Source organism: Leptospira fainei serovar Hurstbridge str. BUT 6, assembly GCF_000306235.2.
GTDB lineage: Bacteria > Spirochaetota > Leptospiria > Leptospirales > Leptospiraceae > Leptospira_B > Leptospira_B fainei.
In genome coordinates this window covers 1-57,671 of the sequence record NZ_AKWZ02000003.1, presented here as the reverse complement: position 1 = coordinate 57,671, position 57,671 = coordinate 1, and the positions used below count along the sequence as shown (strand labels likewise).

Here is a 57,671-nt window from a genome sequence, read left to right as displayed (position 1 = left end):
CATATCTATTCCTTCGATAAACCTAACGAAACATTTGCGAAGCTGTTAAATAGGATATTCGAAGTTGATTATTAATCCATTCAAATATTCAAATTCCGTTTGACTATTATCAATCGCATTCAGTTCAAAATGGAATCATACTTATTGACAACATTAATTCGAATATTTGAATTTACTTAGTAAATCGGGAGACTTACGTGTATGAAAAAATTAATGATACTTTCAATGTTGCTTCTATCGACACATCTCTTCGCGTTTTCCGAATTCGAAGAGTTGTTGATCAAAGAAGCTACTACCGCTCAGTTAAAAAGTATAACGAAAGATTACTTTGCAAAAAAAGCCAAAGATCATAAAGAATTGGCGAATAGGTATCAAACTCTCGCCGGTCAATCGCAAGGCGGCAAAGCGACTGCATCGGACGAGTTCAAAAAGAAATACAAGGATCTCGCGGAGCATTGTCTAAAAGAAGCCGAAAAATACCGAGCTCAGGCGAATAAGCTTTAACTAAAATCCAAAAGATAATGTGTTCGAGACGGTATTTTGCCCTACTTTCTCGAACGCAAGATATCTTTCCGGCGTTAGAATCGACCAAATCTAAAAGGATTCATATTTAATACATTAACGAAATTCAATATTATGACTTTAAGAAGAGAGTAGATCCGTCACTTCTCGTTCTGCAATGAGAATATTCGTATTACGGTACTGATTTCGGAGCGCTTTTGTGCCCATATTACCGGTCGTTCAGGAAAAACAAGATTCAATAACAGATTTCAAAGTATTAATTTCAATCGGTTTAACTAAATACGCTAACGGTGTGATCTTTGCCGCACGCTCTCGAATGCTCAAATCCGAATATCCGGTAATAAATATAATAGGAACATCGAACTTGGATTTCAGTTTAGCGGCAGTTTCAATTCCGTCCAATCCGCCGGCCAACATAATATCCATCAATACCAAACCCGGCGGATTTCTTTCGGCGCTCAGTAAGGCCAATTCACCCGTAGTGACATGTTCAGAGACATTAAACCCGGATTTTTTCAGTTCTCGTTCGATTAACATCGCCGTTAATATTTCATCCTCGACTAGAAGAATATGCATCTCATTCCTCATCCTATACTCTCGCCCTATAAAGGTTATCCGGGAATTCCAATAGAAAATTAAATCCTTTATCATTGTTTATGACGACTCGACCTTGCATCTGCAATTCTCCGATTCCATAAACGAGTTTTAGACCTAGCGTATATTGATTACGAAAATCGAAATCCTCAGGAAAACCTATTCCATTATCCGAATAATGAAGTGAGAAATTCTGCTGCGGGCCTCCTTGCGAGAGAGAAATATTAATGATTCCGTTCCTTTCTCGCGGAAACGCATATTTTAAGGAATTGGTTATCAGTTCGTTTAATATTAGCCCTATCGGAATGATCGTATCGATCAAAAAGAACCGATCTTCAACGTCCTCATTCAATGTCACTTTTCCTTTCGGAACGGCGAAGCTGTCCAGGATAAGCGAGAAAAGCTGATTTATATATTGCTTAACGGATATTCGGGATAAGTCCTGCGTTGCATACAACATTTGATGTACCAGAGAAATCGCCTGAATTCTATCCTCGGTTTTCTTTACAACCACCTGAAGTTCTTCGTTCGTCGGGAAATCTGCAGCCTGAAGCACGATCATGCTCCGAACGATCTGTAAGGTATTCTTGGTTCTATGATACAATTCTCGAATCAGTGTCTCCTTTTCTCGCAACGATTGCAGGATTTTCTCCTCAGCTCGTTCCTGCTCGAGCATCTTTTCTTGAAGTTTCAAATTCGTTTCGATTATCTGATCGTACGGACGGTTGATGGACGTCACGAATGTACCTTTGTATATTATACAAAATGAAAGTACCTTATAAATATGTCCCAGTACATTATATTCGTCAAAAACACTATGATAAACGGATAAAACCGATTCTCCGAATATGCAAAGTATAAAAGCGGCCAAATAATATAGTATAACCGACTCTCCGGTTTGTAACCACCGTTTCCAATATGCGATCGTCGCAAAACTTAGAATAAGAATGATTGTATATTCCCCCACTTTCTTAAATTGGGTCAGTCCGATACCGTCGATGGATGTAGCCGGCAGATAAGAAGGGAAAAATATAATAGCAACAAAGGTCGCTCCCACGAAACAAAGCACGGCTAAGAGCAGGTTCGCTTTTGTTAGCCAAGAATGCCTATTTTTAGAATAAATGAAAGCGCTGGCGAGAAAGATAGATGCGTTGAAAAAGCGGGCAACAAGCCAAAATTGGGTGGATTTATTGGCGGAGTTAGGAGTCACAAGATCGGACATACCGGAATAAGCCAGCGTATGCATAAAGTCCAGAAGACCGATTGCAAGAAATGAAGTTCCCAAAAAAAGGGAATGATTGTCCTTGCTGCGCTCATACGTAAACCAACATACCCCGAAAATAGATAAGGAAACGACTATACTAAAAAATTCCGTAATATTATGGAAGAGAAGATAGGAAGAACGATCTATTTCGGAAGAAAGCGATTTATGCAAGTGGTCGACGATAGGAAAGGGAATTGCCGATAGAATTATAATTCCTAATAATAAAAGATAAGGATTCTTCCATCGATCCGAAAGGAGATTTTTGTTCACAAGGCAATTCTCCGATAGCTAATCTTATTTTCGACGCGACGGAATGGAATGAAAAGATAAATGTCCCGACACGATTGTCTTTGAATGATGTACTCCACTTCGCTCTGCCCGAATTTATTCCTTATCGCTTTTGCAAAATTATTTAAAATCGTAATGAGCGAACGTAAAAGAATCCTGTCTACAAATTATATAAGACTGATGTATAAGCGAAATGCCACGAAAAGTGCAAATGAATTTTATCGATCTCCGATCACGTTACGGAAAGCCCGGCTAGTAAAAGGTTGCGGCTCTTTGATAATTATCAAAAACCAACGGATAGACAAGATAATCATCTCATAACGGTTCAAGGCGGACGAAATCGACATCATATAGTATCTTTAAGCGAAAGCCCGTTTTCTTTTAAAGTTGGTTCAATAACTAACACCGCATTCTCCCCGATCCCATGAAGTTGCAGAATTTCGTCCTCACGAAACTTAGCAAGCTGCTCCAAGGTTTTAACTCCTACATTTTGCAAGGCTCTCTGAGCCGGTTTTGCCAGTTTTGACGATAGAAAATGGATTTTCATGGAAACCTTGATAAGCGATAATTTTTATAGGGCGACCGATTTATACGACTACGCCGAAAATTTTTCCCGCGAATGCGGTGCCCCATAGCGAGAATTCCCCAAAAAGTGATTCGAAGAATACCCTTCAAGAGATTTGCATTGCCTACTTGAGCCGCTAATGCATTCCCGGACATCAATTGTTCGGCTACCTGTTTTGCAAGATTCGATTTAAGACCTCGATCGACGTAAATTGCTTGAAGTTCCTTCAGCTCAAGTTCCGGATCTTGTAGGAGTTCCCGACGTTCCCGCGCCAAGTCGGCGTTCTCAGTATCGGCTTGGGAACTAACAGATACATATTCTCCCGCAGCCATGGACATTGCGCCCGCAACTGAACCGGTGATGCCCGCTACCAACACGTTACCGCTGCTAACTTCCGCAACAGCGACACCTATGACTAAACTCGTAGTCGAAACGATTCCGTCGTTCGCTCCCAATACGGCAGCGCGTAACCAGCCGATTCTCTGTGTTCGGTGTTTTTCAATATGCGTATGGCGGACCAAAATATAGCAATTCCCTTAGTCGGCCATAATGACCGGGGTCCGACGGAATGTCGATAAGAAAGGTATCCACCGCTTTTATCGATGAAATGCATAGCGCATCCAAATATAAAAAAGAACATGCAATAAACTTTAAGGATGATTCTCGGGTTTTACGACGCAACCTCTCGAATATAAGTCTACGGATAAGGCAATAAGATCCGATAAAGTCGAAGGAGAGGAGCGAAAGAGAGCTACCGGGGTCAACAAGATTCCGAAAAATTCGTTGTTCCGTAAATCATAACTACAGGATTGTGTTAGGCGCCCGGATTCGAAGACTCGGAAACGAATATTATAATTGACTTGATTATAGAAAGGAAATATAGATCCCGTAGCGGAAGTAGCGATTAGGTTTAAAATCCGTAGAATCGTACGAGTCGTTCCCCCTTCTTCCAAGATTACTTCCAACCTCGTAGGCGTTCCGTTTTGGAATATAAATCCGTTCTTTTCCAATCTTGATCGGATTTCGGGAATGTAGCGTTCTTGATCCGACCAAGCTACAAAATGAAGGCCTAACCCGCGCTTCACCAATGAGTCGTCCGTATCAGTATTCAAACGCTCGGAGTTTCGTAAATCGCCGAAACCTACGCAAGCCATATCGCAAAGGAAAAGGAAGATAAATAGCGTTAGAACTTTACTCATCGTGCAATAAGTTATCTCGGGCGGCATCGAAAAGAAATAATCTGGCGACTCTTGCCATATCATATCTTAAATATTTGGACTCGGACGGTATTAATAGAAATAATGTTCCCCACCCTAAAACCGCCCAAGCGTCGCTATGATACACATACTCGTTTCGTAACGTTTCCCCTTTCCATACGAGAAAGGATATTTTCCGTTCTAAATTTAGTAGCACTGGAAAGAAAAGAAACGTATTGCTTGCGATAAAATTATTAATGGTGCTTAATAGAAACCTCCCGGGTCTATCGCGAAGTTGTCCTCCCATCTCTTTATTACCGGGATACTTCTCCAATACTACTTGAACATACCAGCCGTCGGAACCTATCTCACTCTTAAATTTACGAAACTGAGCGCTCGTTTCTAAAACGGAAATCATCGTCTCACCTGCAAGAGTTCCTTCGATTTCTTCAGTTCTCCAATTGATGAGTTCAAAAGATACGGTCCCGAATTTATTCTTTCGGTAATCCGTAAGGTTCCTTGCATTTCGATCGGCACGAAAGATCGCGCAGGAAAACAAAAGGTAACTAAAAAGAAAAAGAAAGATTATTCGGAACTTATCGAACTTCAAAGTTTTATCTCAGTCCGAATTATTCTAAAAACTTTAACCGATTCCGGATAAGCTTGACTTAGCAGGAATCCTCCCGTCTCCGACATAACGTTTAAATAGGAGCAGGCTCCATTATGCAATTCTGAATTTCCCGGAACGACTTTACTGATTTTAAGAAATTTAGATTCCCGTAGAATCTTAGCGGAATCCAAATCTTCGATTTCAAAGACGATGCATCCATGATACGCGGGATTCTCACCGTTTGTGGTAGGAGTAACGGCCAAATATGTTTTATCCCGAACCGCAATCAATTCCGGCGCTGAAAAACCGGTAAAAGAGTTACCGGCGATTTGGAGCCCGTCCGAGTCGCGTCGATTATCAAGTAATATGCCTACATAATTCCAGTTCCCGTCTTGTCGATTCAGCAAAATCTGGCGACCATTCCATGGCAAATTTCCGTCAGCACAAGATAGCGCGAGATATAATCGCTTCTCCTTGATAAAAGCGGACGGTTCCGTAAAAGCCACACAGTCGCTTAACTCCGGATGGATTCGGTTTAATTGAACTTGAGGGGTACCGAGATATTGATCGGCAGCAGAATCATAGTATTTTCCGGAAAATAATTTAATTTCTTTCGCGCTCGCTAATTGTTCCGGGGATTCCGCTTGTTTAAAAGCTATCCAACCGTACTCGAATTTTCTTTCGCCGTCGATTAAAGGATATCGATGCCAGAATAATTTCCAGCGTTCCGATCGAGGCGCATTCGCGTCAAAAATTAAGGATGAAACTTCTTGGTTCCAGGTCATAGGCTTAGGCGATCGGCCGAATAGCTTTAAACTCAATTTTTGACCCTCTTCATCCTCGGCTTCGTTTATCGCCAAGCCCGAATCGTTCCATGTTAGACCTTTATCAAGGGAATATGCTAAACGAGTACTAATCGCGTGAGGATGTTCGACAGGCCATCGATAGGATGGGTCAACCGCCGAATAACTCATGTAAATTTTGTTTGATTGGCGATCCATGACTACGGAAGGATCGAAGATTCCGTAAGCTCCAACTCCTTTTATTTCCAGAAACTGTTCCGTGAATGAAATTTTTCTTTCTAAGCTCGAGCAGGAATAAAAGGAGAAGAGAGAAAGGAGGGTCGTATATAGAAAGATCTTCAGAACCCTAGGTTTCATAAATTAGCGCTCACCGGAAATAAACGGGACTCTTCTGGCGGAATTATCATGATTACAGGATCTCACTATCCTTCATCTTCCGAGATAGCCAAAGGCTCAATTAAAATTTCAAACGAAAAAAAAGTAGAAAATGTTAAGAGAATAAGAACGATTCGGTTCAGGGCAAATAACAAGCATCGGTAAACCGACATTAATTTCATTTTTCCCTTGTTTTGCATTCTTGCAATGAAGAACGATTTGGAAATTCCAATCTCTAAACCGCGTTTTTGAAAAATTGCTCGATGATCGTCTCCAACTTTTCCGGAGATAAAGGTTTATTGATATATAAGGAGATCTCCTCAAATTTTTGAGAACGTTCCTGATCGTCCGGATTCAACGAAGTCGTAAGCATCAGAATGATGATCCTTTCCTTTTCGTTCGAATTCAACTTCCGATATTCTTCTAAAAATTCCCAGCCGTCCATTCTAGGCATTCGGATATCCAAGAAAATCAAATTCGGGCTTCGATTAGATTTCAAAATATCAAGAGCAACCACGCCATCATGGGCCACATCGACCTGAACGTCCAACTCTAACTTTTTAATGGCTCTCTGATGAATAAAATTCGCCATCTCATCGTCGTCAATCAGTAGGATTCTTTCCAAGCCAGCAACTTTTCTCATATCTCAATAAACTCCGGAATATAAAATATAAATCTGCTTCCGACTCCGGGCTCCGACTCAACCCATATCCTACCCTTGTGCAATTCTATAATTTTCGCACAATGGGATAAGCCTATTCCAATTCCTTCATACTCCTCGTCTCTATGTAATCTGTAAAATAATGAAAAGATTCTATCGAAGTATTTACTATCGATTCCGATGCCGTTGTCCTGAACCGAAAATTCCCATCCGTTATCGACTTTTCGAGCATCGATCCTAACGATTGCCTTCGATGACTTTTTTTTGTATTTGATCGCATTACTGATCAGATTCTGAAACAAGAGTCTAAGCTCCAACGAATAACAACGGATAGAAGGAAGCGGAGAGATATATAGCTCCACATTTTTCTTATCAGCCGGAGAAAGTACGTCTCCTATGACGGAGCGCACTAATTCGTCGCAATCCGCCATTTCAAGTTTCCTTTTAACCCCGATTCGACTATAATCGAGAAGAGACTTGATCAGAACTTTCATCCTCTCTACCGATCCCCCGATGGATTTAAGGAAATATCCGCTCTCTTCCGAAAAATCCTTTGCAAAGTCTTTTTTAAGAATCTCCAATAAGCTACCGATCGTATTCAAAGGTTGTTGAAGATCGTGCGAAGTAATGTAAGTGAACTGTTCCATCTCCTTGTTTTTTGCTATCAATTCCTCGTTATATCTTTTTAATATATCAGCCGCCCGACGAGCTTCGGTCATATCTCTAGTAACTTTAATGAATGCCACTACATCTCGATCGTCATCGTGAATCGCGGTTATAAGAATATTTCCGAAAAACTTCGACCCGTCTTTACGGATTCTCCAGCCTTCGTGACGCGCCTTGCCATCCCTCCTGGCGAGTTCCAACAACTCGTTAGGCAGCCCTTTTTCCTGCTCTTCCTCCGGATAGAAAATACTAAAATTTTTCCCGATAATTTCGGATGCCGAATATCCCTTCAGCTTCTCCGCCCCTATATTCCATGTTTGAATAAATCCGGTTCGGTCCAATATTAAAACGGCATAATCTTCGATTTCGTCGAATATCCGGGAAAATCCGTATTCAAAAATTCTCTTCGCAGTAGCTTCATTCATTACTCAAAGGCCTCGCCTGAGAACACCGACAATCAAGAACTGCATCATTTTACTCCGGAAGGAAATTGCGGATCTTCCTTCAAACAATCGCGTTAAAAAAAAGAGGATACCCCATTTTACGGTCTTTGTCTATTATAAATTCATAAGTATATAAAGATTCTATATTTCCTTTTCATGTCTGGTGGATGAAAACTCAAATCGACCTTTAAAAAAGCAATATTGTCGCTTAACAAGATCATATTCATCAACGGATAATTTATACTTGATCTCAAAACAAGCCAATCCAATATTTTGACAAAAAAATATACAAGTGCGATGAACAAGAAAAAAAATATGCGTAGATTGGAGATAATCGATATAAGGTGGCCCCGGGCCGGAGAAAGATTTATCCTTAATAAAACGACATTGAGACCAGATCCGTTAATTCAATTTTTGAATTATATCCGGTATAACATATAAGGGTGAAAATCCTCCCCCTTGCGTACTAAAATTCGTCGTTTGGCCTTGGTATAAACGGGAAGCGAATAGCAATATTTCATTCTTATATATGTACGCTCTAATATCCATTTTCATACCGATTTTCGTTCCGGAAATGGAAGTCGTTCGAACTGAAGGGGGAACAAATTCTTGGCAAATATAATCGCCATTTAAAATTTCATTATATTTTCCCTTCGTTAACTTTCCGCCATTATATGCGGCCTTACTACCAAACCCCTTTTCAGGCTTGAAGAAAAGAGATTTTCTGCGATTCCAAATTTCGATCGATTTCTCCCGATCAACGAAACTAGTTTTCGGAATGGATTTTTCCAGAATCTCCAGAGAATGCTTGTCCAATCCCGCCGATTTAAGAAAGGTCGAATCCGATAGAAATACGAGATTCGATTTCCTAGCAAATAGATCGTAGTCCATCGGATTCGGCGTAAGAACGACCTCCTTATTGCTCCAAGCCGCATACAAATGAGCGCATTCCGGATCGGATAGATGGAAATCCGTAAGTCTGTTATAGATCAGATCGATTTTTCTATCTTCAAAATAAAGGCCTCCGTTTCTTCTATCAAGTTGCTCCGGAGAAAGAATGAAACAATCGATTCCCTTCGATTGAAACAGATCTCGAAACATCAGAAATTCCGAATATAAAAATTGGGCTTCCGGATCATTATCCACGATGGCAATTACTCTAGGCATCTGCGAATAACCGTTCGCCGACCATTCTTCAATAAAAATGGAAAAGAATGCCTCCGTGAGTCCTTTAAGATCGTCTAGAGTCGGCAACGCCAGATCAACAGCCTGACAACAACGGATTTGCGCCGTCATTAGCTTGAATTGCAAAAATGCCCCACCGGCATTCGTATTGATTTCGATTAGCTTCGGTCCATCCAATGTCCGATGAAAATCCAGACTTAAAAAGACTCCGCCTTCACAATTCCTAGTTCTTATTTCTTCAGGATAAGACTTTAAGAATTCGCTCCTAATGGAGGGAAGTCGCAATACGGATCGAACCGAATGCAGAATTTCCTTGATTCGTTGAACTTCCGATAAATTTATAAATGACGGTGTCTCAGAATAGAATCGGTCTACGAGAATCGGATTCATCCGGTTACGAACGGATTTCGAAGGCCATTCATTCAATCTATCCTTATCTAGCGATGAGCAGGAACATGTATCGTTCAGAAAATCGGCAATCGGCTCTCCACAATTAATTAAATCGTTCACGTTTTACCTCGAGTCATTCGTATTCCTAAGATCGATGAGCGATTTCCCCGCAATCCTACCATGATCCTATGTATTTCTCCTTGATACAACGCCGGATCGAAAATCCTTCAATCATATCTTTGACGATCGGAGGTACCCGAAAAAGCTTTTAAAAGCTCGAAAATCAATGCTCGTGATAAATTAATCTCTCCGACCGTACAAAAAAATAGCGCTGTCCGTTTCAACATTGCGATTCTTCCGAAGTGTATCGAAAAAAATAAACTTTGATCTTAAGTTACCTTTTGGAAGCCGCGGAGAATAAATTTCGAATACCGCCTGCGTCTTTCACTTCCGTAAACCCTTCCTCTTTCAAAAGCGCTTTTGCCCTAGCGCTTCTGCCTCCGGACTGGCAATATAAGAGAATCTTTCCTTGCTTCGGACCTAATTCACCCAAATGTGAATGTAGATCATTGATGGGTATATTGATCGCTCCTGGATAATGTTCCACGGCAAACTCCTGGGGAGTTCTTACATCGACAACGAGTGCGCCTTGCTCCAGCCAGCTTGAAATTTCACGCCCTTCATCACTCTTTCCGCAGCCTACTTGCATAGCTCCAAGCAGCACAATTATAGTTAGAAATAGTTTACTGTTCTTCATAAACGACTACCTTACTTTCCTATTGCGTCACTTGAACAATGCGAGTCAAGTTGCAACTTAAAACCTCGAAGCCGGAATTCTTAAAATTAGACTTTGGCAAAAATTATCCGAAATCGTTGATTTTTTTCTGAATGCCTTGTTTTTCGGTCTGAGTTTTGGCCAGTGAATAGGCTTTTTGAAAATTCAATTTTGCTTTTCGGTCATCAACATTTTTATAAAGTTCTCCCAATAGAATGAAATAAAAATGATTATTTTCCAATTTTAACTTCTCCGCCTCGATTAAAGCTTCTTTTCTTCCATTCGCCTTGTACAAGGCGAATGTTCTGTTTAAGGCGACGCTCGGAGAATAATTCACCATCAGAAGCTGGTTATACAATTGCAGAATATCCTCCCATTTCTCTTTCGTATCCTCCTTCATACAATGCCAATATGCGATTTTCGCCTCCAAATGATACGAGCTGATCTCGTCCCCTTGGACGGAAATATTTAAAAAATGAATTCCCTGATTGATCAGTGCTCTATCCCATAATCCTTCATCTTGTAATTCGTAAAGAATCAAAGAATTTTCGTCGGTTTGTCTGGCACCGAATCTAGACGCGTGAAAGCACATTAAGGCAAGCAATGCATTCGTCTTAGGTCGATTCGTTCTTCCATACTCGGAAAGCATAACACCCAAACGTAGCGCTTCCAGGCAGAAGTCGTTTCGCAAAATTCGATTTTGCGTTTTTGAATAATATCCTTCATTGAAAAGAAGATAAATAATATGCAGTACGTTATCGAGTCGGTCTACTATTTCACTTTCCGGCGGAAACTCCATTTTTACTTTTTCAATTCGTAATTTTTCTTTAGCTCGAAACAGCCTTTTATTGATCGTTTCCTTGTTCGACAAAAATGCTTCCGCAATTTCATCGATACCGAAACCGCATAAAATACGCAGTGCCAATCCGATTTGAGCTTCACTTGCAATAGCAGGATTGCAAATAGCGAAAAGCATCTGAAGCTGACTATCCTTGATGTTTTGTTCGGAGAAGTTTAAATCCGTAATTTCAGGATTCCGTTCTTGCTTTAAAGTTAATTCGGGAATTATTTTTCTTTCGAAAATCTTATTTCTTCTGAAATGATGAAGAGCTTTCCGTTTTGCTACGACGTAAAGCCATGCCGTAGGATTCGCGGGAACTCCTTTACTTCCCCAAGTTTCCGAAGCCAACAGGAATGTTTCGCTTACGATATCTTCGGCTAATTCTATGTGTTGCAGTCCGAAACGCTTGCTGATAACGGCAACCATTTTGGAAAATTCCTGCTGGAACAATTGCTTTAATGATTCGGATTCCGTTTCCATATTTAATGACAAAGTTCCCTCTCTCACGATCGGGAACTTTGTCGCCCTAATTCGGATTGATCACAGGACGGGTCGAATTTCAACGCTACCATCGGCGTCTAACGCTGGGCAACCGTGAGCCAAGGTAGTAGCGTCCTCTAGCGTATCGGCTTTGACGACGATAAAGCTGCCTAACCGCTCCCTGATTTCCACGAAAGGACCGTCGGTAATCACACCTCCTGACTTGAGAACCTTACCTTCCGTCGAAAGACGGGGACCGTTATTCGCCAATTTTCCTTGTGCTGCGATACCTCCCACCCAGTCCTGCCATTTTTTGGACAATGCCTGCATTTCCTGAGGTGAAGCGTTACTGTAATCATAGCTAGGCTGTCTGAATAATAACATAAAATCTTTCATCGAATCTTCTCCTTATGACTCTAATTAAACTTACGAAACAAATCGATCATTAACCCTAGACCAAGTCGCTATTTTATTAGCGCAGCGTGTTGACCGACTCGGTATGTTCCTGCCGGCGTACGAAACGCGATGTTAATTCGATTAAAACTGTTAATCGTTATAATCGACAAAGTTAGATCAATCAGTTCTTCTTCCGAGAACTGTTTTCTCGTTTGTTCATAAACTTCGTCAGGCACATGAGTTTCTTTGATTTCCGTAACTGCCTCCGCCCAAGCCAACGCCGCGCGTTCGCGATCCGAGTAAAAAGGAGTCTCCCGCCAGGCGTCCAGCATATAGAGACGCTGCTCCGTTTCTCCTACCGCACGCAGGTCCTTAGAATGCATATCAAGGCAATAGGCGCATCCGTTGATCTGCGAAACTCTAAAATTAACTAAATCCAAGAGAGATCGCTCAACTATCGATTTCGCCAAGTAAGCGCCCAAATCGAATAGCGATTTCATTGCGTCTCCACCCTTCTCATAAACATTAATTCTCCGTTTCATCATCTTGCTTCTCCTTAGATTTCCTTACATCCAACCGGTCTTCCATTGACGGTAAGATAATAAAACCATGGAAAGAATGACGATGGGAGTAACGATCGCTCCAAAGCCATCGCCTGAAAACGCGTGCGATGCAGCTGCTCCTATTAGATTAAACGAATAACCGGCGTAAGCCCATTCTTTTAGGGTCCGAAACTTATTCTGTAAAATGAAGATACCGCCGAGAAGTTTCGCGATTCCTAAAATTTTACAGACGTAAATCGGATACCCGAGACGCGTAATACCTTCCACATTATAGGGCACTCCGGCAAGAAGCATAACGGCGGCCATCAACATCGTTATTGTGAACGACAGAGTCAATGTCCAGTAGATCCATTTAGCGGTTTTTATCCATTTTTCTTTCTTTTCCGATTCCGAAATTACGGTCTTGCCCTTCCCTTGGATCGAATGTATAGAATTTGCCATTTTATTTCTCCTTTAAATAATTAGCGAATCGTTGAACTACAATCGAATAAGGATCGAGATAGTTGGGATTGGACAGTTTCCAGAAAAATTTTTAATAATTTCCGCCTTTTTTCCTATAGAATATCCGATCGGAAATCGGGGATTTTAACCCTTTTTTCTGAAAGGAAAATAACGGATTGAATCCTACGAAAATCGAGAAATATATACCGAGCGATCCCTTAAAACCTTTCGTATCGGAGGAAATGTCTCCTCCTTAGAAGAATTTAACGAAAATTCGATTCCGCTTTTAGGAATTAGAAGACTTCCCAGATTGATATTCGCAAAATGCGGCAACACTGCTCGTGATTTTTAAGGAAGGATGCGCGACCGCATTTTTTAAAGAACCGATGAGTAAAATATTCGGAATGAATCTATCATTGGATAACCTTACGGATCGACCCAAAATCCTGGAGATGGAAGAGAAACTCTTCGAAGCGACCGATCACAAGCAAAGAATTTCGCTCGTAGGGAGATTCTTATTATCGGAATTAAAAGACATCCGACCGGACATGCTGATATTCGAAACGAAACTTACTCCGAGAGAGTAATATTCGAACTTCATTAATTGCTAAAAAGAAAAATATTGACGATCAAGATTTCTTCTTCTTAGCATTGACCATATTTTCTTTAACCCGATATTTCACGATCTTACTTACCAACTTTAACGGTATCGGTTTGTCCAACGGAAATTGGACCGCTCCTTTGGAAGTTTTATATTGGGACAATTCGGATTGAAACGATTTTATGCCGCTTGAAGTCGGATAAAATCCGATATGGTTTTTGTACGCGGCAAAATAGACTAGGTTGCCGTTCAGTTCGAAAGCGGGCATTTGATAGCTGATTTTTTCGATTGCATTCGGCGCGGAACTTACGATGGTAGAGCGCAGATCCTCGAGAAGGGTCCGAACCTCTTCGGGAAAATTTTCGATATACTCGTCGATATTCTTAAAGTTTTGTCCTTTGGTCTTCATCTTCCCTCCTACTCCTCATTCGAACATTTATTTGAGTGATTTCCTTCCCTTTTACACGTACTTATGACCCTTACTTGAATTCCATATATTTAAAATTCAAGCATTGCAGGATATAATAAAAACGAGATCGAGTTTCCTTACTGAAATACGTTTAGCCAGGTTCGTTCGAGGCTCGGAACTAAAAGACCGATGATTTTTTCAGAATCATCCCGATTCAGCGCAATTGTATTTCCAAAACTTTGTCCGAATGGAACCGTCAAAACTGAAGTAGCAACCCCTCCTGCGCTTAAATTTTGGTTTCCCGCCCCGGACAATCCGTTGCTTTTAAAGTAGAATACCGTACCCGACCCTCCTCCAGGCGCGCCGACTAGTAAATCAGACATTCCATCACCCGTAATGTCTTGAAGAGCTATAAAATTTCCGAAATTTAAACCGGCCGCAGATCCGGTTAAAACGGAAGTAGGAGTTCCTCCTGCGCTTAAGTCCACGCTGGAAATTCCGCTGGAACCCGCGCTTTGAAAGAGATACGCATTTCCATAACCTGCCGAGGAGAGATAGGCTCCCACAAATAAATCCGGATAACCGTCTCCATTCGTATCTCCGGTCGACACGGAATTTCCGAATGAACAATTCGTACCGCCATTGCAAGTAGCTAAGGCAGGGCCGGTTAGCGTTGCACTGGGGATAGCGGAATATGGGGTAACGGAACTGCAATTCGAGTTATAAATGAAAACAATACCTTGATTCGTGTTAAACGTATTTCCGCCGACTCCTAAGTCGGCGCAAGAATCTCCGTTAAAATCCGCGAGAACGAAAGAAGCGAGGCTGCAACCGGTTCCAGCCGAGCAACCGGGCGCAGGAGCGTTAGGGCCGAGCACATATTGCTGCGGAGCCCCGGGAATAGATCCCGCAGTAGAAACGAAGATATAGAGCCTTCCTTGTTGAGCATTATACGTGGGTGCGGAAACAACTAGATCCGTATAACCATCAGCGTTAATATCCCCTACTGCGGCCATGAGACCGAAATCGTCATTACCCCCGAAATTATAAGTTATATCAGCGGCGGTTACGGATAAATCTTTGGAAGGAACTCCGGCAATTCCTTGGCTATAGATAATATATCCAAGGCCACCGGACCACGGACTAGTTAAGATTGCATCGTCGTAGCCGTCGTTATTTAGGTCGCCCCCCATTACAAAAGAGCCTAATCTATCGCCGCTCGCATGTCCTTTAATCAGACTATTATAGGTTCCACCCGAGCTTAGATTCTGGCTAGTGACCCCTTTTTGTCCGGAGCTATGAAAAATATAAGCGTATCCGAAAGTACTAAATGCGGGAGCAGCCTGACTTCCGATTATGATATCCGCATAACCATCCGCATTAAAATCGCCGGCTCCGATTCTATCTCCAAAAAAAGAACTGTTTGCAAGGCCGTCCGTCAAAATCGTATCGGGAGAGCTGGAAGGAAGGCCGGTGTTTCCGTGCGCCAAAAATACCAAACCGTAACCTTGCACTGCATTACCCAGGGAGTTACTAACGATCAGATCGGGAAACCCGTCCCCATCGGTATCATGATTGATTCCTTTAACAACCGTGAAGACCTGAGGAACCGTCCGATTTCCAGCTCCATCTGCTGCGATTACGGAAATCGTATGCTTAGTGCCTACATTCCAATGCGTTCCGGTAACGGCTTGGGCAGGAAGTTGGTATCTCCAACTTAAACCGTTGATTGCCGCATTCGAATAAGGTCCTCCGTCTAACGACACGGAAACGGATGCCATTCCCAAACGAATTTGGCCTACTAAAAAGCCGGTTTGAAGAATGGAATGATTAGCGATATTTGAGACAGTGACTGACGGACTCAGCGCAAAAAGAGCCAAAATCAATTCATTTATATCGGATTTCGGGCAGCGAAAACTGGGAACTTGAACCCAGCATTCGACCGTTGGCAGAAAAATCGGATTTGACCAACAATTTAGGCTAATTCCCCCGGTAACAACGAGAAAGAAAAAATTGATATATAGCCGATAAAATTGTCGTTTAATCACAAAGCCCAATCCGTTAGAACAGAAATAACATTCTGGAACGATTGAAGAAAATAGGAGAAAAAGGCCAAGAAAAAATAGTTCTACGATGAATAACTTGTTAACTTAGTCTGTTCTAATTTAATTTTAAAATGAATACGTTTCACGAAAATTTAAGATTCGTGTTTATAATAAACCGAAAGAATCGATTTTTCTTAACTTCCGTATCTTGTGTGATCGTTGCCGTTAAAGTAATCTCAGAAATACTTCCTAATTTCTAATCGAAATGAATGTTCGGAATGCCCGGCTTTTTGAATACCGATTCTATTTTCCGATCGAAGAACAATCGAGAAAATCGAAAATCATAGATTACGATCGCACATTTTGTTTTAACAAAAACTGGGTATGACGTAAAGTGATGAGACGAGTCGTTCCCTATTTCGAATTCGCGCATAGAAAAGAGGTTTCGTTTCGTATTTTTTTCCAAGTATAAAGTCCGAAAATGGCGAGCCATCTTAATGAAACTACTTTATAATGTTACTAGAATGTTAGATGCAAATATTTGCTATCAAGCTATGTCGGCTCACGATGCACGATTCGACGGAATTTTCTTCGTAGCAGTGAAAAGCACGATGATATACTGTCGCCCCGTTTGCCGGGTAAAGCTCCCGCTCCAAAAAAACTGTTCCTTTTACCCGAGCGCTGCAGCGGCCGAAGTCGCAGGATACCGCCCTTGTCTACGCTGCCGTCCGGAACTTGCACCGGGATATTCTCCGATGGAGGCCGTTAGCAGATTAGCCTCCCAGGCATTGCAAATGATTGACGAAGGGGCATTGAACAAAGGTTCAATCGAAGATCTTGCTGATGATTTTGGCGTCACGTCCCGCCATCTAAGGCGGGTGATAAAACTTAAATTCGGAGTATCTCCGATCGAACTAGCTCAGACGCAGAGATTGCTTCTCGCAAAGCGCCTATTAACCGATACGAGTCTTCGCATAACCGACATCGCGTTTACTAGCGGGTTTTCCAGTCTAAGAAGATTCAACACTCTTTTTAAGAGTCGGTATCGGATGGTACCGGGTCAGTTCCGAAAATCATATCGTCCTACGACAAAAAATTCCGATATCATCAATTGCGATCTTAGCTTTCGACCTCCTTTCGATTGGAATGCTATTACCGGCTTTCTGCACCAACGCATTCTATCCGGTGTCGAAGCGATTCAATATGGGAAGTATCTGAGAACGGCATCCATTGAAGGCGCCACCGGTATTGTTTCAGTTTCGCCGATTATCGGAAAAAATATTTTACGAGCCCAGATAAGCTCTTCACTACTTCCCGCTTTAATCCCTATACTTTCTAGTCTTCGCAAATTATTCGATCTGAATGCCGAACCGATTTCGATCGCACATCATTTAGGTAAATTGTCCGTAAAAAATCCCGGACTTCGCGTACCCGGTTCTTTTGATCCTTTCGAAGTGTGCATTAGAGCCATATTAGGTCAACAAATCAGCGTCAAAGCCGCGACAACTCTCGCCGCTCGCTACGTTAGAATGTTCGGCCTTATGATCGAGACGGGAATCGTCGGGTTAACGTATTTAACGCCTAGCCCTGAACGCGTAGCGGATTCCAGCGTCAAGAGAATCGCGAGCTTGGGGTTACCTGCAAAACGTGCGGAAACGATTCTCGCTTTTTCAAAAGCCGTTGTAGAAAAGAAAGTGAGCCTTAAACCGGATACGAACTTCGAAAAGCAAATCGGAGAGCTGACAAGTATTCCCGGGATCGGCGACTGGACTGCCCAGTACATCGCGATGCGAGTGTTCGGTTGGCCGGATTCGTTTCCAAATACTGATTTAGGGATTTATAAAGCGTTAGGTGAAAAGAATCCGAATAAAGTTTTAAAATTAGCGGAGACGTGGCGACCTTGGCGGTCCTACGCAGCCATACATTTATGGAAATCTTTGGAAGAATAAACATGACTTACTACGCAAAAATAGGTTCGCCGATCGGCGAACTTCTTATCGTCTCGAACGGAATCAGCATCACACGAATCTGCATGGATAATCAAAAATACGGCGCCGATATCGAAGAGGACTGGATCGAGCGCTCGAATCTGGAACCGATATCGCTTGCTCGCGAGCAACTTAATGCCTATTTTGCCGGACACCTAAAAAAATTCGATCTGCCTCTGACTATGATAGGAACTCCTTTCCAAAAAAGGGTATGGGCGGAACTTATCAAGATACCATTTGGAGAAATTATTTCCTACGGAGAGTTAGCACGTAGGATCGATAACCCGAACGCTTCTCGCGCAGTCGGGCTGGCTAACGGTAAGAACCCGATGGCAATCGTCGTTCCCTGCCACCGAGTTATCGGTTCGAATGGAAGTCTCACCGGATACGGAGGTGGATTACCTAATAAACAATATTTACTTGAAATGGAACGAACCCTCGAGCAAGGCAATGTAAATTCCGCTTCGAATTTCGAAGGCGACCTATGGACCTGGTCTGAACAAAACGAACTCCCATTAAAAAACGGTTCATAAGAAATTAAAATACTTCCAAAATAAGAAACCGAGAAACTGTAAGGTTCGCCGAAATCCAGGGAATATACGATCAAAAAGCGCAAGAATCCGCTCGGCCTCGGCGATTTTAGTGGAAATGAATCAAGCAAGAAACAGAATCGAGAAAGTACAATCCGCCCCTATCGAAGATCGGTACTGAAACTCCGGTGAAAAGAGAAAACAATCTGTAACATTAATAAATATGATTCCCTAAAAATGCCTACTTGACCTAACTTCAACGCAAAAATTCTTTACAGTTACCGACCGATCGGTAGTATTAGGCACCCGAGAAGGAATTATGCGATGGAAAGAATCCTTTATAGTCATTCAATATCCGTAAACTCATATCGAGCAAGACTGATGCTTAGTCTTTTGAATTTAGAGTTTAAGGAAATTTCCGTAGATTTGCTGCGCTCGGAGCAGAATGGAGACTCTTTTAAAAAAATAAATCCGGTCTCTCAAATACCCGTACTAGTCGAAAATGATATCACAATCTGGGACAGTCACGCAATCTCAATATATTTGGCCGAAAAATACGGCGAAGATCAATGGCTCCCCCGGAGTTTGCAAAGTAAAGCAATCGTTTTGCAATGGATATTCTTTGATGCAAACGAGTTAAACAATGGAGTGGGACTGGCCCGAGTTCACTACAAGTTTAAGATCGGGGGAAATGGAGAAACGTTTCAGGAAAGAGGAAAAAAGGCATATAGTATCTTAAATGATCACTTAGCTAATCGCGACTGGATAGAATTAAACAGGCCCACATTAGCCGACGTTTCCTGTTTTCCGTTTTGTTCAGTATCCAAAGACGCGAAAATCGATATCGATGAATACCCTAATTTGCGGAATTGGATGGAGAGGTTTTCGCATTTAGAAAATTTCGTTCCTTTCCGAAAAATCGAACATAAGTAACGATTTTATTGCAATATAGAATACTTATTTTTTCCGGATCATATATTCCTCGAGTAGAATCTAAATACTTTCGATCGCTTTCTTAGAATCGGAAAGAAATAGCCTTTCGAATTGAATGAATCTTTTCACTCTAAAATTTCGGAATTAAAATGTATGGATACGGATCTAAATCGATAAAAAATCCGATATCTTAGTCATACCCATTTCGAGCAAACAATCGCTAAATGGATTCACCGATTATCGCCGCGCATATTAAGTCCAGTCTCGACGATAAATATTCTGAAAGAGGATTGCATGGATAAGAATTGGCGCTCCTAAAAATGTAAAGAATTACAATCGTTCAAAATAGAACGGTTAAAAAGCTTCGGTACATCTAGAAATTTTCTTTCCCTGCTATAAATGAAACTCTACTATAACTGAATGAATCAAACTTATGAAAGAAAGCTTGGAATCTAACAAGTTTGAAATGTCGAAAGCCGGTTTCAGCATTTTCTTCATAGACATTTTGAATCAGACGAGTCTTGAAATATATACCAGCGCAAGGAATCGGGAAAAATGCAAATGAATCAGGAACTTTATGGGAAAAAACTTATGGAATCTATTTTTAAAGGAAAGATCTTAAGAATTGCACTGAGCTATCTAATATTGTCGTTTTCAATGACCGGAACCCTCTTAGCCGGCGATGAAGTTAAATCTAATCTGGAAAATTCCTACCGTATCGAAGATGGAAAATTCACCGGCGTAGGCAATACTTCCATCTATTATCGCAGCTATAGATCGAAAAATGCTTCGAAACCGAGAGTCTTAGTCGTTCAACACGGAATCGGAGAACACGGAGGGCGATACGAAAATCTATTGGGAGCGCTCTCCGGAAAAGGATATAACGTTTATTTAATCGATTCCCGCGGTCACGGAAAGTCCGAGGGGGATCGCGGTGTAGTGACTGATTTTAACCAATTCCTGAGCGATCTGGACCAATTGATCGGCATTGCAAAACAAAAAGAAGGAGTTTTAAAAGTTACCCTGATGGGCCACTCGATGGGTGCCTTAATCTCTCTTTTTTATGCGGGAGATCCGGGATATCAGGCAAATTTGGATCGATTGGTCCTCAGTAGTCTTCCTATCGAGGTAAAAACGAATCTAATCGCAAAAATCAAAAAAGGAATGCTTGGATTAATAGCCGGTACTTCTCCTGGCTTCACTATCTCGACCGGATTAGATGCCGCCACTTTATCTCGGGATGAAACCGCAGTCGCCGCTTATAAAAATGATCCGCTAGTCCATGATAAGGCGGGCGCGTATCTGGGAGACTTTATCCTTAACTCAAAAGAAAAAGCCTTAGAGAAAGCATCTAAAATCAATCTTCCCGTTTATTTATTTCACGGAAAGGAGGATGCGATCGCACTTTCCGCCGGAACGGAAGAAGCCTTTGCAGCAATTCCCTCTAAGGATAAAACAATGAAGATCTACGAAGGTCTATTTCACGAGACGATGAATGAACTCCCCGCAGATAGGGAGCAAGTATTAAAAGATTTAGTGAGCTGGCTGGCTTCACACTGACTTTTGTCGGGCGCTACGGAAGTGGCGCCCCTTTTCGCTTTTCGGTAAGGATTCTGCGAATAACACAAGACTTTACAAAAAAGAACTAAGCGTGAACTCTATTCTTTAATGCACCAATAGCCGGTTACGATTGTGTCAGGCTTACCGTAGCATAAATTCACTTTGTCGACGGTAGTGATCGTGCAATTTTTTGAGTATGACTTCCTATACATGGCGGTCGGTAGCTCGTCTTCTGAATTCAGGAATCCTCTCAATGATTCATAATATTTTATATCTATCTTCTTCGGCTTTAGCGGTTTTACGCAAGGTTTTCCTTCCGCATCATGCCCCTCATTGCAAAGAAGAATCTCCTCGGATCCTGAAACTAGCGTAACCACGATGCCACCATCCGTAATTTGATAAAACCCTTCCTGCTTTACCCTAACGCTCTCTTCTCCTTCGTTAGCAAAATCGGCGTAATAAGCCGCTTTATTTTCCGACAACAATAATCTTTCGGATGAAATACTCAGACAGGTTGAATTTTGCCTCGTTAATTCTAATGACTTGGCATCAGCCGGAGTTTTGATTTTAAACGACCGTATTCCGTTGATATACCCTTTCCCATCTGGAAAATAGTACCAATGTTTCTCTTTTCCTTTGGATAATCGTCGAACTTTAGTCATGGCAACCTCGATCGAAGTTAAAGGAGGAATTACATTTAGGACTTTAGAATCGTTGGAAGGTTTTGTCCTAAGTTTGGTCGGTGAGTTTTCTGAGAGATACTTTTCTTTCTCGGAATAAATATTAAAACCTAGGATTAATATGCAAAATATTACGAGTTTATTCATCTCGGATATCCCGCAGATTTTAATCCTTTTCTATCGTCTAAATTAATAATCATTTGTGCAATCTACGTTAACCGTTAAACGCTTTTTCAGGATTCCGGACGATTTCCTCTTCCGGCCATTCGTGCGGAAACGAGTAACCCGAACCCTCGACGATTTCACGAATCTCCCAAATTCTTTTTCCGTAAGAGTCGAAATATAAGCGATGCTCTAAACGCGTGCCGTTTACTGCGCCGCCGGTAATAAAGACAAAACGCAAAACTTTCAGATTATCGTAATAGTATTCTATTTTTATCGCGGAATCGTCAGATCCCATTTCTTCTACATATTTGCAAATTACGTTTTTTTTATTGAAGAAGGCCATTTTCAAAGTCGGCTTATACGGTTTTAAATAGGGAAACTCCTTTTTACGAATCGTTAATTCTTTGTTTTTAATCCCCGTTTCTATCCTATCAAAAATTGATCGAATTTCCTTGATATCATGACGATTTATCCAGTTTTTGTCGTTGATCCCTTTCGACAAAACGTTACTTGAGAATAGAAAAAGTGAGAATAATAGTAAAATAACATTCCGAATTCCCATATATAAATATCTCGGACTTAGCTGCCCTATTTTACCCAATACAAAACTCTTAGCCTTCGATTTCTAAGTCCATATTTTTATCCTCTTCGATCGGAATTTAAACCGTTCAAGTCCCGAGAATTCGATCCATTATCCTACATCGAAATCTTTATAATTACCTCTTACCGAGCGCTCGGGAAAGAAATAGGTCCAGGTTAAAATGCAAATTCGGTTTTTAACCAAACGAACTTAGAATCGGAAAGATTTAATCACATACATAGCGGCTCGATTTTAAAAGAAATTTAAAGGATCCATTTAAGAGGGCCCTCCAATCGAGAAAATATCATTCGCAAGATCTAAATAAATATTATCGCAAATTGATTCCCTATCCTATTTCCGGAACGGTCTCCAAAACGCTTTTTCGACGACTCATCTCTCTCGCCCATTTTTCAAGTTTAGGAAATTTTGAGTAATCCACAAGTTCCGGAATTCGAAAAGCTAAAGATCCTAACGCACAGATTAATGAAACGTTATCATATTGAAAAGTTTTTAAATCGTCGATTCTATCTTCAAAAAACTGCAGACTAGTTTCAACCGCTAATTCCTTGTTTCTTTGGAATTTCTGGTTTATGCCTTCGCCATGATTATTTTTTTCAACGTAAAGAGCCAGGCCGGCCTCCAGCATAGCATCCGCTACCGCAGCTCGATGCAAAACCTCGAATCTATCCTCTCCGTTTCTAGGTATGAGGATCGGCGTGTCGTTGAGTAAATCTATATATTCACAGATTACCGAGCTATCGATCAGCGGCTTTCCGTTTTCCCTCAGTAAAACGGGAATTTTTCCGGCTGGATTTTTTTCCAAAAGTGACGGACGCTTTTCGTACGGATTCTCCTCTATAAGTTTTAAAGGCAGCTCTTTCTCTATTGCAAAAATTCTGACTTTACGCGCAAATGGTGAAGTTTTCGTATATAATAGTTCCATCGGACAAGAATATCTTCTTATTCTATTTTTGTCATCCAATACAACGTTCGCTTGAACGAATGCATTCTTAAGTAAATATTTTATTGGAAAAAATCGGATAATATGGATGCCTCTTCAGCAAAACATTCTTAGCGAGAAACTACTATGGCGTATAATGAAACACTAGCGATACGAATACGGGAAGCACTGTCCGAAGAACGAAATTTAGAAGAGAAGAAAATGTTCCGTGGAATGTGCTTTATGCTAAACGACAAAATGTGCGTCTGCGTCGGAAATGACGAAATAATGTGTCGAATCGATCCGATTATATTCGAGTCCGTTCTAGAAAAAAAGAAATGTAGACCGATGATTCACAATGGTAAAGTGATGAAGGGGTTTGTATTCGTTAACGAGAAGGATATAAAATCGAAAAAAGAATTTCGGTATTGGATCGATCTTGCACTTGAATTTAACGTGAGAGCAAAAGCATCTCCTAAAAGAAAGAAGCGAAAAAAAAAGATAGATTAATCCATAATTCAAGAGATCGATAGATCAAAACTGATGAGTTCCGAATCCGCGACTCGAAAGATGAACGATTGCCACCGCTATGATAAGAACGGCAACAAGTGCAATGGAAATTTTTAACCCGAATCCTATCATATCTGCCTTATCGCCGCTCCGTATTGTCGATAACTCCGGATTCTTTTGAGATTTTTGTTTCCAAAGACCGTAGGCGGTCAAGCCCCAAGGCTTGTACATGGACAGAACTGTTGCCGCAAGTAAAACCAAGATTGCCAAACTTGCGTCTATTATTAGCTGCGGTCCCAATCGTCCCGGATCCGGAAAATCGGATATCAGAGCCACCTTCCTGGCCGCTTCTCCGATGGCGACGAATTGATGTAATATCAAACCTATGCTTGCAAAGATTCCGAGGACAAATTTTACGAAGACCCAATAATATCGAATCAAACCCCATTGAGTCCAAAACGCGAGGATAAGTCCGGTGAGCATAGACAATATGCTTAGCGGAATAATCATAAATCGTCCGATAAGATCCATCGATATATAGGAACTCCGAACAATTATAGCGTCTTGGCTGACAATGCCCGCTATACTAAGTACGAGAAAACCGGCTACTGCCCCAATCCACCCGACTGAGGCAGTCACATGAGTCGTTACCGATCCGGAATTTCAAGCATATCTCGTGATGTACGGAGAAGTAAAATTCAAAGAAAGAAGAATGAGCGATGGCTTCTTGGAAGTGTTTTTGGCAGCGCAAACACTTGCGACTCTCTCACGTTTATATGTGTCTGCGAAGAATTGCCCATTTATTCGACTTTAAACGTACGGATTGGGTTCGGTCCGGCCATGCACATGAGCATTGAGACGCATCGATTAGTGAATTATTCGGAGTATTATTTTTTCAAGATATTCCTATTTTGAAAGACGAAAACAAGAAATTCTATTATTTTCCTTACGACAAAGCGGAAAAATTCGGTAATTAGAAATTCTTTTCCGAGCCGATCCACGTACACGGGGCGATTCTTCGTTCCCCTTAAATATAAATTCATCCAAACCTTTAACTTGGTTATCAACCAAGCCGAAGATTCCCCTTCGCAACCTCCCCGCTTTTGAGCATATTTCCCCTAAGGCCGAACCGAAAAAAAACCGCTTTCGCATCTTTCTCCGAATTACCTCAATCGGGATATTTCTTACTACTTCCTTCCGGATTTCTTGCAATGGCTCTCTAATAACGAATATCCCAAACGGTAGATTTCCATAATAATTATTCTATTTTAGTATTTATTTATTTGATAAATATTTTATATTTAATTTTCTATTTAAACAATTATATTTTATTAATTTATTTTCCTTAATTTTATCGATAAAATAACATCGTGAAATAATTTTGACAAAGAATACTTTTAAATAAATCGGAACCACCGCTCCGATTTATTCGATCATTTTCTAAAGATATATCCGATGTGCCCGACGTTTTCTTCGAAGAAAGGAAAGATTCGTAGCAACGAGTTTACATGGAGGCGGTTTTCCGGCAATAATTCGCTTCGATTGAACGACTGATCCTTAGTCCGAGTTCAAAGCAACCGTCAGAGTGTATTAATAAAACCGATCAATGAAATTGAACAGAATCATACTAACCGAAATGTCAGATAAAAACGATTCATAGAATTTTTATTAATAAAGATGATAATCTTGGAAATTCGAAGGAGTAAAGGTCGCAATTTCCATTAGTTTTTAGAAAGCCCGATTTCGGCCAAGCGATCGATAGATGAAAAATTTTAGAAATGCAAATCGTCAAAGGAGATGAAGTTGAACGTTAGATATGCGATTATAATTGCATTAGTATCTTTTTCGGCAACTCTATACGCGGAAGAAGAAGCCGATCAAAAGAAGCTGACTTCCATAGGGATAAGAGTGACCGAAGTACAAGTCAATTCGGCGACTGCCAAAAACGCCTTAAATATGCAAAATTCACTCATGATAAATTCGGCGATAGCCGGAGTCAATAATATCATGATTCCATCCGCCTCTAACTTCCGAGGAAAAGGACTCGAATGGGATTCTTCTGTTCGTCACACTCCCTTAATTCGTAGTAATTACCTATTGTCCTACTCTACGTTAACGTCAGGCACTACGATACTTACTGATATAGATAAGTATTCTTATAGTATAGGATATCCACCTACAACGATTAAGGGTCAAGATTTTACCGTCTTCGATTACTCTAAAAATAGACTTTATACGACTAGAGTCAATTACGGAGCCGACTTCTTGATTTTTCACGATTCCAAAAATCCCTTCTTGGAAAATTTGTCACTTAGGGCGGGCTTGGAAGCTTACGAAAATAACGTAACCTTATCTTCCAAAAGCAATGCGTATATTTCTTCCGGAACGTCAGGCGCCATTACGACCGTCAAAAACGGAATTGACTTTACGACTCCGGATAAATTGATTTACCGAGAATCATACCTTAATGGAACATTAGGATTTAATTATTCGTTTACGTTTCTTAAAATAAATAAAATCGATTTTGGCGTCGAATATTTCAAAAGTATCCAAAGTTCCGCCGATTTTAAAGATAAATCGTTCGTAATTCTAAGTAGCGGCAATACCTCAATCCCGTTACCATCCTTACAGCAGGGAATCGTGAAAACGGACATCCGGGGAAATCGATTTCATCTGGGATATTCTTTTCAAGTAACCGAGGCCCTCTTTTTGAGACTCTCGTATTCGGGCGCGGAAGCGATGCATACCGTAAGAAATTCCACCGCGACAAACCAAAGCGGGCTTGCCCTTGCTCTCCTTTCCGGGAATTCGGCTGCGTTTTTAGGAAGTATACTTCACGGTTTAGGGCCGTATCCAAGTTCTCGGGATATGAGATCACAGATCGGATTCGAGATCGGTTTTAAATATTAATGCCAACTAAAATTCAAGAGAAAGGAAACAAAAAATTGAAACTATTCACTTTATCTAGATTTTTAATTTTTCTAGTATCGATTTCGACTTATAATTGCGCTTCCATTCCCCAATATAGAGACGTTCATCTTGCTTCGAAGTCTCTGCTGGATAAAGCGGAGGAACACATCAAGGAGAAGAGATACTCTGAAGCAAGCGAACTTCTGAAAGTCGTTTTAAAAGTCTATCCGGAGGATTCTAGGGCAAAATCGGTCTCCGAAAGGCTCCCTGATCCTTATAGGGCTAGGTTAGGGAATCTCTCCTTAAAAGGATTTAATAAAACAAGTCGAGAGGAAGTGGATTCCGGATTTCTAGAAAAACTTGCCTGGTATATTCCGGATAGAATATTAGATTTTTTAGATATTTTCAGCTTAAATGTCAAAATCGGCCCGCAACTCGGAGTGAGCGCCTGGATGACTCGAGGATTGCAAGTTACTTTGTACGCTGGAAATACCGTTCAATTAGGTTGGTTTCAAAAGAGAACGCTTGGATTTACCGAAGAATTGTCGGGTGAAGCCGGACTAGGACCTATCGTACCAATTACGATATCCGGCCGATCCATCGGCACGGGTAGTGAGAGAAGCGTTTACGATTCGTTCGTGCTGCATAGTCCTTATAAGAAAGTTTATCAGGATTATAGGGATTATTGGAGTAGCGGTTCGAAAGTCGGACTCATTTTAATCGGTGCAGAATGGGAATGGCATTGGCTTGAAGTTTTCGATCTAATTTCGGGAATATTCACCTTCGATCCTTTGGATGACGACTTTGGAACAACCCGGTCCCTATATCTGAGTAAAGAAGAGAAAAAAAATCTTTTAATCATAAACACGGCCTCTCATACATATTGCGATTGTGAGATTCGGGAAATAAGAGTGCAATTCCCCGACTTAGGTAACGCCTTAGAAAATCCGGTCGTTCCCAATCTGGAAGATTCCCCTAAATCTAATAAAGGTGGGAGGTTGAAATAATCGACTTCACCCGCCTTTATTTCTATGGAGTTCCGATACTTGACAAAACTAGTGAGATGGATTTTCCTTTTCGTGCTTATATCTTCATTTACGATCGGCTGCCTTTATCGCTCAATGAATCTTCCAGTGCTTGCGAACGGAGCAAAATCCTTTCCTATAAAAGCAAAAACAAGGCTATCCGTCTTATTAAAGGGAGAATATTGCGCTGAAATTTGTAAATCGGATGAAAGCTCGCGAAAATGCAATAGAGAGGGGGATTGCAAACGGAGTTTGCTCGGATGGTATCCAGTCGAATCATTTCGAGATGAAAGAAACTATTCATTCCGACAATTTTACCCGCGAAGAAAATGGAATCTCTTGAGAAACATCCCGGACGCAGTTTCCGGTCTTTGCGAGGAGAACAAAAACTGGAGCTGCCACGGAGGTCGAATCGGAAACGAAAAGAATGCGACTGACCGATATATTGAAATTAGAATCAACGGTTTTGAGCGTGAAATTCATTGGTCTCTATATGCAGCGTCATTTAGCTTATTGCTATTTCCGGGCTATTTTAGTGAAACTGTGAATTTGGACATCGACTATTCCATTGATGGAAAACTTTATTCGGTTAATTTTTCCGAGAAGCCGAATTGGAGCTATTGGTTTGGATGGATCTTTTTCCCCTGGGGTTCGTTCGCTTCCGCACCCGATGAGAAACTATTCCTGGGAATTCTGGAAACACTTTCAAAAACATTCGCAAAGAATGATATTTAAGTTCGAACCCTGTTGCACCCCGAAAAACCAGGTTTCTAGCACCTCTGTCGTTTCGTTATTTTTCTGATTTTCCAGATAGCGGATCTCGTGTATCATAATTTTAGAAGCGGCGATTTCTATCCCGGATGGAATCCTATATCGCAAGTTAGATCGAAACGGATTCTATAACTTCTTCCAACGAAATATCTCGGAGCGATTCCGATATCATATTCTTCCGAAGTAGGAGTTCCTTTCTATTCCCAATCGGTTAGAAAAAAAGTCTCTACTGCCTCATACCTACCCGGATCGAATTTTACGATAGTAAGAGCTTGTTGAGCTTGTTCCAAGTATGGCGAAGCTACAGGATTTTTACGCTTTCTCTGATAATCTTCTAATGCTACGCTATTGTGCATACATCGTTACCTTTTCATCCTCAAGGCTACGACGGAGACTTGCAGAGGCGAAATTGCTGACGCTATCCCGTGTCGCGTGAGTGAGCAGTATTAAAAGTCGTTCTTGGTGCGCAAGCTCGACCGTAAAAACCTCGATCAGCGTAACAAATTTATCGTCTTTGTTTATTGTAGTAATAGATGGTGGATTATTAACTCTTATTATTTCTTTTGTACAATTAACGATTATGGTTAATATCGTGAAAATCGCAGGTCTTGCAACGATGCTTACCATATTCGATCTCTTCTACTTCCCTTTAACTGAAACGATCGTTGATTCGATATTGTTGCCAAATTGTTTTTATAGACATAGAATAAATCAGGAAGAAAGGAACAATTAAAGCGAATTTTTAAGTGACGTCTTCAATTGCTTTCGAATTTCTTTTAAAAAGCTAATTGTCGAAAAAAGGTATTAAAATTACAGGATATTATGAATAAAATATTAATAATTCTGATTCTTGGTATAATGATCTCATGTACTCCAAAAATGTACCGCTTAACGAAACCACAAAATGCGGCGGCAGAAAAGCAATATGGATTAGTCGCATACGGACTCTATTTAGTCAACCCCGGCTCCAAGAGTTCGATCGCAAAATTTTTTGATACGAACGACCAAGTCTATTCAGTCCCTAATGGACCGGTGTTCGTTGTAAAAAGAGTCGATGATCCGACATTAAGAGTCACGATCGACCCTTTCGTAACAAAGAGTCCGGTAAAGATCGGGACCGAAGATAAAATCGATCTTTACGAAACTGTTGTTTTAAAAGTTAGGGAATTTACTACTAGAATGTTCGAAGATACCCGGCCCGAATATATAATCGGGTCCGTAAGTTATACTTATTGTTATATGGCGACGAGATTCGTCAATGGGATCGCTCAATCTTATCGGCAATGCGATACATTAACGTATCCGGTTGATCCGTACACTGCTTACAAAGCGATGCCGATCATAGCGAAACCGGGCGACATTAAATTTCTAGGCATATTCCAGGCGCGTCTTGTTGAATCAAATCAAGCGGATCCGTATGCGAGAAATTTTTCGGGGGGATTAGCCTCCGCTATCGGGTTAGGAACCTACTATCGAGTGAATCTTTCCGCCGATGACGATTATATTATTAAATCGCAAAAGAAAGAGTTCATCGATGCATTCTATGGAAACGAAGAAAAAACTCTGAAAGGAGCCGAGATCAATTTTCTGAAAGCTTTAAGTACCTCCGAAAAATCCGGATATTGGAAAGACGCGGCGGAAAAAACATTAATAAAGCTAATGGGAAAACGGTAATTTTCATTCTTACGCCTTAAATTCGTTACTTTCAGGAAGGAGCAATCCAAGGTTTCTGAGCGTAGCCGTGCAAAAATGATCGGCGGAGACCTAATATTTTTTCCTTTGCGACATTCTCTAAGAGGTCGTCGAACGTTCGATTCGCCTCAAGGTTTTCCGCCTGAAAGCGAGGAACGATGCTGCAGAAACCAGTATTATCGAATTCAGTTCGGGTAACGATCTTGTTCCGTCAGAAATCGATTTCCGACGGAACTAAGCGGACGAATTCGAAATCGGATATTTAAAAATTACTATTTTATAATTTAGTTCTTTTTACTATTGCTTACGGTCATCTCCTTGAATAGACGAGTTGTATTGTTCATCGCTAACCTTCTCCATCCAATCCACGACCTTCCCGTCTAACTGCTCTTGAACGGCCATATGTGTCATCGACGATTTGGGAGAAGCTCCGTGCCAGTGCTTCACTCCGGGCGGCGTCCAAACCACATCCCCAAGTCGAATCGCCTGAACGACCCCTCCCCATTGCTGGACGCGACCGATTCCCTCGGTAACGATCAGGGTCTGGCCAAGCGGATGAGTATGCCATGCGCTTCTCGCTCCCGGACGAAACGTTACATAAGCGCCGGCAGTCCTTGATGGGGAATTCGGTGGAATAGGGGTTGCACTTTTACGGAGCCGGTAAAAAAGCTCTCTGGTCCGAGGGCGGAGGCCTGGGAGCCGTTCCTTAAAATTTTTAAATCCCCAGCCTTTCCGTCGGGGTTCATATTCGACTCCCGAGTCTGACCGACATGACTGCAAGAAGCGACAAGTAACAGGAATAAGAACAAAGTCGAAGTTGATTTGTCGAAACTTAATTTACGTAAATTCATTCGCTCACCTACGGATCATAATATGTAAAATATCTTTAATTCTTTTATAAAACAGCGCTTCAATCTTTCAAAGAAGAGATATCGATCACGAAACGATACTTCACATCGCTTTTCAGCATCCTCTCGTACGCCTCATTGATTTGCTGAATCCGAATTTCTTCAACATCGGAAACAATACCGTGCTTTCCGCAAAAATCCAGCATCTCTTGAGTTTCGGCAATTCCCCCAATCGCGGACCCGGTCACCGATTTGCGACCTAACAATAAGGGAACGGTATTCAAGAAAGGATCGATAGGGCCTAAATAACCGACCAGCACGATAGTCCCGTCCAACGCGAGAGTTGGAAGATAAGGATTCAAATCATGAACCGAAGGGATCGTATCGATGATCAGATCGAATCGACCTTTTACGGATTGCATTTGTTTTTTATCGGTGGAGTGTATTATGTGGTCTGCACCAAGTCTCTTCGCATCATCAACCTTTCCGAGAGAACGAGTGAAAAGACTGACTTCGGCGCCCAAAGCCTTCGCAAACTTCAGAGCCATATGTCCGAGGCCGCCTAAACCGATGACTCCGACCTTACTTCCCTTTTCTACTTTCCAATGACGTAACGGAGACCAGGTCGTGATTCCGGCGCAAAGCAAAGGAGCGGTAGCCTTCAAATCCAACCCGTCGGGAATCTTTACGACGAAATCTTCCGAAACGACAATCTTTTCCGAATAACCGCCTTGCGTAGCAGTGTGATCGTGACGATCCACTCCATTATACGTATAAGTAGGAAAGTTTTCACAGTATTGCTCTAAGCCTTTCTTGCAAGCTCGACAATCCCTGCAGGAATCGACCATACAACCTACCCCAACATGATCTCCTACTTTGAAACGAGTCGTCTTCTGTCCGACTCCGATCACTCGACCTATGATCTCATGTCCCGGTACCATCGGATACGCGGAGTTCCCCCAATCATTCCTAGCTTGGTGCAAATCGGAATGGCAAACTCCGCAATATAGAATCTCGATTAGTACGTCGTCCGGCCTGTTTCCGCGACGTTCGAATTTGAATGGCGCAAGCGCTTGAGTCGCCGACTGAGCGGCGTAACCTGATACCTGGATCGTCATCACTTATTGCTCCAATATTTCGTCGGAATTAATGGGTCCCGAAACCGACTTAAACCGTCCGAAGATCATGCAATAGTATCTTGGAATATCCTACTTATCAATATCAGATCCTATTTATTCTTGCCTAATCCTATTAAACGTAAGAAAAATGAGCATACTTATCTTACATTAAGTTTTAGCTAATGAAAAAGAATACTAAAAACGTACCCGAAGAAAAGCGAAGGAAATTGGCGGATCATTTAAAACGACTGATTCCAAAAGAACAAAGTATAGCCTCCGGCATTAAAGGGGTTCGACTGTTTCGTATCGATCAATCAGCTCCGAAGTTACAGAAAGCTTACGAACCCGGCATCATTATTTTAGCTCAAGGACAAAAAAGAATCTTCCTCGGGGACGACATTTATACGTACAATTCCGGAAACTATCTCGTATTATCAGTTCCACTTCCTTTAGAATGTGAAACCAAGGCAAGCCCCGAGGAGCCTGTATTAGGAATTTATATTACTGTCGATGCTAGTTCCATAGGAGAGATATTGCTCGATATGGATGATATTAATCTCGATGAAGACACGTTGCCAAAGGGAATCTATTCCTCGAAACTTACGGAAAGTCTTGCGGATGCCTCGATCCGATTGGCGGAAGCGTTAGCAAGTCCACAGGATAAAAAATTCTTGGGTTCGATGATAATTCGAGAAATTATCTACCGTGTGCTTCGCGAGGAAGAAGGAGGCGCTCTGCAAGCTCTTGCCTATCGAAATCGAAAGTTTTTTCAAATTGCTCGAGCTCTCCGCAGGATACATGAATCTTTCAGTCAGGATTTAGACGTTAAGTCGTTGGCATTCGATGCGGGAATGAGCATTTCCACTTTTCATGCCAGCTTCAAGGCAGTAACCAACACCTCGCCGATCCAATACATTAAGAACGTGAGATTGCACAAAGCAAGAATGCTGATGACGCAAGAAGGACTTAACGCGTATAAAGCAGCTTTGAGCGTCGGATACGAAAGCCCTTCTCAATTCAGCAGGGAATATAAACGTTTTTTTGGAATCACTCCCGGAAAGGATATGAGCAACCCACAACCCGGAGAAGGAAACGGCACAAGCTCAATCAAGCATCCCGTTCTGAATATATAAAAACTCTTTGTCACCATCAAAAAAGATGGAGTAATCCGGATCGGGCAGCCTTTTTTTGAAGCGATGTGCATAATGTGCTCATACAACTGAGGCAGAATTTTTGAAAAACCTCCCCAAAAACGCCGGCTTTTAATTTAGGGTTCGAATTCTCGATTTTCAAAAAACTTATTGATATTTAATAAATTATCATTTTGAAAACATAAAATAAATCTAAAATGAACGTAGATAGATAAAGACGAAAATGCTACGATCCTATTTGTGGAAATTTATCGAACCATTCTATCAAAAGCGAAGCCCTCGCATTTTGGGTACGATTTCGACCGAAGCAAAAAAGTTCAGTTAACATTTCTAGTTATTTCTTTTGTAGGCGGCTGGTATCGACGATTCGAGATATTCGAAAAGCGATTGATATTTCAGAAATTCTTCAAAACCGATCAAAGAATAGAGATCGGTTAAAAACCACTTTACACTGGATAAATTATTCTGATATATCCTGAACGACGCGTAATTTCGATTCGGCGACTTCGCTTTCTCGCTTTCGTGAAACGCAATTCGCATCCGAATGGAAAAAATCTGTATATACAGAGGCACGGAGAAGGAACATGAAGAATAGTGATAAATCAACCCCGATAGCCGATAGCACTGCCGTTAGAGTAGCCCTTTGGCGAGCTTTACATATGCAGGTTGATCCTCCGCCTCACGTACTTGAAGATGAGATCGGCCTGAAGCTAGCAGCCCCGGAAGAGGGATGGCGCAATCGTCCGGATATGGATCCAAATTTCACGAAACCTTTCCGGGCATCCATCGTCGCGCGAGCTCGCTTCATTGAGGACTTGGTCCTAGAGCAGTCCGGAAACGGTATCAACCAGTACGTAATCCTGGGAGCAGGTTTGGATACCTTTGCTCAGCGCAGGCCGGATATTGCTTCCCACTTGCAGGTATTCGAGGTGGATCAGCCGAATCATCAGGCATGGAAGCGCCAACGACTGATCGATCTAGGTTATGGAATTCCCGAGTGGCTCCGACTAGTCCCTTTCGACTTCGAATCCGGTGAATCATGGTGGAAGAGTCTCGCAGCTGCCGGTTTCGATGCAAAACAACCGGCAACCGTAACATCGATCGGAGTCAGTATGTATCTTACTAGGGAGGCGATCGCGACAATGCTCCGCCAAGTCGCGACTCTTGCTCCAAGATCGAAGTTCGCAATGACATTTCTACTTCCTTTCGAACTCGCAGATCCGGATGTACGTCCTGGCTTTGAGGCCGCAGCGAAAGGAGCACAAGCGAGCGGGACTCCTTTCATCAGCTTTTTCACACCGACGGAAATATTGAGTCTGGCTAAAGAGTCCGGTTTCAAAGAAGTAACGCACGTGTCCGGGTCGCAATTAGCACAACGCTACTTTGCGAATCGAACGGACGGCCTTCGACCTCCAAGCAATGCGGAAGACCTATTGATCGCGTCCACGTAGCGCTAAAATCGGCGATGTAATATAGCTACACTAATTGCGATATTCTCCTCAATCACACTATTTCCGATAGGTGTAATTCGAACGAAAAAATTCGACTCGCAAAGGAAGTTAGGATAAAGTATTAAAATTTTATAATGATTTCATAGTCCTTTAATGCCGAATAAGGTTCGATTTTGACCGGTATCGGAAATATTTCCAATGCTTGCCAAAAATGTTTTTTAACCTTGATTTTGTGCCAATTCGACTAACGTAAAAGAATAAACGCCTCTTGTTAAGACGTCAAAAACTTCGCCGGATCTATATGCCGCCGGAGTTGAACGAAGCGTATCCCTCTAAGAAGAATGAAACTAATCCATTGTACTTATTAATGCTACGTTTCTTTAAAAAAACTCCTTAACTTAGTAAATTTTTTGAATAAAAAATAAGGAAATTTATTTTTGGTAAATCAGAGGAATTCTAAATCCGAATTATTTAAAATGAAGAAGGAATTTTGGAAATTGTGCATTGGGGGAATTGCTTTCATCTTGCTTCTGCTCTACTTTCTTCCTAACGTTTCCAGAGGAATGGTGGAAACGGACCGAAAGATTCCTTCTTTTCCATTAACTCGACCGGACGAAGACCCGGCTTCGGATATTCGAGATGTCCTAATGGGAAGCGATAATCTCGTTTATTTCGGCTATTTGAATTGCAAATCGGTCTGTCACGGAAGCTTGGCGAAATTGAAAAACACGATATCTAAAAGAACGGATCTACGTTTAGTATTTATCAGCCTAGATCCGGAAAACGACACTCAAAAGCGTTTCAAGGAATATTTTTCCGAAGTGAAAACGAAATCGATTCTAATACGCCCCGAATCAATGGAACGCTCCTTCGAGCTTGCCAGGCTTTTCGGGGTTCAAGCATTTCTAATCGATAAGGCAAAAAATATAGATCATTCCGATTCGGTGATTTTGGTAAACTCGAAAGGCAGAATTAAAAGCTTATTTTTGGAGTTCGATAAGAGATGGAATCAGGATAAAGAAACGGAATTCGTAAGGGCTGCTAAGGATAAGCCGGATTAAAGAGAATTAATATTTGATATATTCATAATATATTATGAATTCGGAATTTTCCGTTTAAAAAATCTGGTTCTGATCCTTAAACAAAGCGCTGTATTCGGATGAAGACCGTCGAACGATTCGCTTAATATCACGTTCGCAAATTAAAAGCTAAATTCCTGACTTTAAAGGCTCTGAGGTTTAATTTCGATGTTCGACATGATACAAGAATACTTCTTATTCGATCAGCCAGCATCCCTTTTAGCTAGTTCTTACGATCCCGGATTGGTCGTTCTATCCGTCTTGGTCGCAATCTTTTCATCTTACATCGCCTTGAGAATGGTAGGTCAGACCGTTCCCGAGTCCTTTTCCCCCGGAAGTAAATATCTGATCCTAATCGCGGCGAGCTTTGCCTTAGGATGTGGAGTCTGGTCGATGCATTTCATCGGAATGCTCTCATTCAAGCTTTGCACAACCGTAACGTACGATCGTACTCTTACCATCGTTTCCATCCTTCCGAGTATCGTGGCCTCAACGGTCGCCTTAGCCTACGTGAGTCGTTCTAAACTTAGAATAATGGAGCTGATCATCGGAGGCATACTGGTCGGCTCGGGAATCGGGTCCATGCACTACACTGGCATGGCGGCGATGCGAATGAACGCCTCTCTACGCTACGATCCTTGGATCTTTTCCCTGTCAATATTAGTCGCAGTCGTACTGGCCATCATTTCACTTTGGGTCCGTTTCGGACTACAAGGATTAAGACTAGGCTCTCATTGGCCCACTCTCATATCCGGAACCGTTATGGGCCTGGCAATTTCGGGGATGCATTATACCGGAATGGCCGCGGCCCGTTTTATCGGAATCCAAGAAACGGTCACTCCGAACGATCAGACGGATCCTACGTTTCTTGCATTGTCCGTTTCGATCATCACGGTCGGCTTTACGCTTTTTACGTTCGCAGTGAATGCCTTCTATAGATACCGAAAACTAGTGAACAACTTAAAGATAAGCGAAGCTCGCACTAGAGCGATCATTTCCACGGCTGTAGATGGAGTTATCACGATCGATATCCGAGGGAAAATCATAGACTTCAATAAATCCGCCGAGGGCATCTTCGGATATACGAACTCGGAGATAGTAGGTCAGAATATCCGGGATCTTATGCCGGAACCATATTATTCCGGACGCGGCGGAAATCTAAAAAATTATATTAGGACAGGAACCTCGAAAATTATCGGAACGGGCCGAGAAGCCTTAGGCAGAAGAAAAGACGGCTCCATTTTTCCGATACGATTGGCAATCGGACAGGTAAAACTTCCCGATGAAATTTTGTTCGTAAGTTTCGTAACGGATATCAGCGAAAGAAAAATGATCGAAACCGCTCTCAAGCAGAGCGAGCAGCAGGTAAGATCTCTCATTCAAAACATTCCCGGAATCACTTATCGACGCCTATTTAACGAAAATTGGACTAGTCTATATATGAGTGATGCGGCTGAGTCCATGACCGGATATCACGTTTCGGATTTTTCCCCTCCGAATCCGATCCGCTCCTTCAATGACATCATTCACCCGCACGATCAAGCCGCCGTTTTCCTTGCGGTTCAAAATGCTGTGCGGGAAAAAAAGGCCTTCGTTCTGGAATACAGAATTATACATAGAAACGGAGAAATCAAATGGTTCTGGGAAAACGGAAGCGTCGTCTTCGGCAGCAACGGTGAAATTCTATTTCTGGAAGGCGTCATCTTGGACATTACGGAAAGGCGCAATATGGAAGAAGATCTGCGGATGTCGAAAGAAAAAGCCGAACTTGCCGCTGTAACTAAAACTTCTTTCTTAGCGAATATGAGCCACGAAATCCGAACGCCGATGAACTCCATCCTCGGTTTTACGGAAGTGCTTCTCTCGGGAAAATTGGAGAGACACCAAAGAACTCACCTGGAAACGGTAAAGGGTTCCGCGAAATCTCTATTAAGACTTTTGAATGATATCTTAAACACCGCGAAGCTGGAAAAAGGAGCTGTGGAACTCGAATCCGTGGGCTTCTCTCTTTTCAGACTTGTCGGCGAACTCAAATCATTTTTAGGAATGAGCGCGATCAAAAAGAATTTGGATTTCGAGGTAATCCAGGATCCGGAACTTTCCGAATTCTATTTGGGAGATTCACTTAGGATCCGTCAGATCCTTATAAACCTGATCGGAAATGCGATCAAATTCACGGACAAAGGAAAAGTGACTCTCAGGATCGAAAAAGTGGGAAGTGAACTATATTTTTCGGTGATAGACACAGGCATCGGAATCCAAGTGGACCGCTTGGAAAAGATTTTTGAACCGTTTACTCAAGCGGATATTTCCACAACCAGGCGATTCGGCGGGACCGGATTAGGAACCACCATTTGCAAGCAATTGACCGAATTGATGGGAGGACGTATCTGGGCAGAAAGTAGATTGGGAGAAGGAAGCGTCTTTCATGTATTACTTCCTTTGCAAAAAATCGAAAGCCATAGAACGGAAACCAAGAGCGCCATCCGCCAGACTCTTCCTGCTTTAAACATTTTGGTCGTAGATGACATCGAGCAGAACACCGAACTGGTCGAATTGCTTCTCAAAAATGAAGGGCATTCCGTATCTGCGGCTTACAACGGGAAAGAAGCCATTCAGAAAGTACAGTCGAATAAATTCGATATGATTTTGATGGACGTCCAGATGCCGATATTGGACGGGTTGCAAGCGACTAGGGAAATTCGCCGCCGCGAAATAGAAGATAACCTTCCGAGAACTCCTATCCTTGCGTTGACCGCTAGTGTTTTCGAGGAAGATAGAAATTCCGCAAAAGCCGCCGGTATGGACGGCTTTATATCTAAGCCGATAGAATTCAACCAAATGATGGAGGAGATCACGCGAGCTCTGAATCTTTCAGATTCACCTTCCCAAAGTACGCCTAACGTCTTAAAAAGAGGATCCGAAATTCCTTGGGACTCGAAACGAGTCGGAGAATTAATCCCGCTCCTTTTCGATTCGTTTCAAAGGGGCTCGATCGAAGAAGATCATTTAGACGAACTTCTTTCTCTCCTCTCAACTGAAGTCGACGGGGAAAAACTCGAGAACCTAATGTCCAAAATCGAACAATTCGAATTCGAAGCCGCCCAAAGGATCTTAAAAGAAATAGCTCGGACGCTTGGAATTTCTGGAGAATAAGACAAAATGTATCATAGCATAGATTCTAGACCTAAAATACTGATCGTAGACGACGAGGCGGCGAATCTACAGGTTCTTAGACAAATTCTGCAAGAAGATTACAAACTACTATTCGCCAAGGATGGAGTGAAAGCGATCGAATTAGCCTTATCCGAAAATCCGAATCTGATTCTTCTGGATGTGATGATGCCGGAAATGACCGGCTACGAAGTCTGCAAGATCCTGAGAAAAGATCCGAGGAGCTCCCGGATCCCGATCATTTTCGTAACAGCTATGGTGGATGAAGAGGACGAAGCGGGTGGATTCGAAGTAGGGGCCGTGGACTATATCACAAAGCCGATCAGCCCTTCGATCGTTAGGGCAAGAGTTCGAACCCATCTTTCTTTGGTACGCAACGAGGAATTGAGAGAAACGAGATTACAAATCATCCAGCGACTGGGGCTTGCAGCCGAATATAAGGACAACGAAACGGGATTGCATGTCATCCGAATGAGCCATTATTCGCAGACTCTTTCTTTGGCGTTGGGATCCTCTTTGGAATGCGCCGAAGATCTACTTCATGCCTCTCCGATGCACGATATCGGCAAGATCGGAATTCCGGATGGAATATTACAAAAACCAGGTAGACTTACTCCGGAAGAATGGGATATAATGAAAAAGCATCCGACGATCGGTGCGGAAATCATTGGAGATCATAACTCGTCGCTTTTGCAATTGGCTAAAAGCATCGCCCAAAATCACCATGAAAAATGGGATGGCTCCGGCTATCCGAACGGATTGACGGGAGATGAAATCCCGATCGAGGCACGAATTGTCGCCTTAGCAGACGTATTCGATGCATTGACTACTGAAAGACCCTATAAAAAAGCTTGGGAAATTTCCGATGCCATCCAGTACATTACTAATGAATCGGGGAAGCATTTTGATCCTTCTATTGTACCGATCTTTCTGGATCAAATGCCTGAAATTTTGAAAATCAGAGAACGCTGGGCGGAAAAATAACCGGCTCGAAGAAAACGTTGTTCCATCTTTTCTAAAAAAGTCCTCAACGGATCGAAAAATTAAATATTATAAATTCAAGATTGATCATAAATTAAATTTATTTAAATATATAAAATTTTCATAATTCCTATCATATGCTTCTACCTATCTCCAGGTCATTTTCCAAAAGCTAACACGACATTTTTTATTTTAGTTCCATCATTTGAAAATAAATTTACTAAAATAATTTCTTATATTTTGGAAACTTTGCCACAGAGTCGGGTCAACAATAATATCGACGGGAAATTGAGTTTGCAAGATTAAACTTCAGAATCCGATCGCCATTAATAATGGAGATGTCCATGAAAGTGCTTTCATGTTTATCTAGCCTAGTCACGTTTTAGTGGACACTTTCTAAGCTACATTTTCTTCAAACTCAACAGGACTCACATAACCTAAGAAGGAATGTGACCTCTGTCTATTATAATAAACTTCTATATAATCGAAAAGTGTTGTTTCAGCATCTTCTAATTTATAAAAGTAATTATATCTTATCTCTCTTTTTAAGGAACTAAAAAAGGATTCGGATACTGCGTTATCCCAACAATTCCCCTTTCTACTGTTACTCCTTCTGATTTTATTTTCTATTAGAAGTTGTCGCGTTTCCTTCGAACAGTAATTAGATCCTCGATCTGAATGAAAGATTAATCCTTTGGGAGGATTTCGAATTGCATATCCTCTGGAAAGGGCCTTGCATATTAATTGAGAATCATTTTTTGTCCCTATTGACCAACCTACAACCTTCCGAGAGTATAAATCCAAAATCACGCAAAGATAGATCCAACCGAAAGAGGACCGAAGATAAGTAACGTCAGAAACCCATACTTCATTCTTTCTTAAACGTTTAAATTTTCTACCTACTAAATCAGGGGCTATTCGACCAGAGTGCTTGGAATCCGTAGTAAATGCCCTAAAGCTTTTCTCTTGTTTTCCCCTTATTTCGCAAAGTTTCATTACTTTACGAACCGACCGAGCCCCATATGAAGAATAAACCTTCTTTACCTCTTTAAAAAGCCTTAGGAAACCATAATTCTTATCATGCCTTAGCCAGGTCTCATAGATGAATTTTACAAACTCTGGATCATACTTTTCTAACGCATTCTTGCTTCGTTTCATGAATTCATAGAAACCCGATCTCGAGACTCCTAATACTCTTGCCATGCCCTTAATAGAAAACTCGGACCGATACGCTTCCATAAACTCTAATCGAGATTTTGTTCCTTCGAAAGCATGGCTGAATACTTTTTTAAAATCGCATTCTCTTCCTTAAGTCGGTAATTCTCTTTGCGAAGTTTCCTTAACTCCTCACTCTCTTTGATTTGTTTATCTGTCGGAGGGTTTTGTTCGTCAGACTTCTTCATATATTCAGCCTTCCATTGTCGCAAAACAAAATAGCTGATTCCTAACGATTCTGCTACTTCTTTTATTGTGAAAGAACCGGTTAATATGCGTTTTATCGCTTGCTCTTTAAACTCCGGAGAGTATTTCCCTTTTTTACTCATCGCTTCTTTATACCTCGATTCGAGCGAAAAAGGTGTCCAGTTTTATGTAACTAGGCTATATGCTATAGTGAGCCTTTTATGAGTTCGAAGTAGTCCTTTCTCGCCCGAGAAGTATGGATGCACCGATAACATACGCAACAAGAAGAGAGTTCGAACGGCCGAAATTCGACCGTAATCATCCGCAGTATATGAACTCGATTCGATTTGTGTTGATTAGCGAACTTCCTGAACCTCTTGCCCTACCCAATTTTTCATTCCACGCCCGACGCCCAGCAATCGTCCTATTACGAAGTTAAATATGAAATCCGGTAGGAACGCCCGGAGAATGATCGCTAGATGAAGTGTCACGGGAATTTTGACCGTGTTTCTCCCTTTTTTTAAAGCCTTATCAACGATAGCTTTCGCGACTTTGTCATGCGTAGAGATTCTCGGAATTAAAAACTCTCCAAGAAAATTTATCTGACTCCCTTTGAAGATCCCTTCCTTAAGGAAAAAAGGATGGATTGACGAGAATCGTACATTCTTCCGATCCATTTTTGATTCCATTCTTAAAGATTCGGTGAATCCCCAAACGGCCCATTTGCTCGCGCAATAAGCCGCCAAGTCCGCCGCACCGACTATACCTGCGCCGGACGAAATATTCACAATATGACCGTAATTTCTTCGAAGCATGCCCGGTAGGATCGCGTAAGTCGTAAAATACACGGCATTAAGATTTACGGCATTAACTTTCTCCCAATCTTCCAGCGGTTTCTCTGTGAACCTCCCGTGCCGTTCTATACCTGCATTATTGATCAGAAAATCCACACATCCCATCTCCTGTTCAGCTTTCATAGCGAGGGCCTTGACTTCGGATTTGTCCGCGACATCGCAAAGTTGCGAGTAAACGTCTGCTTTCTTCAAAGCTTTAAGTTCCTCCGACGCCTTTGCTAAAGCCTCCTTGTTGAAGTCCCATATAGTTACGTTACACCCCTCATTAACGAGTCGGTGAGCCGTCGCCAATCCGATACCCATTGCCCCCCCTGTCACGATTGCATTTTTTCCCTTCAATTTTTCCATTGCCCTTCCTCTTCAAACCCGTTATCTATCAGCGCCGCCCGGAAACTATCCAAGAAACCCGGATAAGTTTTTTGAATAGTAGCACATTCTTACTCCGCCTGTCGACGCGATTGATAATTCCGAACTGCTATTACGGTAGTGGTGGATAAATCCGGACAATCAATGGCGTAAATTCTTATTCCGCAATGCTTCGACTCTCCAAAGGTTCGGAGACATGCCGGTGGACCGCCTGAACGCATCGTAAAACGAGGACTTCGAGTTGAACCCGACCGCATGGGCGATAGAAAGGATAGTACGATCCGGTTCATCTATCAGAATCTGCTGTGCCTCTTTTATTCTACATTGATTGATGAAGGTATGAAAGTTTGCGTTCATCTTTGAGTTAAGAAACTCGGACATCTGATGGGGAGTTACGGAAAGCTCTTCGGCCAAACTGACGAGTGACAATTCCTCATCTACGTATATCTTTTCATTTTCAATCAGTTCGGTCAGCCGCTTATGCAAATCTTGCGTTTCGATTTTACCGAGCTGAGATCGGGAATATGGCTTCGTTAACTTTTTAACTACAACAAGCTGAAAGAATTCCGGATTCCGCTGACTAATCAATAACGCGACGGTGATTAACAACCCTATTATTGTAGAACCGGTAATGAACAATGTAATTGATGAGATCAGATAACCAACGATAAGAATACCAAACGTAACGATCGACGACACTATATAGAAAATGGTTATCCCAGGTAGATGGACTACTTTACCGATTTTGAGATTTCTTAGTATTTTTACCATCAGGAGTAGCAGATATATCGTTGCCTGTAAACCGGCACCTACGATGAGCGCCTTGCTGTACGCGCTAAACTCGTACGGAATTCCCGAGAACAAGTTCATCAACAAAAGATTCTTGTCTTCATTAGGAAGGAACAGATAGACAGTATCGGCTCCGAATGCGAGAATCGCGGGCAAGAAGAGGAGATATTTCCGGTTAGGTAGGACTTCCCTCCTTAGACTAACTAGGAAATACGCGAAATAAAGGATCACGCCGATCATATAGAGGGTGGTCAGATGCAAAAAGAACAAAGAGGGAAGCGTAAAGATCAAGCCGGACGCTACGAGTGCTGCTTGAGCTTGCATCGCGGAAAGTAGCAGGAAAAGTATTGAAAGGTTATAGTTCTCGAATCTCCTATCTTTAACGATAAATTGCCCGAGGAAGATTATGAACGAAAGTGTCGAAGTGCATGTAAAAAAAAATAACAAAATTGAATTTCATGCTCTCGATCACAACGAAATCCTATATTGTGAACTTCTCATTATCGGATTCGGCGCCGTCACTGCCGATAACCTCTCATTATATTCCAGCTCGTCCAGAATTTTTCTCTTTGGCATTCTTTTCCGAGGGTACCGTCTCTCGGCGGGCGGATCATGTTCACCGGAAACTAAAAAAAGAATCGGCGTATAAAAGAGCGGGAATGCCTGACAGTTACGACCTAGCAGCTAACAAATTCGTAAAAACAAAGCCGGCCTATATAAGCTAGGTTCGATTGAAGAATTTGAGAGAGTCTCTTGATAAAATTAAGTTTTGAAATTCGATCGTCAGTTGAGAGCGGTTAGACTTAAAGCTATCACGCGGTCTGAAAGCGGAATTTGATTATAAAATTCAACGCCGATCATTCCTTGAAACCCTTTCGATGTGGCGACTTTTTCTATTCTAATAACGACGCCCGCAAATTGAATATCCTCCATAGATGGACCGGACACCATTCCGGTGATTTTAGATCCAATTTCTTTACCCAACATACTTTCTAAGTCAGTTAGGATCGCAATACCGAAGTCGGAAATATCCAGGACATTTCCGACAACAGCTCCCTTTTCATGCATTGCTAATACTAGAAGTTCGAATAACTCTTTCGAAACGATTCTCTCCCCTCTTCTCCTTTCCTCTGCCATTCCTAACTCCTTATTGCGGCGTCCTGCGCATATAATATAAGACGAATTTGAAACAATTTAGATTTCAATGCCTTTCGTCAATATTAACGATTTATTGTAAGGCATGGTTTATGTTCAATTGCAGAATTTAGGCCGAAATTATTAGTTACCCATGAAGTTAAACCCAAAAGAAGTGGAGAGCCGAAGGAAGATAAAAAGAGTAATAGAGGGTAGAAAGCCAATAGTCTACGCCTCTAAGATACAGATCGAATATTTTAGAAAGCCCGAGGCTTAAAAAGAGTCATTTTTCCTCATTTCAATCGCGGTTTTGATAAGCGACCATAGAGAACTCTCCGATTAAAAGTCTGTGCGGTTGAGTATCACTATGATCGTTTATCCAGACGAAACATTACAAATTTTTCAAAAAGAATTCCTTTAGCTTTATTACGGCAGGCCCGACAAATTGCGGTTTATCATATAAATCGATATGAGTCGCGCCTGGTATAATGAAAAGCTCTTTAGGTTCTTTCGCTTTTTCTAAAGCCTCTTGACTAAAGTAACGAGTATCCGCTTTTTCCCCCGCAATCATTAGAATCGGTCTCGGAGAAATTGTTTCGATCTGTGTGAAAGGAAAGAAAGCCATCTGAAGCGCTAGACTCGTGAAGACAAACTTGCCGTTTGCATTCGGATGAAAACCTCGTGGAGAACCGTAGTAATCGGCACCCTCGCGGTACAGGGCGGGCACCTTCGCTAAATCCTCGGGAGATTTTGGGGCCTGGCCGGGAAGAGTGTACTTCACTTCCTCGCCGCGAGCTTCGCGAGTCCGCTGATCGCCGATCTCATCCAAAATTTTCATGCGCGCTTCGTAAGATTGAGTCCTACCAAGCCCCTCTCGACGAACACTCCCTACATCAAACATGCTAACTGTCGCAACCGCCTTCACGCGATGGTCGGTTTGTGCGACACTAATTGCATATCCGCCGCCGGAACAGGTTCCGAGAACTCCGATCCTTTTCGGATCGATTTCCTGCCGATTACTGAGAAAATCGATCGCAGCACTAATGTCCTCGACTCGAGTAGTGGGAACCTCTTTGTTGCGAGGCTTGCCGGAACTATCGCCCCAGTAAGACGCATCGTAGGCAAGTGTAACGAATCCAAGTTCTGCGAGTTTTTTAGAATAGAGCCCGGAGACCTGTTCCTTTACGCCTCCAAATGGGTGAACCGCCACGATCGCGGCATATTTTTTCTTCTTATCGAACTTCGGCGGAAAATACAGATTCCCGGCCACCTTGAACTCGCCATTTTTGAAAAAGATTTTCTCAATCTTAATTCCGTTTTCTTCCTTCGTGTTTCCGCTAATGTCCGCCATTATATTGCCACCCGTGAATAAAAAGAATAAGGCTAATAAAACTATTATTGATTTCGCGATTCTCATTCAAAACTCCTCCGATTACTTTCTTCGTTCATTAACATTTAATATTATACTCCTCATTAGATCTTAACTTAAACCTTGAGATCCGCTTGTCAGATTTGAAGGTTAACTTGATATACTCTCGTTCCGCATGTTTCCGGGTATAAAAACCATTCGTTCCTTCTTTCACACCTCTTACAAGATTACCGACAACAATCGAAGAATACGTTTCGGTTTCATTAAAGCAGGGGCGCTTCCGTAAATTTCCAATTTCGTCAGTCGTCAGCTTCGAGATCCGCTAGTTCGGAAAAGAGACTTTTTCCTCTATCACTTTGCTATTAGCGACGCTAGCTTTCGCATTCGGTTCTGCACTTATGCTCTCCGTTAAGCGAAGCACACGAGCAGCAACTGCCGCAAGGTTGAAGATTTTTGTTTTCTCCATGCTTATGTTTTCAATGTCACAAATTCCAGGGTCAAATTAAAATGATTTACTGATGCAAAGCATCCTGCATTTTTTCGTCTCTCTATTATATTAATTACGGTATTATATACCATAATTACTGATTGGAGAGAGGCCGGTAGAGAAGGATAAGATGATAAAGAAGTCTTGGATTCTGTCGCGCAACACGGTAGTGATAAAAACTTATGTTTTATCAACATATGGTTCATGATTAAATTTACAAAGAAACGAACTTTAAATAAACAGAATTATTTTGCACTCAAATAGCAACTTCCCGATGAATTTACCCGAAGGGCAAACTCAAGAATAGGCAGGCAGTGCAATTATTCGATTTTTTCCTTGACGATTCGTTTCCACCATGTTAATAGTGCAAATACATATGTGTAATTACATACATGTATTTGCACATATGAAAGGAGACAAAATATGGAATCCGTGCTTAAAAAGCCCGTATTATCCCCCGAAAGTTTCATTAGAATACGCTTCCAGGATTGTGACCCGTTCGGGCATTTGAACAATGCCCGATATATGGATTACTTCTTTGAGGCCCGCTCGGAACACCTTCGTCGAACCGGAAATTTCGATTTCTACGACTACGGGAATCGTGAGAATAAATCTTGGGTAGTGGCAAAAACCCAACTTCAATATTTAGAACCGGTCAAATTGAATGAGGTAGTGAAGATTGTAACTCGCTTGACCAAACTTTCTGCGAACGGTATAACTAACGAGGATATGATTTTAGATAAAGATGGAACTCGCCTGAAGGCTGTGCTTTGGGTGGATCTTTCTTTCGTTGATCTTTCAAAAGGACGCCCACTCCGCCATGATCCGGAAATATTTTCCTTCTTCGAATCCCTGCTTTATGAAGAAGACGGTATGGAGAATATCACTTTTGAAGCAAGAGTGAAACAGTTACGGAAACAAGTTACTACTGGGAAATATTCGGGAGATTTTGTGGAGTACTAATTCAAACTTAAATGCCAAAGAAAATGAAAAATACCATCGCTAAGAAAAACGTGGGAGTTCCTACGAAGCAGGATATGCAAGCCGCAGGATTGAACTGCGTGAACTTTAATCTTCGTAGGGCTTCCCGTGCAGTGACGCAATTTTACGATCGCGAGCTAGAGCCTGCAGGTTTGACTTCTCAGCGATTCAGCCTACTCCATACTCTGGGTGCTACGGAAGGTTTAGAGTTAGCGCAACTCGCAGACCTACTTGTGATGGATCGGACTACCCTATTGCGAAATATCGCTCCCTTGGAAGAATTAGGATGGATTACCGATATTCCCTCTGAGAACAAAAGGGCGAGAAAAGTCGCCTTGACCGAAAAAGGTTTGGAAGCTTTACGAATCGCTTATCCGATTTGGGAAAATGCGCAATCGGCAGTCATAGAAGCGATGGGAGAAGACGATCTAAAACGCTTGCTCAAAAGATTGAATTCGATCGTCCGAAAAAGAAATTTTCGAGAATTTGCCAAAGAAGACTAAGAGCAACACTTCGAATTAGATGCGATCGCTGTTATTTCTCAATCAATCTTTTCGAAGAGCTATACGATACTCCTACATTCACTCCGAATTGTCTTGCATATCCTGTAGCTGCTCCACTCGCGGCCCCTACGAGCGCTCCTTCCATTCCTCCGTTCTGATACCCTTGAACTGCCTCGGTGTTTAACGTTTTGTTAAGTGATAATAAAGGCGAGGAGAACAAGGACGCAAGGAAAGTAGTTAGGAGAAGTATGGCCGCGACCTTCGGTCCGGGCTGCTTCGGGTTCGGGCAGTCGCCCTCATCCAACACGCTCCGTCTTTCAATCCTAAATCTCATTTTTATAGCTCGTGTTGGACTTAAGCCCGCCGCATCCCTCGCGGGGAGTGAAGTAAATTTGCTTTATCCTCATTTAGGATTAACGAAACTATAGCTCAATTATAAAATATTGCCTCACATTCCCAGTTTCGTTGAAATTGAAACTTCTTCATTCGTTATACCAGAAGTTTTGTCTGTTACTTTAGTTTTTGCGAGCCTCAGGTGCTTACTAATTTTCAATCTATCGCGTATTTTAGACGACGATCCATTCAACCTGGCCCAATTTGTTTTTCCTACAAAATTCAATTTTAGAATCAATTAATGGTGATTCTGGAATCGCCGCTTCATCACCAGGTGAAATTAAATTCTCAACTAACTTCTTTATCGTGAGATTTAGCAAAGGCTCATCATTGTTAAAATACACTGAGAAATCAAAATCTACAAATTTTTCAGAATCTGCTTCATAAATGGAGACTTCATTTTTAATCGTTTGAAATTTGAAATAATAGCCTGAAGTGTAAAAATCACTTTCTCGTTTTTCTAAATTTTCACCTCTCAAAAAAATAGCAATTTGTTTCGCAAATTCAGAAAGATCTCTTTTATTTTCGAATTTTATTAAAAGTTCTCTTCCCATTTCATTTATTTTCGAAGAAGATTGATGGTCTATCCGGCAATTTTCCTGTTTGAAAACCTCCAACTGAAACTTCCCGTCCGAGAATTGATTGCCACTTATTAGACCAAGTCTTCAGTTCAGGATGTAATTCTTGCAAATTTTTTGGATGCACAAAACCTGGAATATTTTTGGATGTTCCAATCCCTTTTGTTAATGAGTTACTTTCGACAAATACGTCAATGTCGCTATGAGGTCCGAAAGTTCTACCCGACTTAAAGCTTTCTCCAGTAACGGAACTTCCGCTTACTCCCATTCTATAATCTGAAATTCCTTTATTTTTCATAATTCCGTCTAATTCAGACATTGCTTGGCGATACTGCTCAGGGCTTGAAAATCCTCTTGGTATTTCCTGACCACCGACGCTACCAATAGCACTCTTGCCGACTGCTAATCCATCTTCCGCTGCCCCAGCTTTACCCGCAAGACCCCCAAGCTTCCCTCGAAGAGCGGTCAAACCACCAGCAACTAATAGTAGACCATCTCCGATAAAATTTCCCCATTTATACCCGGTCGAATAATCTTTCGAACAATCTGCGCAAGTCGAATTGGTCGCCTTCTCTGCTCCTGGTTCCGTTACTAATTTATCGTATAATGTCGAAGCCACTCCTGGAGATAGAGGAGCTTCAAGCGGATGTGCGTTTACTGGACGACCAAACTCGTCAGTGACCGAAAACTTATTCGGGTCAGCTATGCGAAGTCCTGTTTCGGCCAATTGCTGAGGAGCGTCTGCCAATCGAGCTATACTTTTTCCAATTCCAGCAGCAAACCCTTCCGCTTTACATCCCGCGTCGTTATGAACAAGCACCCCGTCTTTTCCTACGAAATACGTGTGGTTGTCTTCTACTTCGAAGTTGTAAACCTTTGTCTTCTCGTAGATCTCTTCAATCTTAGCAATTCCGACAGTTCCATTTACCTCGTCCTTCCAAGATGCAGTGTTCGAGTTCGACGACTTACTTCCAATCGCAGCCAAGGAAGCTCCGATCTGAACTCCTGAACTTCTCTCTACTCGATATGAATTGCGAATACTCGCTACTGTAACCGATCTCTCTTCAGGATGAATGTTTATAGCTTCTGTAAACCCCTTACCTCGAATAAAGAAAGGATGATTCCAAGTTGTATTGATTACGTTACCATTTTCGTATGTGATTCTATGGATGGTCTTTGCTTCTTTTTCAAAGACATCCGAGACTCTTTTGTAAGATACTTTTCCAGTATTAGGATCAATTGAAAGAACGTAATCCCCTATTTCGACCTTCTCTATCGGTTTTAAACCATCTCTGGTCCGAATGAGTGTCCCCGCTGTAAAACAAGTTCTCTGGCGATACTCTCCGTCTTTATCAATAAACCCGTTACTATCACTCGCCCTTAATCCCATGCTCCCAAGGAGATTACCCGCTAGATCCTGACTTGCCCTTCCAAGCCACGATGATGCTGAACTCGGATCTGTTAGGAAATCATTTGATTTAGCTAAGGTAGCAAGTACTCCGTGTTGGTCCTCAGCACTCGCATTTGGATTATCTAGAATTTCCTTTTGGTCTGGATTGCCTGTTTCAGCTATTGCATTTCTGCCGGTATTTAATTTCGAATCGGCAGCTTTTAGATTTGAGTCCGCCTTAGCCATAGCCAAGCTCTGGTTTAGATCATTATTAAAATTATTGTTTAGAGTCAAATTCCCAAAGCTACTTGGTTCATGCACATTCCCCGTCGCTGAAACAACCGTTGCGTTTCTATACGTTGCTGCTACAGTCGCATTACCCTTGCCATCGATTGTGACTGATCCACCTACTCCTGAAGCTTCATCCGTATTTTGGTAGGTTAAACTTGGTCCGGTATGTTGGCCGATGTTAACCATCAAGCCCTGTCCGCCTTCCGTTCCCCAAACGTTTACACTTCCGCTAAATCCTGTGTTCGGGCTAAAATTTATATTACCAGCTTTCGTTCCTAAAGAGAAAGATGTGCTGCCATGTTGCGAGAAGTTCGCCCCTATATTTGCCGCAGAAGAACCGACACCTAAGCCTCCACTAAAGCCCGTCTTCGAGTTATATGCAACGTTAACGTTCACACCAACTTCCCTCGCATACGCTCCAGCCGCGCCACTCGCCGCTCCGACTAACGCTCCTTCCAATCCTCCGCTTTGGTAACCCTGCACCGCTTGTAATGCAGCTTGTCCTATCGCCATCATTTCCGGTCCTGCGATAAACGATGCCGCTATACTCGCTACTGTTACGAGCCCGGAGGTGATCTCTTGCGTTCTAGCTTTAGCCTTTGCTTTTTTATCCGCTTGCTTTTTCTCGAACCAACTCACTAGCTGCGAAGCCATATCCGGAGACATACCGGTTGCGTTAGCAAGTGCAGAAGCCATTGCCGAGTTAACTTTATCCTGGATCTGTCCCTTGACCCAAGTCTCAATATTTCCACCCTGAAATAATGCCTCAGCTAAACTTTTTTGGTCTGAGGCAAAGCTTGCCGAAGATTGAGCAGCATCCTGAAAAGCTTTATCGTTTTTCGCATTTAAAGAATTTAAAGCGGCTATTTGAGAATTTAATGAATTAATTGTAGAATTATATGAAGCATTAAATGAATCAAGGTTAGCTTGATTTTGAGATATTACTGAATCTGTATTCCAAGTTTGAAACAGATTTCCGGCTGCGGCGATTTTGATTGTTGCAGGCGCAGATAGAAAAACATTCTGTTTAACAGTAGTCGCTTCGTAATCACTCGCATTTGTCGCATCGCCACCTGCTTTTAAGCGAGCGTTTCCATCTTCTATCGAAGTGGTATATACGATGTTTCCATGAGAGTCCACAACTGCATTATTTCCGAGTGAAGTAGCTATTCGTTTAATTGCGTTCTTATTCTCATCGATAGCCTGTCTATTGAGCTGATTTTCTAAAGCTATATTAGACGCACCCATTAGAGATTGCTGAAAAATAGATAAAGTATTGTTTAAGTTACTCTGATCCATAACTGGGACCGGAGCAACCGAAGAAAGAACGGGATTGTCGGTAGGCAAAAACACCTGTGCAATCTTAGGAGAAACCGAATCTAACAATGAAGATTTTAAAGGTTCCGTTTGATTATTAACACCCGAGTTGATTTTAACGGTTTGAAACGACGCCAATAAACCATTTTGCCAATTATGCTCTTGAGAATTAAGATTTGCAACTCCCGCAGAATAGGATTGTTGCAAGTTATCGGCATAGACAGCTGCTTGGGCGTGCCAAGCTGCATACTGCGCCTGATAAGCAGAAATTTGTCCTTCCCAATTTGAAATCGTTGGAGTGATGGAATTCCAACTATTTAATTCCGTACTTAAATTATTCTGAAATCCACTCCAAACTTGCGAATTCGCTAATGCATTTTTGTCTTGAAGCTGTATATTAATACTATAATCAAATTTATCTTCCGCAAAAAAACCAGTTTGAAGGATAAAACCTCCAAGAAAACCTAATCCTGTAGCATTAAAATCAAATGCATTATAGCCCGCCGAAGAATAATAAAGATCATTACCGGCATAACCTGTTTGGATCGGGTAAACGCTATAATTCGTATACGCCGTATTATATCCTTTAAAATCTGCCGAATTAATCTTTAATATACTATAGTTATTCGAATTGAAATCGTTACCATACAAATAGTTAATCAACGCAGGGTCCTGATTATTGCTTCCTCCATCTATGAAACCCTTGATAGCTCCAATGACAGGGTTCGCGGAGGATACCCAATTCCCGTAATTATATAAATCTTGCAGCCCATTCAATACCTGCTCGCCACCAAGAACAGTTCCCGTTAACGATAAATTGTATGGAGCAGCCTTTTGACTCCAATAAGTAGCATTATTTAATGCTTGCGTCTCTTCGGTTTGAAGATAGGTGACCATTTGATTCGCAAGTACCGTAAGTGGGCTTCCATTCATAAGCCCCTGACTTAAACTCGTGATCAAGTTGTGCAGATCTAATCCGGACTGAGTCATTGAATTCCAGTTCGTAGTTCCATCTGGATTGGTATTATAAAATAATGCGGTAGATTGAAGGGAAGTTTGAAGTTGCGAAACTGAATTTTGCATACTCTGTTTAACAGCATTCTCATAGCTTTGCAATTGCTGCAGGTTAGCCTTATATTGAGCATCAGTTTGATTTAAGGACGATAACTGTTGTTCATAAGTTCTTTGTAAGGAAGTTAAAGAATCGGAAAAACTTTGTAATCCGGTGTTTAGTGCCGTTTTATAATCAGCAGAGTTTGCAATCGTTGAATTCGCTACTCCGCTATTTGCGATCACCAATTGCTGGTTTTGAGTAGTGCTATTTGCAATATTAATTGCTAACTGGCCATTAATAAAATTGTCACGTGCGTTAGAGAGTTGAGAGTCAACCTGATTTAGCCATTGAGTTTCGGCATTGTTTTCCTGTGCCCACAAGTAAGCCGATACTGCATTCTGATAATCTTGTAGACTTGTACCTGAATTAGGACTTGCGGTTATCGAACTAACAAGCGATTCTATTTCTTGAGCTGAAGTATTCTCCCAATTGGATTTAATAGCACTAAGTCCTTGGCCGGAAATAGCTTCCCAGTTATTCAAAGAGTTGGATTGATTTGCAAGACTAACCACTTGATCCAGATTTTGCTGCTGAAACTGAGGGGCTACAAAGCTAGGATAGTTATTAAGGTTTTGGGAAAAAATGGAGGTAAGCGGGAATAAGAGAATCCAAAAATAGGCGGAGAGCGTAGTTCCTGAAAGTAGTTTTTCAGAAAATGAATACGTTCGGATATTTTGCTCTTCTCTGTTCATAGAATTCATTCTCCCGTGTCAGTGACCGCGCAAGGTTTGAGTAAAAATTTAGATTTTAAATAATCGGTATGTCCAGCAAATTTAAGAAGAGACCTCTTTTTTCCTTATCGCAAATGGGTCGACGATACTGAAGATCCGGTCTCTTGAAGCCGGAATTTTCTTTTAAGAGTATTCGCCAAAACTATTATTCCGAAAGGAATCAATACTGCTTGGATTGGCATGGCAGTAAGAGTGAATCTATAGTCCACAAAAAATACTAAATGAACAAAGAGAATAGAAAGATAACCCAAAGGGAGTATGAATTTTTTGTATCTTATTAACTGAATTAAGCCTACTAATAAAAGCAAGCTAGTCGTAATTCGATAGAAATATTGAGAAATCAATAGCGGATGTTGATAATAATTATCCAGCGGCCTTGGTCCTCCGGCACCTACGAACCAAAGCATAACTTTTTTATACAGGTTTATAAAAACTAATTCCGGGTTCTTTTTGTATATTTCCATAAGGTAATTCATCATTTCTTTACTATTTACATCCAACCCGGATTCTTTCGTAAATGTAACCCAATGCCTAGTATACGTTCCTTGAGAATATGGATTATTACCAATGACAAAATTTAATTGCGAGTTATTCGTCGCAATCACTCCATCGCTTTGTCCTCTGAACAACCTCGGAGACAAATAAGAAATGCAAAATAGCAAAGCAAGCAGGACGAGCTGAGACTTTCTAGGAATTTTTCTATTACCGGATTCGATGAAAAACCCAATCAAAAACACTAAGAACACAAGAGGAAACCAACTTCTTAATAAAGAAAAACAAGCCCCGGCGAAGACAGTTATTAGCATTTGTAACACGAGATATTTTACTCCTCCCTTATTGAATGCCAGTACGTTTACGTAAATGAACATTGAGAATAGAGGATTAAATAAATTTTCATTCCACAATTGATTTGAAAATGAAACATAGTGACTTGAAGTAAGATAAAATATACCAGCCAGAATTCCTGCAATTTTAGATTTTATCAAAATTCTGGTCGTCTCGATTGAACAAAATAGTCCAAGAGATCCGATCAGCGCTAAAAGTAACTTGGGCACTAACTGACCGATTCCGAAGATTTTAAAGCAAGCAAAAAGGAAATAACTCATTCCAGGACTAAATCCTAAATTGGGGGATATTCCCTTTTCATACAGATTTATTGCAGCATCATAAAAGGTTTTAGGATCGTCTCCACTTTGCAACAATCCGTTATCCAAGTGCAAAGCGAGCAACCTTTGCAAAAGACTGAATAGAACTATTAAGGCCGCAAAGATTGTATATTTTTCATTAAAGAGTCGAGTTCCACGGCGAATCAATTCCTGAATAACGGGTCCTCGAATTGCTAAGGCAATACAGAATATTACAAAGAAATAGACAATAATGTTTTTCTTATATACATTATAAAAAACATACGGCGTTTCACGTAGCATTAAGGCTAAACTAACAGAAATTAGCACCAACACGGTCGTTATCGTTTTATCGCCGTAAAGCAAATCGAATTTTTTGAGTAATTTCAAAACAATAAAAACAAGGCCGAGCCAAATTCCGTAACCAACTAGAAAATATAATGAATCTCGATAAATCCATTTCGTAGCTAATGGCGGATCGATGCTCATCGCCTGGATACTTGAATTTAAAACATTGGATTGTTCTGAGTTTAAAAATCTGAACAACGTAATTACTATAACAGAAAATATAAATAGTGTGATGATTTTGAAAATTATTTTAGCTGAGTAACTGTTCATATTTCTATAGATGCTTGTAAGGGAATTTAGTTAATTGGTTGATCATTTTTCCAATTACCTTGAAATATTGCCGTTTGTCCGTCGGAGTCTAGAAGAATTCCAAATCCTTCGCGTCTTCCTTCTTTCCACTCTCCAATATAACGAGTCCCATCTTCGTAGACGTACATGCCTTTGCCCTCGTAGATGATTCCTTTTCTATATTCTCCTTCCAGAATTATTTTGTCGTTATTTAGAAGCAACTTTCCTCGGCCTGATGGTTCGCCATTGATCCAATTCCCAATATAACGAACTCCACTTTTCCAAGTAAAAATACCGAGACCTTCTTTAATATTATTTGAAAATTTACCCTCATAGATATCACCATTTGAGTAATAATAAATTCCGAAACCATTCTTCTTTCCCCAAGTCCATTCCCCCAGGTAATGTTCATTTTTTGGACTTATGAATTCACCGTGTCCTTGTGGACTGCGAAACAAGCATTCACCTTTGTAAATATTTCCGTCTGAATATTGAAGGGTGCCAATTCCAAACCAGCAATTACCAGTTACGCAGGTCACTGCAAGTTTCGGAAAAAAGAGATAAAATACATACAAACCAAGAGAAAGAGCAATAAAACTAAGAATACTTACTTTTATTCTAATTCCGGAAATTACTTTTCGAAAGAATTGAATTACCTCTTTACGCAATGAAAGTAAGCTGACTGATATTTTATCTTTCATGTTTGGCTTTTGTAGTAGCATCCGAGTCAATTTGCATCTTTTCTAATTCCGGATTATATCCCAAAGCTTTTGCCTTTATTAAATCCACATCGCTTTGCTTTGGAGCAAATCCGTGGAGCAATTCCGATAACCTAAAATGAGCAAATCCAAGACGCTCATCATTTTTCACTACGTTTCGGTAGCTTTCAATTGCGTAATCGAGCTGACCTAGCTTTTCGTAAATCCGCCCTCTTAGAATCCAGGCTTCGATATTATTCGGATCTTCGATTATTATTTTGTCAAGGCCCATCACAATTGCCTTCGGATCTTCGCCTAATATATATTTTGTCCGATACATCCAAATTGCAGATTCGATTCGAGCGGGGTTTTTAGAATAGTCTTCTTCAAATAATTTCGCAGCTACTTTGAGGTTATTCGAAAAGAAATACGTTTTCGCGAGCATCAACCTGACGAGTAAATAATCTGGATTATCTTTATAAAGTCTTTCGAAGGATGATTTGGATTCATTCAAATGTTTTGATTGAAATTGAGCCAAAGCTTGTTTATAGTTATCACGCAACTTATCCGAATTATCAGAACAACTCAAGAACAATGAAAATAGAAAAAAATAAGATAATCGCTTCACTATATAGTTCACAAAAAGAAGAAATTACCGTAGGTTGTTTTTTCCGTCAAATATATTGATTATTGCTAATTGGAAATTCCTTCCGTTTCTTCAATTAAAGCAATTTAGATCGAAAGGAAAGTGAACCGACCTTTATTATTTCTCTCGACAGGGAGCGAATCCAGCTAAGTATCGTTTTGATATTCTCTACAAAGGATTCATTCGATGTTAACCGGAATCAGCTTTAAGATAAAGGAAACGATTTGGAATCAGTTATCCGAAATAAGAGATTTCATTCAAGAAAAAAAGGATATCGAAAGTTGGACAGACTTCCAATTACTTGAGGGCTTAAAAAGGTATGCTTTCGGATTCGGCTTAGCAAGTTTTATAAACATTGTCTTAATTCTAATTGGAATTTATGCAAATGGTTCAGACAAAAACGCGCTCATCGAAAACCTCTACGCTCAAAAGGAAATCGGCGGGCTGCTTTATTTCTTCTCCCATTTCCCCCAAAACATATTCGGATTCATTTTCCTTTGGGGATTCCTTCCGATACTCGTCGCTTCTCTTTGGTATCTCGCATTTATAATATTAAATGGAAAGGAAAAAGAAGCTTCTAAACCCACTCTTACGTTACTATCCTTGAACAGTCTTTTCATTCCATTAACGGGAATTGTCGTCCAAGAAATCTTTAGCTTTTTAAAAATAC

The 57,671-nt window shown here is 41.4% G+C and carries 55 protein-coding genes and 2 pseudogenes (1 of these 57 running past the window's edge); 20 read left to right on the top strand and 37 right to left on the bottom strand.

Annotated features, from left to right (window positions below; genetic code table 11):
- A protein-coding gene (locus LEP1GSC058_RS04420; protein ID WP_016548698.1) for a copper-transporting P-type ATPase crosses the window boundary here: on the bottom strand, positions 1-3 show its beginning. The gene continues 2,361 nt to the left of window position 1, outside the view; 3 of the gene's 2,364 nt are visible here — the first part of the coding sequence; it begins with the start codon at positions 1-3; the stop codon falls past the left edge of the window.
- Between the two features lie 198 nt (positions 4-201).
- Between LEP1GSC058_RS04420 and LEP1GSC058_RS04415 the strand changes: the two genes are divergently transcribed.
- Complete coding sequence (locus LEP1GSC058_RS04415; protein WP_016548618.1) at positions 202-504, top strand: LIC_10421 family protein; 303 nt, start codon at positions 202-204, stop codon at positions 502-504.
- A gap of 237 nt (positions 505-741) precedes the next feature.
- Here the strand turns inward: LEP1GSC058_RS04415 and LEP1GSC058_RS04410 are convergent, their stop codons facing one another.
- The 15 genes from LEP1GSC058_RS04410 to LEP1GSC058_RS04335 all read right to left on the bottom strand — a co-directional run bounded on the left by LEP1GSC058_RS04410 (position 742) and on the right by LEP1GSC058_RS04335 (position 13,058).
- Positions 742-1,110 carry a response regulator gene (locus LEP1GSC058_RS04410; protein ID WP_039948019.1) on the bottom strand — a complete coding sequence of 123 codons (369 nt, stop codon included), beginning with the start codon at positions 1,108-1,110 and terminating at the stop codon, positions 742-744.
- A 1-nt stretch (position 1,111) separates the two neighbouring features.
- Positions 1,112-2,650, bottom strand: a complete 1,539-nt coding sequence (locus tag LEP1GSC058_RS04405) for an MASE3 domain-containing protein (protein ID WP_016548435.1) — start codon at positions 2,648-2,650, stop codon at positions 1,112-1,114.
- Positions 2,651-3,014: 364 nt separating this feature from the next.
- Positions 3,015-3,215: a helix-hairpin-helix domain-containing protein gene (locus tag LEP1GSC058_RS04395; protein ID WP_016548594.1), complete on the bottom strand. Its 201-nt coding sequence runs from the start codon at positions 3,213-3,215 to the stop codon at positions 3,015-3,017.
- A complete protein-coding gene (locus LEP1GSC058_RS04390) occupies positions 3,212-3,754 on the bottom strand; it encodes a VIT1/CCC1 transporter family protein (protein WP_016548652.1) in 543 nt (180 codons plus the stop codon). The genes LEP1GSC058_RS04395 and LEP1GSC058_RS04390 overlap by 4 nt, the downstream gene beginning before the upstream one ends.
- A 129-nt stretch (positions 3,755-3,883) precedes the next feature.
- The gene (locus LEP1GSC058_RS04385) at positions 3,884-4,432 is read right to left on the bottom strand and encodes a hypothetical protein (protein ID WP_016548503.1); all 549 of its coding nucleotides are present in this window, start codon (positions 4,430-4,432) and stop codon (positions 3,884-3,886) included.
- Entirely contained in the window at positions 4,425-5,039 is a 615-nt protein-coding gene (locus LEP1GSC058_RS04380) for a hypothetical protein (protein ID WP_016548465.1), read from the bottom strand. Before LEP1GSC058_RS04380 ends, LEP1GSC058_RS04385 begins: the two co-directional genes overlap by 8 nt.
- Positions 5,036-6,199 carry a sialidase family protein gene (locus LEP1GSC058_RS04375; protein WP_016548403.1) on the bottom strand — a complete coding sequence of 388 codons (1,164 nt, stop codon included), beginning with the start codon at positions 6,197-6,199 and terminating at the stop codon, positions 5,036-5,038. Before LEP1GSC058_RS04375 ends, LEP1GSC058_RS04380 begins: the two co-directional genes overlap by 4 nt.
- Before the next feature lie 253 nt (positions 6,200-6,452).
- Positions 6,453-6,860, bottom strand: a complete 408-nt coding sequence (locus LEP1GSC058_RS04370) for a response regulator (protein WP_016548631.1) — start codon at positions 6,858-6,860, stop codon at positions 6,453-6,455.
- Positions 6,857-7,969 (bottom strand): sensor histidine kinase, encoded by a 1,113-nt coding sequence (locus LEP1GSC058_RS04365; RefSeq protein WP_016548511.1) that lies wholly within the window; start codon positions 7,967-7,969, stop codon positions 6,857-6,859. The genes LEP1GSC058_RS04370 and LEP1GSC058_RS04365 overlap by 4 nt, the downstream gene beginning before the upstream one ends.
- Positions 7,970-8,389: 420 nt before the next feature.
- Positions 8,390-9,682 (bottom strand): hypothetical protein, encoded by a 1,293-nt coding sequence (locus tag LEP1GSC058_RS04360; protein ID WP_016548398.1) that lies wholly within the window; start codon positions 9,680-9,682, stop codon positions 8,390-8,392.
- A gap of 274 nt (positions 9,683-9,956) precedes the next feature.
- Positions 9,957-10,319, bottom strand: coding sequence for a rhodanese-like domain-containing protein (locus LEP1GSC058_RS04355; protein WP_156860649.1), 363 nt, complete (start codon positions 10,317-10,319; stop codon positions 9,957-9,959).
- Between the two features lie 103 nt (positions 10,320-10,422).
- Positions 10,423-11,658: an RNA polymerase sigma factor gene (locus tag LEP1GSC058_RS04350; protein WP_016548491.1), complete on the bottom strand. Its 1,236-nt coding sequence runs from the start codon at positions 11,656-11,658 to the stop codon at positions 10,423-10,425.
- A gap of 60 nt (positions 11,659-11,718) precedes the next feature.
- Positions 11,719-12,054: a YciI family protein gene (locus LEP1GSC058_RS04345; RefSeq protein ID WP_039948017.1), complete on the bottom strand. Its 336-nt coding sequence runs from the start codon at positions 12,052-12,054 to the stop codon at positions 11,719-11,721.
- Between the two features lie 68 nt (positions 12,055-12,122).
- A complete protein-coding gene (locus LEP1GSC058_RS04340; RefSeq protein WP_016548712.1) occupies positions 12,123-12,599 on the bottom strand; it encodes a carboxymuconolactone decarboxylase family protein in 477 nt (158 codons plus the stop codon).
- 21 nt (positions 12,600-12,620) lie between these two features.
- Positions 12,621-13,058 carry a DoxX family protein gene (locus tag LEP1GSC058_RS04335; RefSeq protein ID WP_016548545.1) on the bottom strand — a complete coding sequence of 146 codons (438 nt, stop codon included), beginning with the start codon at positions 13,056-13,058 and terminating at the stop codon, positions 12,621-12,623.
- Positions 13,059-13,399: 341 nt separating this feature from the next.
- Here LEP1GSC058_RS04335 and LEP1GSC058_RS04330 point away from each other — a divergent pair, with 341 nt between their 5' ends.
- Positions 13,400-13,645, top strand: coding sequence for a hypothetical protein (locus LEP1GSC058_RS04330; RefSeq protein ID WP_016548456.1), 246 nt, complete (start codon positions 13,400-13,402; stop codon positions 13,643-13,645).
- A 42-nt stretch (positions 13,646-13,687) separates the two neighbouring features.
- On the opposite strand, the gene LEP1GSC058_RS04325 is transcribed toward LEP1GSC058_RS04330, so the two are convergent.
- Entirely contained in the window at positions 13,688-14,068 is a 381-nt protein-coding gene (locus tag LEP1GSC058_RS04325; RefSeq protein WP_016548508.1) for an iron chaperone, read from the bottom strand.
- A gap of 137 nt (positions 14,069-14,205) precedes the next feature.
- Positions 14,206-15,948 carry a hypothetical protein gene (locus tag LEP1GSC058_RS04320; protein ID WP_232224611.1) on the bottom strand — a complete coding sequence of 581 codons (1,743 nt, stop codon included), beginning with the start codon at positions 15,946-15,948 and terminating at the stop codon, positions 14,206-14,208.
- Positions 15,949-16,610: 662 nt separating this feature from the next.
- On the opposite strand from LEP1GSC058_RS04320, the gene LEP1GSC058_RS04315 reads away from it, so the two are divergent.
- From LEP1GSC058_RS04315 to LEP1GSC058_RS04300, 4 genes are all read left to right on the top strand, one after another.
- Positions 16,611-18,062: a DNA-3-methyladenine glycosylase 2 family protein gene (locus LEP1GSC058_RS04315; protein ID WP_016548642.1), complete on the top strand. Its 1,452-nt coding sequence runs from the start codon at positions 16,611-16,613 to the stop codon at positions 18,060-18,062.
- Between the two features lie 2 nt (positions 18,063-18,064).
- Positions 18,065-18,634, top strand: a complete 570-nt coding sequence (locus tag LEP1GSC058_RS04310; RefSeq protein ID WP_016548301.1) for a methylated-DNA--[protein]-cysteine S-methyltransferase — start codon at positions 18,065-18,067, stop codon at positions 18,632-18,634.
- 321 nt (positions 18,635-18,955) lie between these two features.
- The gene (locus tag LEP1GSC058_RS04305; RefSeq protein ID WP_016548454.1) at positions 18,956-19,564 is read left to right on the top strand and encodes a glutathione S-transferase family protein; all 609 of its coding nucleotides are present in this window, start codon (positions 18,956-18,958) and stop codon (positions 19,562-19,564) included.
- A 657-nt stretch (positions 19,565-20,221) separates the two neighbouring features.
- Positions 20,222-21,124: an alpha/beta hydrolase gene (locus LEP1GSC058_RS04300; protein ID WP_051133762.1), complete on the top strand. Its 903-nt coding sequence runs from the start codon at positions 20,222-20,224 to the stop codon at positions 21,122-21,124.
- Between the two features lie 98 nt (positions 21,125-21,222).
- On the opposite strand, the gene LEP1GSC058_RS04295 is transcribed toward LEP1GSC058_RS04300, so the two are convergent.
- From LEP1GSC058_RS04295 to LEP1GSC058_RS04285, 3 genes are all read right to left on the bottom strand, one after another.
- On the bottom strand, positions 21,223-21,951 hold the full coding sequence (locus LEP1GSC058_RS04295) for a hypothetical protein (RefSeq protein WP_016548637.1): 729 nt from the start codon (positions 21,949-21,951) through the stop codon (positions 21,223-21,225).
- A gap of 67 nt (positions 21,952-22,018) precedes the next feature.
- On the bottom strand, positions 22,019-22,531 hold the full coding sequence (locus tag LEP1GSC058_RS04290; RefSeq protein WP_016548556.1) for a hypothetical protein: 513 nt from the start codon (positions 22,529-22,531) through the stop codon (positions 22,019-22,021).
- A gap of 364 nt (positions 22,532-22,895) precedes the next feature.
- A complete protein-coding gene (locus LEP1GSC058_RS04285) occupies positions 22,896-23,492 on the bottom strand; it encodes a glutathione S-transferase family protein (RefSeq protein ID WP_016548423.1) in 597 nt (198 codons plus the stop codon).
- Positions 23,493-23,636: 144 nt separating this feature from the next.
- On the opposite strand from LEP1GSC058_RS04285, the gene LEP1GSC058_RS04280 reads away from it, so the two are divergent.
- Positions 23,637-23,999 carry a TfoX/Sxy family protein gene (locus tag LEP1GSC058_RS04280; protein WP_039948016.1) on the top strand — a complete coding sequence of 121 codons (363 nt, stop codon included), beginning with the start codon at positions 23,637-23,639 and terminating at the stop codon, positions 23,997-23,999.
- A 24-nt stretch (positions 24,000-24,023) separates the two neighbouring features.
- On the opposite strand, the gene LEP1GSC058_RS04275 is transcribed toward LEP1GSC058_RS04280, so the two are convergent.
- Positions 24,024-24,638: a hypothetical protein gene (locus tag LEP1GSC058_RS04275; RefSeq protein ID WP_198014378.1), complete on the bottom strand. Its 615-nt coding sequence runs from the start codon at positions 24,636-24,638 to the stop codon at positions 24,024-24,026.
- 1,164 nt (positions 24,639-25,802) lie between these two features.
- Here LEP1GSC058_RS04275 and LEP1GSC058_RS04265 point away from each other — a divergent pair.
- From LEP1GSC058_RS04265 to LEP1GSC058_RS20440, 3 genes are all read left to right on the top strand, one after another.
- Positions 25,803-26,909, top strand: coding sequence for a hypothetical protein (locus tag LEP1GSC058_RS04265; RefSeq protein WP_016548336.1), 1,107 nt, complete (start codon positions 25,803-25,805; stop codon positions 26,907-26,909).
- Positions 26,910-26,944: 35 nt separating this feature from the next.
- The gene (locus LEP1GSC058_RS04260) at positions 26,945-27,916 is read left to right on the top strand and encodes a hypothetical protein (protein WP_232224610.1); all 972 of its coding nucleotides are present in this window, start codon (positions 26,945-26,947) and stop codon (positions 27,914-27,916) included.
- Between the two features lie 357 nt (positions 27,917-28,273).
- Entirely contained in the window at positions 28,274-28,669 is a 396-nt protein-coding gene (locus LEP1GSC058_RS20440; protein ID WP_232224609.1) for a hypothetical protein, read from the top strand.
- 233 nt (positions 28,670-28,902) lie between these two features.
- Here LEP1GSC058_RS20440 and LEP1GSC058_RS20265 read toward each other — a convergent pair whose 3' ends face one another.
- A complete protein-coding gene (locus LEP1GSC058_RS20265) occupies positions 28,903-29,061 on the bottom strand; it encodes a hypothetical protein (protein WP_016548691.1) in 159 nt (52 codons plus the stop codon).
- 466 nt (positions 29,062-29,527) lie between these two features.
- Between LEP1GSC058_RS20265 and LEP1GSC058_RS04245 the strand changes: the two genes are divergently transcribed.
- The gene (locus LEP1GSC058_RS04245) at positions 29,528-30,379 is read left to right on the top strand and encodes a hypothetical protein (protein ID WP_039948014.1); all 852 of its coding nucleotides are present in this window, start codon (positions 29,528-29,530) and stop codon (positions 30,377-30,379) included.
- A gap of 315 nt (positions 30,380-30,694) precedes the next feature.
- Here the strand turns inward: LEP1GSC058_RS04245 and LEP1GSC058_RS04240 are convergent, their stop codons facing one another.
- Together LEP1GSC058_RS04240 and LEP1GSC058_RS04235 are read right to left on the bottom strand one after the other, a co-directional pair.
- Positions 30,695-31,177, bottom strand: coding sequence for a (R)-mandelonitrile lyase (locus tag LEP1GSC058_RS04240; protein ID WP_016548384.1), 483 nt, complete (start codon positions 31,175-31,177; stop codon positions 30,695-30,697).
- A gap of 130 nt (positions 31,178-31,307) precedes the next feature.
- Positions 31,308-32,363, bottom strand: a complete 1,056-nt coding sequence (locus tag LEP1GSC058_RS04235; RefSeq protein ID WP_016548401.1) for an NAD(P)-dependent alcohol dehydrogenase — start codon at positions 32,361-32,363, stop codon at positions 31,308-31,310.
- A gap of 182 nt (positions 32,364-32,545) precedes the next feature.
- Between LEP1GSC058_RS04235 and LEP1GSC058_RS04230 the strand changes: the two genes are divergently transcribed.
- The 5 genes from LEP1GSC058_RS04230 (at position 32,546) to LEP1GSC058_RS04205 (ending at position 40,202) form a co-directional block, all read left to right on the top strand.
- Positions 32,546-33,496, top strand: a complete 951-nt coding sequence (locus LEP1GSC058_RS04230; RefSeq protein ID WP_016548608.1) for an AraC family transcriptional regulator — start codon at positions 32,546-32,548, stop codon at positions 33,494-33,496.
- A gap of 602 nt (positions 33,497-34,098) precedes the next feature.
- Positions 34,099-34,965: a class I SAM-dependent methyltransferase gene (locus LEP1GSC058_RS04220; protein WP_039948013.1), complete on the top strand. Its 867-nt coding sequence runs from the start codon at positions 34,099-34,101 to the stop codon at positions 34,963-34,965.
- A 476-nt stretch (positions 34,966-35,441) separates the two neighbouring features.
- The gene (locus LEP1GSC058_RS04215; protein ID WP_039948066.1) at positions 35,442-36,026 is read left to right on the top strand and encodes an SCO family protein; all 585 of its coding nucleotides are present in this window, start codon (positions 35,442-35,444) and stop codon (positions 36,024-36,026) included.
- Between the two features lie 186 nt (positions 36,027-36,212).
- On the top strand, positions 36,213-39,200 hold the full coding sequence (locus LEP1GSC058_RS04210; RefSeq protein WP_016548677.1) for an MHYT domain-containing protein: 2,988 nt from the start codon (positions 36,213-36,215) through the stop codon (positions 39,198-39,200).
- 6 nt (positions 39,201-39,206) lie between these two features.
- Positions 39,207-40,202, top strand: a complete 996-nt coding sequence (locus LEP1GSC058_RS04205; protein WP_016548697.1) for a response regulator — start codon at positions 39,207-39,209, stop codon at positions 40,200-40,202.
- A gap of 393 nt (positions 40,203-40,595) precedes the next feature.
- On the opposite strand, the gene LEP1GSC058_RS04200 is transcribed toward LEP1GSC058_RS04205, so the two are convergent.
- From LEP1GSC058_RS04200 to LEP1GSC058_RS19775, 3 genes are all read right to left on the bottom strand, one after another.
- Positions 40,596-41,743, bottom strand: a protein-coding gene (locus LEP1GSC058_RS04200) for an IS3 family transposase (protein WP_156860646.1) whose coding sequence is annotated in 2 segments (ribosomal slippage) — positions 40,596-41,479 and positions 41,479-41,743 — 1,149 coding nt in all. Because the reading frame shifts where the segments join, the coding sequence is not laid out codon by codon here.
- Positions 41,744-41,956: 213 nt separating this feature from the next.
- Complete coding sequence (locus LEP1GSC058_RS04190) at positions 41,957-42,802, bottom strand: SDR family NAD(P)-dependent oxidoreductase (RefSeq protein ID WP_016548507.1); 846 nt, start codon at positions 42,800-42,802, stop codon at positions 41,957-41,959.
- A gap of 159 nt (positions 42,803-42,961) precedes the next feature.
- Positions 42,962-43,933: an AraC family transcriptional regulator gene (locus tag LEP1GSC058_RS19775; protein WP_051133761.1), complete on the bottom strand. Its 972-nt coding sequence runs from the start codon at positions 43,931-43,933 to the stop codon at positions 42,962-42,964.
- Positions 43,934-44,015: 82 nt separating this feature from the next.
- On the opposite strand from LEP1GSC058_RS19775, the gene LEP1GSC058_RS04180 reads away from it, so the two are divergent.
- Entirely contained in the window at positions 44,016-44,258 is a 243-nt protein-coding gene (locus tag LEP1GSC058_RS04180; protein WP_016548644.1) for a hypothetical protein, read from the top strand.
- Positions 44,259-44,392: 134 nt separating this feature from the next.
- Here the strand turns inward: LEP1GSC058_RS04180 and LEP1GSC058_RS04175 are convergent, their stop codons facing one another.
- The 3 genes from LEP1GSC058_RS04175 to LEP1GSC058_RS20125 form a co-directional block, all read right to left on the bottom strand.
- Positions 44,393-44,746 (bottom strand): PilZ domain-containing protein, encoded by a 354-nt coding sequence (locus tag LEP1GSC058_RS04175; protein ID WP_016548615.1) that lies wholly within the window; start codon positions 44,744-44,746, stop codon positions 44,393-44,395.
- Between the two features lie 388 nt (positions 44,747-45,134).
- On the bottom strand, positions 45,135-46,160 hold the full coding sequence (locus LEP1GSC058_RS04170; protein ID WP_016548501.1) for an alpha/beta hydrolase: 1,026 nt from the start codon (positions 46,158-46,160) through the stop codon (positions 45,135-45,137).
- Between the two features lie 274 nt (positions 46,161-46,434).
- Positions 46,435-46,578, bottom strand: a complete 144-nt coding sequence (locus LEP1GSC058_RS20125; protein ID WP_156860645.1) for a hypothetical protein — start codon at positions 46,576-46,578, stop codon at positions 46,435-46,437.
- A 444-nt stretch (positions 46,579-47,022) separates the two neighbouring features.
- Here LEP1GSC058_RS20125 and LEP1GSC058_RS04165 point away from each other — a divergent pair, with 444 nt between their 5' ends.
- Together LEP1GSC058_RS04165 and LEP1GSC058_RS04160 are read left to right on the top strand one after the other, a co-directional pair.
- Positions 47,023-47,562 (top strand): acyl-CoA thioesterase, encoded by a 540-nt coding sequence (locus LEP1GSC058_RS04165; protein ID WP_016548311.1) that lies wholly within the window; start codon positions 47,023-47,025, stop codon positions 47,560-47,562.
- 23 nt (positions 47,563-47,585) lie between these two features.
- Positions 47,586-48,083, top strand: coding sequence for a MarR family winged helix-turn-helix transcriptional regulator (locus tag LEP1GSC058_RS04160; protein ID WP_232224608.1), 498 nt, complete (start codon positions 47,586-47,588; stop codon positions 48,081-48,083).
- A 52-nt stretch (positions 48,084-48,135) separates the two neighbouring features.
- On the opposite strand, the pseudogene LEP1GSC058_RS04155 reads toward LEP1GSC058_RS04160, so the two are convergent.
- The 6 genes and pseudogenes from LEP1GSC058_RS04155 to LEP1GSC058_RS04130 form a co-directional block, all read right to left on the bottom strand.
- Positions 48,136-48,417 (bottom strand): annotated as a pseudogene (locus LEP1GSC058_RS04155) (hypothetical protein); the annotation flags it as partial.
- Positions 48,418-48,649: 232 nt separating this feature from the next.
- A complete protein-coding gene (locus tag LEP1GSC058_RS04150; RefSeq protein WP_016548654.1) occupies positions 48,650-49,030 on the bottom strand; it encodes a hypothetical protein in 381 nt (126 codons plus the stop codon).
- A 1-nt stretch (position 49,031) separates the two neighbouring features.
- Positions 49,032-53,858, bottom strand: a complete 4,827-nt coding sequence (locus LEP1GSC058_RS04145; RefSeq protein WP_016548303.1) for a TIGR04388 family protein — start codon at positions 53,856-53,858, stop codon at positions 49,032-49,034.
- Between the two features lie 104 nt (positions 53,859-53,962).
- Entirely contained in the window at positions 53,963-55,567 is a 1,605-nt protein-coding gene (locus LEP1GSC058_RS04140; RefSeq protein ID WP_232224607.1) for a glycosyltransferase family 39 protein, read from the bottom strand.
- A 98-nt stretch (positions 55,568-55,665) separates the two neighbouring features.
- Entirely contained in the window at positions 55,666-56,358 is a 693-nt protein-coding gene (locus LEP1GSC058_RS04135) for an MORN repeat-containing protein (protein ID WP_039948011.1), read from the bottom strand.
- Positions 56,348-56,917 carry a tetratricopeptide repeat protein gene (locus LEP1GSC058_RS04130; protein WP_016548444.1) on the bottom strand — a complete coding sequence of 190 codons (570 nt, stop codon included), beginning with the start codon at positions 56,915-56,917 and terminating at the stop codon, positions 56,348-56,350. Before LEP1GSC058_RS04130 ends, LEP1GSC058_RS04135 begins: the two co-directional genes overlap by 11 nt.
- Before the next feature lie 270 nt (positions 56,918-57,187).
- Between LEP1GSC058_RS04130 and LEP1GSC058_RS04125 the strand changes: the two are divergent.
- A pseudogene (locus LEP1GSC058_RS04125) lies at positions 57,188-57,671 on the top strand (hypothetical protein); the annotation flags it as partial.

Bases quoted from the DNA above. Each gene is read 5' to 3' on its own strand.
- LEP1GSC058_RS04345 (WP_039948017.1), bottom strand. From the start codon at position 12,054: ATGAAAGATTTTATGTTATTATTCAGACAGCCTAGCTATGATTACAGT.
- LEP1GSC058_RS04375 (WP_016548403.1), bottom strand. From the start codon at position 6,199: ATGAAACCTAGGGTTCTGAAGATCTTTCTATATACGACCCTCCTTTCT.
- LEP1GSC058_RS04280 (WP_039948016.1), top strand. From the start codon at position 23,637: ATGGCGTATAATGAAACACTAGCGATACGAATACGGGAAGCACTGTCC.
- LEP1GSC058_RS19775 (WP_051133761.1), bottom strand. From the start codon at position 43,933: ATGCAAGCTCAAGCAGCACTCGTAGCGTCCGGCTTGATCTTTACGCTT.
- LEP1GSC058_RS04175 (WP_016548615.1), bottom strand. From the start codon at position 44,746: ATGGCAGAGGAAAGGAGAAGAGGGGAGAGAATCGTTTCGAAAGAGTTA.
- LEP1GSC058_RS04170 (WP_016548501.1), bottom strand. From the start codon at position 46,160: ATGAGAATCGCGAAATCAATAATAGTTTTATTAGCCTTATTCTTTTTA.
- LEP1GSC058_RS04340 (WP_016548712.1), bottom strand. From the start codon at position 12,599: ATGATGAAACGGAGAATTAATGTTTATGAGAAGGGTGGAGACGCAATG.
- LEP1GSC058_RS04215 (WP_039948066.1), top strand. From the start codon at position 35,442: ATGAAGAAGGAATTTTGGAAATTGTGCATTGGGGGAATTGCTTTCATC.
- LEP1GSC058_RS04370 (WP_016548631.1), bottom strand. From the start codon at position 6,860: ATGAGAAAAGTTGCTGGCTTGGAAAGAATCCTACTGATTGACGACGAT.
- LEP1GSC058_RS04165 (WP_016548311.1), top strand. From the start codon at position 47,023: ATGGAATCCGTGCTTAAAAAGCCCGTATTATCCCCCGAAAGTTTCATT.
- LEP1GSC058_RS04315 (WP_016548642.1), top strand. From the start codon at position 16,611: ATGAAACTACTTTATAATGTTACTAGAATGTTAGATGCAAATATTTGC.
- LEP1GSC058_RS04230 (WP_016548608.1), top strand. From the start codon at position 32,546: ATGAAAAAGAATACTAAAAACGTACCCGAAGAAAAGCGAAGGAAATTG.
- LEP1GSC058_RS04410 (WP_039948019.1), bottom strand. From the start codon at position 1,110: ATGAGGAATGAGATGCATATTCTTCTAGTCGAGGATGAAATATTAACG.
- LEP1GSC058_RS04415 (WP_016548618.1), top strand. From the start codon at position 202: ATGAAAAAATTAATGATACTTTCAATGTTGCTTCTATCGACACATCTC.
- LEP1GSC058_RS04150 (WP_016548654.1), bottom strand. From the start codon at position 49,030: ATGGGAAGAGAACTTTTAATAAAATTCGAAAATAAAAGAGATCTTTCT.
- LEP1GSC058_RS04210 (WP_016548677.1), top strand. From the start codon at position 36,213: ATGTTCGACATGATACAAGAATACTTCTTATTCGATCAGCCAGCATCC.
- LEP1GSC058_RS04350 (WP_016548491.1), bottom strand. From the start codon at position 11,658: ATGGAAACGGAATCCGAATCATTAAAGCAATTGTTCCAGCAGGAATTT.
- LEP1GSC058_RS04295 (WP_016548637.1), bottom strand. From the start codon at position 21,951: ATGAATAAACTCGTAATATTTTGCATATTAATCCTAGGTTTTAATATT.
- LEP1GSC058_RS04190 (WP_016548507.1), bottom strand. From the start codon at position 42,802: ATGGAAAAATTGAAGGGAAAAAATGCAATCGTGACAGGGGGGGCAATG.
- LEP1GSC058_RS20265 (WP_016548691.1), bottom strand. From the start codon at position 29,061: ATGCACAATAGCGTAGCATTAGAAGATTATCAGAGAAAGCGTAAAAAT.
- LEP1GSC058_RS04205 (WP_016548697.1), top strand. From the start codon at position 39,207: ATGTATCATAGCATAGATTCTAGACCTAAAATACTGATCGTAGACGAC.
- LEP1GSC058_RS04305 (WP_016548454.1), top strand. From the start codon at position 18,956: ATGGAAAGAATCCTTTATAGTCATTCAATATCCGTAAACTCATATCGA.
- LEP1GSC058_RS04325 (WP_016548508.1), bottom strand. From the start codon at position 14,068: ATGAAGACCAAAGGACAAAACTTTAAGAATATCGACGAGTATATCGAA.
- LEP1GSC058_RS04160 (WP_232224608.1), top strand. From the start codon at position 47,586: ATGAAAAATACCATCGCTAAGAAAAACGTGGGAGTTCCTACGAAGCAG.
- LEP1GSC058_RS04395 (WP_016548594.1), bottom strand. From the start codon at position 3,215: ATGAAAATCCATTTTCTATCGTCAAAACTGGCAAAACCGGCTCAGAGA.
- LEP1GSC058_RS04300 (WP_051133762.1), top strand. From the start codon at position 20,222: ATGACCGGAACCCTCTTAGCCGGCGATGAAGTTAAATCTAATCTGGAA.
- LEP1GSC058_RS04135 (WP_039948011.1), bottom strand. From the start codon at position 56,358: ATGAAAGATAAAATATCAGTCAGCTTACTTTCATTGCGTAAAGAGGTA.
- LEP1GSC058_RS04290 (WP_016548556.1), bottom strand. From the start codon at position 22,531: ATGGGAATTCGGAATGTTATTTTACTATTATTCTCACTTTTTCTATTC.
- LEP1GSC058_RS04385 (WP_016548503.1), bottom strand. From the start codon at position 4,432: ATGAGTAAAGTTCTAACGCTATTTATCTTCCTTTTCCTTTGCGATATG.
- LEP1GSC058_RS04310 (WP_016548301.1), top strand. From the start codon at position 18,065: ATGACTTACTACGCAAAAATAGGTTCGCCGATCGGCGAACTTCTTATC.
- LEP1GSC058_RS20125 (WP_156860645.1), bottom strand. From the start codon at position 46,578: ATGGAGAAAACAAAAATCTTCAACCTTGCGGCAGTTGCTGCTCGTGTG.
- LEP1GSC058_RS04365 (WP_016548511.1), bottom strand. From the start codon at position 7,969: ATGAATGAAGCTACTGCGAAGAGAATTTTTGAATACGGATTTTCCCGG.
- LEP1GSC058_RS04355 (WP_156860649.1), bottom strand. From the start codon at position 10,319: ATGAAGAACAGTAAACTATTTCTAACTATAATTGTGCTGCTTGGAGCT.
- LEP1GSC058_RS04285 (WP_016548423.1), bottom strand. From the start codon at position 23,492: ATGGAACTATTATATACGAAAACTTCACCATTTGCGCGTAAAGTCAGA.
- LEP1GSC058_RS04235 (WP_016548401.1), bottom strand. From the start codon at position 32,363: ATGACGATCCAGGTATCAGGTTACGCCGCTCAGTCGGCGACTCAAGCG.
- LEP1GSC058_RS04245 (WP_039948014.1), top strand. From the start codon at position 29,528: ATGAATAAAATATTAATAATTCTGATTCTTGGTATAATGATCTCATGT.
- LEP1GSC058_RS04180 (WP_016548644.1), top strand. From the start codon at position 44,016: ATGAACGAAAGTGTCGAAGTGCATGTAAAAAAAAATAACAAAATTGAA.
- LEP1GSC058_RS04145 (WP_016548303.1), bottom strand. From the start codon at position 53,858: ATGAACAGAGAAGAGCAAAATATCCGAACGTATTCATTTTCTGAAAAA.
- LEP1GSC058_RS04220 (WP_039948013.1), top strand. From the start codon at position 34,099: ATGAAGAATAGTGATAAATCAACCCCGATAGCCGATAGCACTGCCGTT.
- LEP1GSC058_RS04335 (WP_016548545.1), bottom strand. From the start codon at position 13,058: ATGGCAAATTCTATACATTCGATCCAAGGGAAGGGCAAGACCGTAATT.